37 protein-coding genes and 1 tRNA gene are annotated in these 56,035 nt (G+C 61.4%); 27 read left to right on the top strand and 11 right to left on the bottom strand.

Translation table 11 applies throughout. From position 1 onward, the window contains the following. Positions 1–231, bottom strand: a 231-nt coding sequence (locus tag QW379_06705; GenBank protein MEM2870091.1) for a hypothetical protein, incomplete at its 3' end; no start/stop codon positions are given. Positions 232–615: 384 nt separating this feature from the next. Between QW379_06705 and QW379_06700 the strand changes: the two genes are divergently transcribed. The 6 genes from QW379_06700 (at position 616) to QW379_06675 (ending at position 11,291) form a co-directional block, all read left to right on the top strand. Continuing rightward, the gene (locus QW379_06700) at positions 616–1,491 is read left to right on the top strand and encodes an SBBP repeat-containing protein (protein ID MEM2870090.1); all 876 of its coding nucleotides are present in this window, start codon (positions 616–618) and stop codon (positions 1,489–1,491) included. Positions 1,492–1,575: 84 nt separating this feature from the next. Continuing rightward, on the top strand, positions 1,576–3,066 hold the full coding sequence (locus QW379_06695) for a hypothetical protein (GenBank protein MEM2870089.1): 1,491 nt from the start codon (positions 1,576–1,578) through the stop codon (positions 3,064–3,066). Positions 3,067–4,404: 1,338 nt separating this feature from the next. Next, entirely contained in the window at positions 4,405–7,614 is a 3,210-nt protein-coding gene (locus tag QW379_06690; GenBank protein ID MEM2870088.1) for a fibronectin type III domain-containing protein, read from the top strand. A gap of 186 nt (positions 7,615–7,800) precedes the next feature. Further along, positions 7,801–8,229 carry a 30S ribosomal protein S12 gene (locus QW379_06685; protein ID MEM2870087.1) on the top strand — a complete coding sequence of 143 codons (429 nt, stop codon included), beginning with the start codon at positions 7,801–7,803 and terminating at the stop codon, positions 8,227–8,229. A gap of 245 nt (positions 8,230–8,474) precedes the next feature. Then, on the top strand, positions 8,475–9,056 hold the full coding sequence (locus tag QW379_06680; protein MEM2870086.1) for a 30S ribosomal protein S7: 582 nt from the start codon (positions 8,475–8,477) through the stop codon (positions 9,054–9,056). 30 nt (positions 9,057–9,086) lie between these two features. After that, entirely contained in the window at positions 9,087–11,291 is a 2,205-nt protein-coding gene (locus QW379_06675) for an elongation factor EF-2 (protein MEM2870085.1), read from the top strand. A gap of 154 nt (positions 11,292–11,445) precedes the next feature. Here QW379_06675 and coaT read toward each other — a convergent pair whose 3' ends face one another. Beyond that, positions 11,446–12,399, bottom strand: coding sequence for a choice-of-anchor T family protein (gene coaT, locus QW379_06670; protein MEM2870084.1), 954 nt, complete (start codon positions 12,397–12,399; stop codon positions 11,446–11,448). A 204-nt stretch (positions 12,400–12,603) separates the two neighbouring features. Between coaT and QW379_06665 the strand changes: the two genes are divergently transcribed. From QW379_06665 to QW379_06645, 5 genes are all read left to right on the top strand, one after another. Then, a complete protein-coding gene (locus QW379_06665) occupies positions 12,604–13,689 on the top strand; it encodes an NDP-sugar synthase (GenBank protein ID MEM2870083.1) in 1,086 nt (361 codons plus the stop codon). 42 nt (positions 13,690–13,731) lie between these two features. Next, positions 13,732–14,526, top strand: a complete 795-nt coding sequence (locus QW379_06660; GenBank protein MEM2870082.1) for a hypothetical protein — start codon at positions 13,732–13,734, stop codon at positions 14,524–14,526. Beyond that, the gene (locus tag QW379_06655) at positions 14,523–16,157 is read left to right on the top strand and encodes a 1,4-alpha-glucan branching protein domain-containing protein (GenBank protein MEM2870081.1); all 1,635 of its coding nucleotides are present in this window, start codon (positions 14,523–14,525) and stop codon (positions 16,155–16,157) included. The genes QW379_06660 and QW379_06655 overlap by 4 nt, the downstream gene beginning before the upstream one ends. A gap of 143 nt (positions 16,158–16,300) precedes the next feature. Further along, the gene (gene glgA / locus QW379_06650) at positions 16,301–17,575 is read left to right on the top strand and encodes a glycogen synthase (protein MEM2870080.1); all 1,275 of its coding nucleotides are present in this window, start codon (positions 16,301–16,303) and stop codon (positions 17,573–17,575) included. A 231-nt stretch (positions 17,576–17,806) separates the two neighbouring features. Continuing rightward, a complete protein-coding gene (locus tag QW379_06645; GenBank protein ID MEM2870079.1) occupies positions 17,807–19,399 on the top strand; it encodes a hypothetical protein in 1,593 nt (530 codons plus the stop codon). A 4-nt stretch (positions 19,400–19,403) separates the two neighbouring features. On the opposite strand, the gene QW379_06640 is transcribed toward QW379_06645, so the two are convergent. After that, positions 19,404–20,279 carry a hypothetical protein gene (locus QW379_06640; GenBank protein ID MEM2870078.1) on the bottom strand — a complete coding sequence of 292 codons (876 nt, stop codon included), beginning with the start codon at positions 20,277–20,279 and terminating at the stop codon, positions 19,404–19,406. A gap of 4 nt (positions 20,280–20,283) precedes the next feature. Beyond that, a complete protein-coding gene (gene nifU / locus QW379_06635) occupies positions 20,284–20,718 on the bottom strand; it encodes a Fe-S cluster assembly scaffold protein NifU (GenBank protein ID MEM2870077.1) in 435 nt (144 codons plus the stop codon). A gap of 232 nt (positions 20,719–20,950) precedes the next feature. Here nifU and QW379_06630 point away from each other — a divergent pair, with 232 nt between their 5' ends. The 9 genes from QW379_06630 (at position 20,951) to QW379_06590 (ending at position 34,425) form a co-directional block, all read left to right on the top strand. Next, on the top strand, positions 20,951–21,643 hold the full coding sequence (locus QW379_06630; GenBank protein MEM2870076.1) for a HisA/HisF-related TIM barrel protein: 693 nt from the start codon (positions 20,951–20,953) through the stop codon (positions 21,641–21,643). Further along, positions 21,640–22,215, top strand: a complete 576-nt coding sequence (locus QW379_06625) for a DUF2240 family protein (protein MEM2870075.1) — start codon at positions 21,640–21,642, stop codon at positions 22,213–22,215. The genes QW379_06630 and QW379_06625 overlap by 4 nt, the downstream gene beginning before the upstream one ends. A 162-nt stretch (positions 22,216–22,377) precedes the next feature. Continuing rightward, on the top strand, positions 22,378–25,608 hold the full coding sequence (locus QW379_06620) for a kelch repeat-containing protein (GenBank protein ID MEM2870074.1): 3,231 nt from the start codon (positions 22,378–22,380) through the stop codon (positions 25,606–25,608). After that, positions 25,605–25,967 (top strand): hypothetical protein, encoded by a 363-nt coding sequence (locus tag QW379_06615; GenBank protein MEM2870073.1) that lies wholly within the window; start codon positions 25,605–25,607, stop codon positions 25,965–25,967. Before QW379_06620 ends, QW379_06615 begins: the two co-directional genes overlap by 4 nt. 212 nt (positions 25,968–26,179) lie before the next feature. After that, positions 26,180–27,847: a thermosome subunit beta gene (gene thsB / locus QW379_06610; GenBank protein MEM2870072.1), complete on the top strand. Its 1,668-nt coding sequence runs from the start codon at positions 26,180–26,182 to the stop codon at positions 27,845–27,847. A gap of 34 nt (positions 27,848–27,881) precedes the next feature. Continuing rightward, entirely contained in the window at positions 27,882–29,531 is a 1,650-nt protein-coding gene (gene thsB / locus QW379_06605) for a thermosome subunit beta (protein ID MEM2870071.1), read from the top strand. Between the two features lie 272 nt (positions 29,532–29,803). Continuing rightward, positions 29,804–30,442, top strand: coding sequence for a DUF2284 domain-containing protein (locus QW379_06600; GenBank protein MEM2870070.1), 639 nt, complete (start codon positions 29,804–29,806; stop codon positions 30,440–30,442). A gap of 205 nt (positions 30,443–30,647) precedes the next feature. Next, positions 30,648–32,228 (top strand): ATP-binding protein, encoded by a 1,581-nt coding sequence (locus QW379_06595; GenBank protein MEM2870069.1) that lies wholly within the window; start codon positions 30,648–30,650, stop codon positions 32,226–32,228. Between the two features lie 55 nt (positions 32,229–32,283). After that, the gene (locus QW379_06590; protein MEM2870068.1) at positions 32,284–34,425 is read left to right on the top strand and encodes a hypothetical protein; all 2,142 of its coding nucleotides are present in this window, start codon (positions 32,284–32,286) and stop codon (positions 34,423–34,425) included. 812 nt (positions 34,426–35,237) lie between these two features. On the opposite strand, the gene QW379_06585 is transcribed toward QW379_06590, so the two are convergent. After that, the gene (locus QW379_06585; protein MEM2870067.1) at positions 35,238–35,930 is read right to left on the bottom strand and encodes a hypothetical protein; all 693 of its coding nucleotides are present in this window, start codon (positions 35,928–35,930) and stop codon (positions 35,238–35,240) included. Between the two features lie 118 nt (positions 35,931–36,048). Here QW379_06585 and QW379_06580 point away from each other — a divergent pair, with 118 nt between their 5' ends. Then, complete coding sequence (locus QW379_06580) at positions 36,049–39,474, top strand: Ig-like domain-containing protein (protein ID MEM2870066.1); 3,426 nt, start codon at positions 36,049–36,051, stop codon at positions 39,472–39,474. A 75-nt stretch (positions 39,475–39,549) separates the two neighbouring features. Here the strand turns inward: QW379_06580 and QW379_06575 are convergent, their stop codons facing one another. The 3 genes from QW379_06575 to QW379_06565 form a co-directional block, all read right to left on the bottom strand. Next, on the bottom strand, positions 39,550–40,173 hold the full coding sequence (locus QW379_06575; protein ID MEM2870065.1) for a hypothetical protein: 624 nt from the start codon (positions 40,171–40,173) through the stop codon (positions 39,550–39,552). 89 nt (positions 40,174–40,262) lie between these two features. Next, complete coding sequence (locus QW379_06570) at positions 40,263–40,895, bottom strand: hypothetical protein (protein ID MEM2870064.1); 633 nt, start codon at positions 40,893–40,895, stop codon at positions 40,263–40,265. 71 nt (positions 40,896–40,966) lie between these two features. Then, complete coding sequence (locus QW379_06565) at positions 40,967–42,139, bottom strand: YkgJ family cysteine cluster protein (protein ID MEM2870063.1); 1,173 nt, start codon at positions 42,137–42,139, stop codon at positions 40,967–40,969. 142 nt (positions 42,140–42,281) lie between these two features. Here QW379_06565 and QW379_06560 point away from each other — a divergent pair, with 142 nt between their 5' ends. From QW379_06560 to QW379_06550, 3 genes are read left to right on the top strand one after another with little or no spacing between them, the layout of a single operon-like run. Beyond that, positions 42,282–45,485, top strand: coding sequence for a PQQ-binding-like beta-propeller repeat protein (locus tag QW379_06560; GenBank protein ID MEM2870062.1), 3,204 nt, complete (start codon positions 42,282–42,284; stop codon positions 45,483–45,485). Positions 45,486–45,536: 51 nt separating this feature from the next. Then, the gene (locus tag QW379_06555; protein MEM2870061.1) at positions 45,537–46,859 is read left to right on the top strand and encodes a cyclic 2,3-diphosphoglycerate synthase; all 1,323 of its coding nucleotides are present in this window, start codon (positions 45,537–45,539) and stop codon (positions 46,857–46,859) included. Next, complete coding sequence (locus tag QW379_06550; protein ID MEM2870060.1) at positions 46,856–47,551, top strand: PHP domain-containing protein; 696 nt, start codon at positions 46,856–46,858, stop codon at positions 47,549–47,551. Before QW379_06555 ends, QW379_06550 begins: the two co-directional genes overlap by 4 nt. A 76-nt stretch (positions 47,552–47,627) precedes the next feature. Here QW379_06550 and QW379_06545 read toward each other — a convergent pair whose 3' ends face one another. Together QW379_06545 and QW379_06540 are read right to left on the bottom strand one after the other, a co-directional pair. Continuing rightward, complete coding sequence (locus QW379_06545; protein MEM2870059.1) at positions 47,628–51,527, bottom strand: PKD domain-containing protein; 3,900 nt, start codon at positions 51,525–51,527, stop codon at positions 47,628–47,630. 25 nt (positions 51,528–51,552) lie between these two features. Next, the gene (locus QW379_06540; protein ID MEM2870058.1) at positions 51,553–52,083 is read right to left on the bottom strand and encodes an HD domain-containing protein; all 531 of its coding nucleotides are present in this window, start codon (positions 52,081–52,083) and stop codon (positions 51,553–51,555) included. A gap of 73 nt (positions 52,084–52,156) precedes the next feature. Here QW379_06540 and QW379_06535 point away from each other — a divergent pair, with 73 nt between their 5' ends. Further along, positions 52,157–53,053: a radical SAM protein gene (locus QW379_06535; protein ID MEM2870057.1), complete on the top strand. Its 897-nt coding sequence runs from the start codon at positions 52,157–52,159 to the stop codon at positions 53,051–53,053. Positions 53,054–53,205: 152 nt separating this feature from the next. Here the strand turns inward: QW379_06535 and QW379_06530 are convergent, their stop codons facing one another. Continuing rightward, on the bottom strand, positions 53,206–54,039 hold the full coding sequence (locus tag QW379_06530) for a D-aminoacyl-tRNA deacylase (GenBank protein ID MEM2870056.1): 834 nt from the start codon (positions 54,037–54,039) through the stop codon (positions 53,206–53,208). A gap of 272 nt (positions 54,040–54,311) precedes the next feature. Between QW379_06530 and QW379_06525 the strand changes: the two genes are divergently transcribed. Together QW379_06525 and QW379_06520 are read left to right on the top strand one after the other, a co-directional pair. Continuing rightward, a tRNA-Ala gene (locus QW379_06525) sits at positions 54,312–54,384 on the top strand. Positions 54,385–54,662: 278 nt separating this feature from the next. After that, positions 54,663–56,035: DUF2341 domain-containing protein (locus tag QW379_06520; protein ID MEM2870055.1), on the top strand; the 1,373-nt coding region annotated here is incomplete at its 3' end.

Here is a 56,035-nt window from a genome sequence, read left to right as displayed (position 1 = left end):
GCCGCCCGCGTCCCAGAGCGCCCTGAGAATTCTCAATACGACATAAGCGTCCGGTCTGAACAGGGCATGGGCATTGTCGCCGGAGCGGTGAGGGATTATATTGACGATATCCTTTCTATCTGTGTGGGGATTCCGTGCCCCGTCTGCCGCGTGGGACTGGAAGAGACTGCAAATGGCTATCGGGAGACAGGGCGGGAACGGGCGGTGGGGTGCGCAATGACCTGCGTTCATCTATCCCACATTTTTATTTACCAATAGCGGAATATAAATAACTTACTGGAAAAATTAACAGCAAAATATTAATATTATTTTTTTTCCACCGATAGAAAAAAGTGTCATCCCGATCATCCATTTTATAAGCCTTTATAAAGTTGTGGTCTGTGTACGCGTTCAGATAATCAGAAATGCCCAGGCATCCAGAATCTGAAAAGAGAATTTGCCTCTCTCTCTGAGAGGATGCGCACCGATTATGCGTATTGGGATAGGTCACTATTCGCTGCCGAAAAAAGTCTAACGAAAATATATATCCAAAATATATATTTTCGATATATATCCAAAATATATATCGCGGATATATATCGAGGCGGAGGAAGGGTTTTATAGAAGTTGTGATAAATGAAATATATCGAAAAGGGTGGGAAGGTAATGAGAAATAGAAGGAGCCTGTGTCTCGGTCTCGCAGCGATGATGTTGTCGCAGCTGATGACGTTTTTAGGGAGCGTCCCTGTTTCCGCTGGTGCTTTTGAAAACGAAGTATACGAGGATTTGGCGGTTGATGAGAGTGGTAACATCTATGTAGTCGGCCACACTGGAAGTTACGGGGACAGCATGTGGACCGGGGAAGATATGGTCGTCTGCAAGTATGGTCCAAATGGCAATGTCGTCTGGAGAAAGACATGGGGCAATAACAATATTTACGCTCCTAACGATGACAAGGGATTTGGAATAGCAATTGATGAGAACAACATATACCTTGTTGGATATACCAATGGTATCACCCAAGGAGGATATGATATTATAATATGGAAATATGATTTAAATGGCAACCAGATTATTGATGAGGATGAAGACCAGAATCCTGAATGGCCCATAAAAACGGGCGGCTCAAATGATGATTTCGGATTAGATATTGCAATTGATGACGATTACATCTATATAATCGGGTCCTCCTATTCTTTTAATGAGCGAGGTGATTCAGATATCGTCATATATAAATTTGATAAATATGGAACTTTTAATTGGCGGGTTGTCTGGGATAGTAATGGGATTTTGAAACAAGATTTCGGGATGTCGATCGCTGCAGCTAATTCGATGTTATATATTATTGGATATAGTAATGGAAGGACTAATAATCCGATTTGGGGATATGATGTGCTTATATTAGGTTATTCAAAAGGTGGTAATTTACTTTGGACAAAATGGGAGGCTGGTGGTGGAAATGATTACGGATATGAAATAACAACGGACGGAAGCTACGCTTATGCTACATGAGTCATATTCGTCGGTTCTGATTATGCGATATATTGGTCACAAATTGATGAAAATGGAATCAACCATCGGTTTGATACATTTGGATTGGCTGATGAAATCCAAGATTACGCCTATGGAATAGGATACGATTCAAATACGAATTCCATTTTTTTAACAGGGGAAAGGGGAATGAATCTTCTTCTATATTGGTTTGATTTAGATACTGACCAATCATTTTGGACTACCTGGAACGCTCCATTCAATAATCATGATTGCGGCAGAGAATTAGGAATTTATTCGTCAGATGATGAAATGCATATATATATAGTGGGCTACTCATTTTATTACGCTGCCGCGCAATGTTGCGAGGCGATAATATTGAAATATGATTATAATTCTCAGAATTGGGTCGATGGCTGGCCGATATTATACGGGGATAGTTTATACGATATCTTCACATCCCATGTCATAATAGATGAGGATATATATATGACAGGTACTACAGAAAGCTATGGCTCGGGAGCATCCGGCTGTAACAATCCAAGCGGACACATCACCAAGGATGTTTTTGTCGCAAAATACAATTCAAATTTCGTATGTCAGTGGTGGGTGACATGGAATGGCGGAGGGATAGATTGCTCTAATTCGATTTGCACCGATGGAACATTTTTATACGTCGCCGGTTACACGGCGGATGAAGATGATAACAATAAAGATTCATTACTTATTAAATATGATTTGACTGGCGATATAAAATGGGCGCGAATCTGGGATAATGGAGGCAATGAATGGGCAAATGCAGTAGCAGCGGACATGGGTACGTCTGGCGATATATTTGTTACAGGATGCGGTGATTATAATCCACAGATGAACCTCGAAACATTCGTATTAAAATATGATAAGGATGGCGGATTATACATTAATATACCAAATATCTTATGGCCAATAACAACTCTAAGCTGTGCCTTGGACGATTCCGGTAACGCAATTGTACTGGATTCCAACAATGCTTATATCGCCGGTTATATTACTACTATCGAGACTAAAAAGGACGTGTCTATATTCAATGTGAATAAATTGACTGGGTGGTGGATGGGTATTAGATGGAATAATGAGCAACAAAATGGAGATGACTGCGCAAATTCAATACTCATTGGAAATGGTCAGTTCTATATTGGTGGGTATACTGAAACCGCAAATGGACCGGACCCATTAATTCAAAAAAGAATATTATGGGGGTCCAGTCCCGAATGGAGTTATATCTGGAGCAACCCCGGCGAAGATTCAATTAGATCCATTGTTTTTGGATATAATACCATTTACGCCGGTGGATATTATTGGAACGGAAATGATTTTGATGCGTTGGTAATGAAAATCAACAGTCAACAAGGAACATTAGACGGTTGGAATGATTGGGGACTGGGAGATACTGATGGCATAACATCAATCAGTATTTATGGCGGACAACTCAATACAGTGGGCTGGTCCTATGATACAAGATATAATTCTATTGGCTCGCATGATGGTATGATAAATCGCTGGGGGACGGATAATGAATTAACCCAGCAGGCAGGTTGGCCAAAATTTTGGGGATAGGTGGGGCTTTCATATGAACAAGAAAGTTAATTCACTGATGACTGTGCCGATATGCTCATTGTTGTCCTAAGAACAGGAAATTCAATACATGTAGAGCATATCACTATGGTTGGGAAGGGCTGTCGCGAGGATATTGTGTCAAAATTCTCTTATGATAAAAAGAGTATACCATAAATTATATATGTCGTATTATTATATTATTTATTATTTGGCAGAAAGGTGAAAAGGATGCAAATCGGGCTTAAGGCTCCAACGAGATATGCTGTGCTGACCACTCTCCTTCTAACGGGACATATTCTCTTCTCAACACCACCCCTTCCTGCGGATTATTGGTGCAAGACCGATTTGGGGAAGCCCTATAATATGGCGGCGAATGAAGGTTTGACCGATGTGTGCGTAGGAGATGGGAATCACGATGGTAAAATCGAGGCATATTTTATTTGTTGTGATGATGGTAAAATATATGAATTTAATTACTGTGAAGATGGCTGGTCCAGCAGGAGCATAGGCGCGATAGCTGACGCCAGTATGTTTGGGTGGACAGCAATCGCTTTTGGCGATGGAGACGATGATGGATTGAGTGAACTCTATGTGAGTGGTTATTATAAAAGCTCACCGAAGGAAGACTACAAATTCATATTATGTCAATTTTATTATAATGGTACAGCATGGAAGAGGACTGAGATTGATACCTATCCATGGCTTAAAGATATTTGCGTCGGCGATGGTGATAATGATGGAAAAAACGAGTTGTATGGTGGAAATGTAAACGGTGAAATTTATAAATATTCAAAAAAAGGAACATTATGGGATCAACAGAGCATAGGAGCCGTGCCCCAATTCAAAATGGGCGCAAATTGGGAGATTCCAATGGTGACAGGCATTACACTGGGCGATGGTGACAATGACGGTAAAAATGAGATATATGCATCAACCACCAACAATCATGTCTATCAATTCAAATACAATGGGTCAATGTGGAACATTACCAAAGTCGGGGAGGGGGAAAATAATACATGGCAATCCATAACTTTCGGAATGACCGATATAGCTTTAGGCGATGGGGATAATGATTTTAACAATGAAATCTATTCCATCTCATACATAAACCAGACCGTGTATTGTTTTAAATATGACAAACTGTCCCATTCATGGGGCAATCGGGTCATATATACGGCCGGAGTTATGTTCATTTATGATATATGTATAGGAGATGGGAATGGAGATGGCAAAAACGAGGTTTATATAAGCAGAGTAGACGGTCAGGTTCTCCAGCTTTCGTATGATGCTGGCACAGATTCCTGGAACTCAATCGGGGTCGGCTCCGGGAGCGACGCCATGAACTCTATTGCGCTCGCCTCCTTTTATAATGATTCCATTAACGGCATTTATGGTGCGTGTGCGGATGGCCACGCATACGAGTTCATCAATGACCTTTCCCCGCCGCGCAATCCGGTGGTTACAAGCGACACCCATCCTGTTCCCGGGGAATGGTACGCAAGGAATGTGGTCCATGTGATGTGGGCGGACCGGGGCAGCGACCGGAGCGGCATAGACGGCTACTCATATGTCTGGGACACGAATGCAACCACGGTTCCCCCGGCTCTGAAGAGCTGCGAGGAGACGGTGCACGACGCGAGCAGCCCGGTCCTTCCCGACGGCGAAAGTTATTATTTTCATATAAGGGCCCGCGACAATGCGCTCAACTGGAACACCACGGCCACACATTTCGGTCCGATCAGGATCGACACCGTTCCTCCCGATAGATTGAACATTGTGATCAATGGGGGCGCCCCGTACACTTCCTCGGCGGAGGTGGAGCTCACACTCGGTGCGAGGGACCCGATGCCCGGCTCGGGCCTGTGGAGGATGGCCTTCAGCAACGACGGCATCATTTACTCCAACTGGACGGACTGGCGGGAGAGCGCCGTCTGGTCCCTGACGGACGGTGCCGGGGGCACGGACAGCGACGGAAAAAAGACAGTGTATTTCAGGGTTCAGGACCGCGCCGGAAACGTGGGCGGTCCGGTTAATTCGAGCATATTTCTGGATCGGCGCCCTCCGGAGCAGCTCGGACTGATGATAAATGACGGGGCGGAGTTCACAAACGAGAGTATCGTCAGTCTCACAGTTATGGGCCAGGACCGGGACCCGTCCTCGGGGATCTCGGAAATGTCTATCGCAAACAGCGAGAGCTTTCTGGGTTTCTGGGAGCCATTCACTGCGCGCAAGAGCAACTGGAGCCTTGTAAACGGAACTGGTGGCACCGACACGGACGGTTTGAAGGCCGTGCATCTGCAGGTCCGGGACAGAGCCGGCAACATCGGGGGGCCGCTCAACGACACGATTTTTCTGGACAGGGTTGAACCGGGCCGGCTCAGCGTCGTGATTAACAATGGCGCCGCATACACCACCTCACGGTCTGTTACCCTGACGCTCGAAGCCGACGACCCAGAGCCCGCCTCCGGGGTCTATGCCATGCAGCTAAGCGACGACGGGACGGGGTGGAGCGAGTGGGAGGAGTTCACTGAGACGAAGGTCCACACCCTCCCCGCCGGGGACGGTCTCAAGACGATTTATTTCAGGGTCAGGGACAGGGCGGGGAACATCGCCGGACCGGCCACAGATACCATCGTGCTTGACACGATTCCCCCGCTGATATCGAATGTGCAGGTCGTCGGCATAACCGACACATCGGCCACAGTCATCTGGGAGACGAGCGAGGAGGCGGACAGCGGCGTGGAGTGGGGCCTGACGGGTTCCTACGGCTCGTCTTTGAAGGATGAGGTCTTTGCCACTGCCCACTCGCTCACGCTGAAGGGACTGAGCCCGAGCACAACCTATCACTTCAGGGTTTCCTCCAGGGACAGGGCGGGAAATCCCGCGAGCTACTCTGGGGACTATATTTTCATCACTGCGGCCGGTCTTGATACGATAGCGCCGTTCATCACCCGCGTCAGCGTGTCCGGCGTCACTGACAGGCTGGCCGTTATAAGCTGGGTCACCAACGAGCCCGCCGACAGCACCGTGCACTACGGTTTGACCACCTCCTACGGCCTCAGTGTTTCGGAGAGTAATTTCGTTCTGAAGCACAGTATCGTGCTCCGGGAGCTCTCGCCGTCAACGGTCTATCACTTCAGGGTCGAGTCGCGAGATCCGAGCGGGAACGGACCCGCGAGGAGCGGGGACTATACTTTCAGAACTCTCTCGGCGCCCGACACAGCCCCACCGATTATATCCAGCGTCAGGGTCAGCGTCATCACCGACAGGATGGCCGTGGTCTCCTGGGAGACCGACGAGCCAGCCGACAGCCTGGTGGAGTACGGAACCACGGCCGCCTACGGGCTGAGCGTCAGGGATGGCAGACTGGTCCGTCTGCACGAGATCAGGCTGTCCGGACTCCTGCCCGCGACGACGTATCATTTTCGCGTAATGTCAAGGGACGCCACCGGCAACGGGCCCTCATCCAGTGAGGATATGAGCTTCACCACCGCCGAAGTTCCCGACACTACCCCTCCGGTTATTTCTGGAATCAGCATCGAAAGCGTCGCCGATGTATCCGCGGTGGTCGTGTGGGAGACCGACGAGCCCTCGGACAGCTTCGTCGAGTTCGGTCCGGCGGGCTCATACGGCATGACCACGGCTGACGGTGCCCTCGTCCTGCGCCACAGCCTCCTGCTGCTGGGCCTCCGGCCCGATACGATATATCATGTACGCGTTCGCTCGAGCGACGCCAGCGGTAACGTTGCCACAGGTCCCGAGATCAGCTTCAGAACCAGGAGGATGCCCGCGGCACCCGATATCACCCCACCCGTGATAAGCCGGGTGCAGGTTGCAGGCGTCTCCATGGACAGAGTGGTCGTGACCTGGTACACAGATGAACTCGCCGACAGCGAGGTTGAGTTCGGCAACTCCACCATCCACGGCCTGAGGGCGAGCGACCCATCCCATACTTTTTTCCACAGCCTTGTGCTCCGCGGCCTCTCCCCCTCCACCCAGTACTACTTCAGAGTGCTGTCGACCGATATCTGGGGCAATGGACCTTCGATCAGTCCCGAATTCATATTCGTCACAGGCGCCGTGCCAGACACGACGCCGCCCGTAATCACGGACATCGTCGTGGTGGATATTACCGACACGACCGCCATCATCCGCTGGACGACCGACGAGCCCTCGGACAGCCTGGTAGAGTTTGGTCCGGACATCCACTACGGCCGCTCGCAGAGTTCAGGCGTGCTGGTCTTCAATCACTCTGTCCAGTTAGTGGGCCTCCTGCCCGGGACGACCTACCACTTCAGGGTATTGTCCAGGGATGCCACAGGGAACTGGGCACCTCCGAGCGGAGACATGACCTTCAGGACCCTGAAGGGTGGCCCCGGGCCCGAGCCGCCCGGCAGGGACGTTGTCACCGTTGTTGGCGGAGCTCCCTGGCTGGTCTGGGTCGCTCTGGCGCTCCTCCTGGCCGGCGGGGCCTATATCGTTATCCATAATTATATTCGTAACAAGGACGCAGATGGCTCGTTGACGATGAAAAAACCCGGGGGATAGCATCCTCTCCGAGTACGCCAGGAAGGAGGACCCCGAGACCATCGAGATGTCGGACGCGGAGGTGGTGCCGGTGGAGGAGAGGGGCGGCCGGCGGTGAGAGAGGCCCACACCAGTCCCGCCCTCAATCTTTATATAGGGTATACCATTTAGGGTCCCCCTGGAGAGAAAAAAAACAAAGGTGAACCCATGCCGACGGGCCTCTACACCGCCCGGAAACTCATCGAGAACCGGAAGAAGTTCCGGTGGAGCGATAGGTACTACAAGAAGCGGATGCTACGTCTGAAGGAGCGCTCCGACCCTCTCGAGGGAACGCCGCAGGCCCGGGGCATTGTCCTGGAGAAGGTCGGCATAGAGGCGAAGCAGCCCAACTCCGCGATTCGGAAGTGCGTCAAGGTCCAGCTCATAAAGAACGGGAGGCAGATAACGGCCTTCGCCGTGGGCGACGGGGCCATCAACTACATCGACGAGCACGACGAGGTGTTGGTCGAGGGCATCGGAGGAAGGATGGGCCGCTCCTACGGCGACATACCCGGGGTGAGGTACAAGGTGATTCAGGTCAACGGAGTCTCGCTCGACCAGCTCGTGCGGGGCAAGAAGGAGAAACCGGTGAGGTGAGGGGGTTGGAGGAGGGCCAGAAGACCGAAAGCGCTGGGGTGCCCGAGAGCACAACTCCGCAGAAGCCACAGGGCGATGAGGAGCAAAGGGCCAACCAGAAATCTCAGGCGCCCCCAGCTTCTGTTCCACCGCCCGCCACCCAGCCCCCGGCCACGTCAGCTCCACCCCAGCCCACGACCCCCGCTCCTCCCGCGCAGGAGGCCCCGGCCGCTCAGGAGGTCTCCCCACCGCCCGAGCAGCCTCCAGTGCCGGAGAGAAAGTTCAACCTCCCGCTGCTCTTTGGACGCTACTCCTTCGACGGCGTCGTCGTCCGGGACCCCGCTCTGAAGAAGTACATCAACATCAGCCCCATCGCAGTCCCCCACACGAGCGCCAGGCACGCCAACCGCCCATTCTCAAAGGCGAAAGTCAACATCGTCGAGAGGCTCATCAACGGTATGATGAGGACGGAGCACGCCACGGGCGAGAAGGCCCGGACCACAAGAATGGTCAAGGAAGCCTTTAGGATAATCGAGGAGAGGACGAAGCAGAACCCGATACAGGTCCTTGTGGACGCCGTGGTCAACGGCTCGCCACGCGAAGAGGTTACGCGGCTGAAGTACGGCGGGATATCGGTTCCGAAGGCCGTGGACACCTCCTCCTACAGAAGGGTGAACATCGCGCTCAAGCACATCTGTCAGGGCGCTATAAACTCCAAGCGCGGCAAGAACAGGAGGATAGAGCACGCCCTCGCCGAGGAGCTGATCATGGCCGCGCGGGGCGATGTCAATAGCTACGCCATCGCTAAGAAGGGAGAGATAGAGAGGGTGGCGGCATCGGCGAGGTAATTTTTCTGCAAGATTGAGAGGTGTGGGTCAATGGCGTATATCAAGGAGGAGCTGGCGCAGAAAATAAAGGTGATGATGCACAAGCCCGAGTATATAAGGAACATAGGCATCGTGGCGCACATCCACCACGGCAAGACCACCCTCTCCGACAACCTCCTCGCCGCCGCCGGGATGATAAGCCCCGAGCTGGCGGGGAAGCAGCTCTACCTCAACTTCGACGAGCAAGAGCAGGCGAGGTGCCTGACCATAAACTCGGCCAACGTGTCCATCGTCCACCCGTGGGAGGGGAAGGAGTACCTGATAAATCTCATAGATACCCCCGGCCACGTGGATTTCGGCGGTGACGTGACTAGAGCAATGAGGGCAGTGGATGGGGCGATAGTGCTGGTCTGCGCGGTCGAGGGCGTGATGGCCCAGACCGAGACGGTTCTCAGGCAGGCGCTCAGGGAGAAGGTCAAGCCCGTGCTCTTCATCTCAAAGGTCGACAGGGCGATAAACGAGCTCAAGCTCACCCCCGAGATGCTCCAGGCGCGCTTCAAGAAAATCATCGAGGAGGTCAACGAGCTGATTCGCAAGATGGTCCCGGAGGAGTTCAAGGACAAGTGGTTCGTGAACGTGAACGACGGGAGCGTCGCGTTCGGCAGTGCCTACCACAACTGGGCGCTCTCAGTGCCCTACATGCTCAAGACCGGAGTGAAGTTCAAGGACATCATAGAGCTCTGCAGCCAGGGGAAACACAAGGAGCTGGCCGAGAGGGCCAGAATCAACGACGTCGTCTTCGACATGGTCGTGAAGCACCTGCCCAGCCCCCTTCAGGCCCAGAAGTACAGAATTCCGCAGATATGGAGGGGCGACCTGGAGAGCGACGCGGGGAAGGCGATGCTCTCGGTGGACAAGGACGGCCCCCTGACCTTCATGATAACCGACATCACCATTGACGAGCACGCTGGTGAGATCGCGACCGGGCGTGTCTTCAGCGGCAGGATTGTGCCGGGCGAGGAGTACTACATCTGCGGCACTAATCAGAAAAACAAGTGCCACGACGTTGCGGTCTTCATGGGCCCGCAGAGGCTGATGATTCCCGAGGGCGTCGTGGCGGGCAACATCGCCGCAGTCACCGGCCTTCGCAACGCTGTGACCGGCAACACGATATCCTCGCTCAAGGACATGGAGCCCTTCGAGGAAATCCGGCACGTCTCCGAGCCCGTGGTCACGGTCGCGATCGAGGCGAAGCAGATGAAGGACCTGCCCAAGCTAATCGAGGTGCTGCGGAAGGTCGCGAAGGAGGACGCGTCCCTGCGCGTGGAAATCAACCAGGAGACCGGGGAGAACCTGCTCTCCGGGATGGGGGAGCTGCACATCGAGATCACCGTCTATAGAATCGTCAACGACCACAAGGTCGAGGTCGTGACCTCCAAGCCGATAGTGGTATACAGGGAGTGCGTGGAGCGAAAGGGTGGGCCGTTCGAAGGCAAGTCTCCAAACAAGCACAATCGGTTCTACTTCGAGGTCGAGCCACTCCCCGAGGCCGTGGTCAGGGCGATTCTCGACGGCGAGATTCCCTCGGACACCAGAATCAAGGACCAGAAGGCACTGGCGAAGAAGCTGCAGGAGCTGGGAATGTCCAAGGAGGAGGCGAAGGGCGTGGTGGCGATACACATGACCAACATCCTCCTCGACATGACCAAGGGCATCCAGTACCTACACGAGACGATGGAGCTCATAATAGAGGGCTTTAAAGAGGCAATGGACCGTGGACCTCTTGCCGCCGAGAAGGTCAGGGGCCTTAAAGTCTCCCTCGTTGACGCAAAGCTCCACGAGGATTCTATTCACAGAGGACCCGCGCAGGTGATTCCCGCGGTCCGGTCCTCGATATACGGCGCGATGTGCCAGGCGGGCCGCATCCTACTCGAGCCGATAGTCAAAGTGACCCTGAACGTCCCCGACGACATCGTGGGGAACGTAAACCGCGAGCTCCTTCAAAGGCGCAACGAGATTCAGTCCATAGAGCAGGTCGGCGACCTGACGACCATAATTACAAAGGCGCCTGTGGCGGCGATGTTCGGCTTCGCCTCGTCTATAAGAAGCGCGAGCGGGGGCCGCGTGCTCTGGGGGTCGGAGAACATCGGCTACCAGCGAGTTCCGCCGGAACTCAGCCCCAGCGTCATTGCGGAGGTCAGGACGCGCAAAGGCCTGAAGCCCGAGCCCTACGACGAATCATACTACGCCGCCTGATTTCTGAGTTCAGGCCCCGAAGGAAGCCCCCTCCCCCGCCACGGCCCGCTGGAATTCTCTTCATCGACCCTCTGGCAATCACCTTTCCGAGAACTGCCCAATCCTCTCGCGCGGTCGTCACACCGGGCCCTTCCACCACGTCTCCGTCTCCGGTTCAGTCCTCGTCCGCGCTACTCCCCGCGTCCCCGCTGCCCTCTGCCGGTGCCACGCGCCGCTTTCTCCTCCTCCAGACAGCTAAATAAGACCCCAGCACGGCTAGCAGAATCACAAAGGCGATGAGGGCCCAGCCAGGCTCGTTGATGTATACCCCCCTCTCGTAGACGACGAATATGAAAGACTGCTCCACGAGCTCCCCCGTGTCGCCTGAATTTTGCGAGGAAGCCCTGATGAGAATCAGTGTCGCCTCGGCCTTCCACGGTGTGAAGACCATCGGGGACTGGACATACATCGCTATGCGCTTCGTGCCCATCGGCGCTATGCGGGAGGCGGAGGAGACGGAGAAGGAGATGAGCCAGCCGCGGTACGCGAGCTCGGCCGCGTTGGAGATTTCTATGTCGAAGGTGTCCATGGAGTTCCCCCAGTTCTGGACCTCGAGTACGAATGAGGTCTTCGCGCCTGGGGTTATCTCCTTGTAGGGCATGGGCGAGTCGAGGAAGACTCTGTAGTATGGCCTGACGGTCACGAGGGCCTCCGCGACCGCCCTCAGGAAGAATCCCAGGCCCTGCGCTTGGGCCTCGACCCTCAGGATGCCGACGGAGCTGGCGGGAGTGGCGGGCGGGACCACGACGGTGGCGGTAAAGTCACTCATCTTGTTCGTGGTGAGTAGGAGGACGCTGGGGGAGCATTGGACCTGCCAACCCGTGTCCACGGTGCCAGTGATGTAGACCGCCAGCCTCTCCCCCGGGATTTTATCGATGGATATGGTCCCGGAGAGCTGCGCGAAGCCCGGCGCCACAGGGTCCGGCGCCGCGACTGCCCCAGAGGGCGTGAGCTGGAGGGACATCACGGGAATCGGGTTGGGACTCGCCCGCGCAGGTGCAGCGCAGATGCCTGTGCCCACGATGATCAGGGCCAGCAGCGCGAGCGGGGCGAACCTATAGCCTCTCATTGTTTATCTATATGGTGGAGGACCCTTTACTATTTTTTGATAACCCTCCTTGACCACAGGGACCGCAAATCTTTTGCAGGCGGGGCGCGATGGGGTTGGCCCCGCGGCGGGGGAGGTCCGGGGGGCGCTGTGTGGGGTGCGAGTGGGGGGCGCCCCAGCGACAGGTCCCCCGCCGCAGGACTCTGCGGGAGCGGTCGGTGGAGCATGGACGTCGTTGTGATGGCGGCCGGGAGGGGCACTAGGCTCCTTCCTCTGACGGTTAGCAGGCCCAAGCCCATGATTCCCTTCCTCAACACCCCCCTGATCGACTACATTCTCCACGATATCGCTCGGCTGAGGGCCGACAGGGTATTCATGCTGGTTGACTACATGCAGGAGCAGTTGATGAGGCACTGCGGCGACGGCTCGAGATACGGGCTGCGCATCGGTTACTACACGGACAACGAGCCCTATGGAACCGCCGGCGCGTGCAATAAAATCGTCAGGGAGCTCGACTCGCCATTCCTCGTTGTTTCTGCCGATATCGTGACCAACTTGAACCTGAGGGAGCTCATCGCCTTTCACGAGAGCAAGGGCGGAATCGCTTCGATCGCCCTCTCGAGGGTCGATAACCCTTGCCAGTACGGCATCGCCCTTCTGGACGAGGAGAAGAGGATAAGGCGCTTCCTAGAGAAGCCCTCCCGGGACCAGGCGTTCAGCAACACCGTGAACACGGGGGTCTACGTGCTCGAAACGGAGGCCTTCAGGGAGGTACCCCCCGGCACACGGTTCGACTTCTCTAGGGACTTCTTCCCGAGACTGATTCAGAAGGATGCGCCGGTGTACGGCTACGAGTTCTCCGAGTACTGGAACGACCTCGGCCTCCCGGGGACCTACCTCTCCGCGAGCGAGGACGCTCTTAAGGGAAAGCTCAGGCTCAGGGGCCTCCACCCCCGCGGCGCGCCCTTCACGAACGGCGAGAGGACTCTCATCAGCGGCCGCAACTGCGTGATTCACGGCAGCATCCATGTCGACGGCTTCGCGATACTCGGGAACGACGTCGAGGTCGGGAAGAACGTGGAGATATCGAGGTCGATAGTGTGGTCCGGGACGAGGATCGGCGACGGCGTGCGGCTCAGGGAGACGATCATCGGCGAGGGCTGCGAGCTCGGCCCCGGCACGCTCTTCGAGACGGGCTGCGTCGCCGGCGACAGGTGCATCGTGGGTGAGGGCTGCAGGATAGGAACAAATATAAAGCTGTGGTACGGCTCCAGGCTGGGCCCGGGGACGGTGATGATACCGGACCAGTGAGGCCCGGCGGGAGCGAGCGAAGCTCGGAGGGAAGGGTCTGCAATGAGGATATACGAGAGCGAGACCTGTGATGCGAGGGAGTGCCTGGAGCTCGGGCTGGCCTTGGGCTCCTGGATGGGGCAGAACGCGATGGTGATGACCGGCACCGACGGCCGACCGGTCTCGAGGCTGGTCAGGAGGGCGCTGACGGTAGGGCTGGCGAGTCTGGGGGTCTCGGTGCTGGACATGAGGCTCGTGCCCGAGGAGGTGCTCAGGTACGAGGTCAGGAAGCAGGGCATGGGGGCTGGAATTTATGTCTTCTTCGACGGCTCGAAGGTGGGCGTGAGCCTCTACAACAGCCGGGGCGAGCCCGCGGACCCCGAGACCGTGCGGAGAATCATGAGCCTGATGGCGGGCGAGGGGAGGGATGGAGGTGGGGGCGGCCGGCGAACGGTCAGCCTCATGGACCTAGGGACAATTCTCTACTACCCCAATGGCATCGAGGACTACATCGAGTGCCTCTACTCCGAGATATCCTTCAGGAACCCCCTCTCTATTCTGGCGGACTGCCAGACCACGCCTCTCGCGGCCCTCGTCCCGGGGCTTCTCGAGAAGTACGGGATGAAAGTCCAGCTCTTCAACGGCCTCGTCTCGGGCTACGGACAGCCGAGGCCTAAGGAGGAATTCCTAGAGGCGCTCAGGCGCGAGAGGCCCCACCTCGGACTGAGGTTCGTCGACGTTGTCGAGGTGTACAGCGCCTCAGGGGAGAAGTTGGACGAGAGGCACGGACTCAAGGACCTGCTCCTTTTCCTGAAGGACTTCAGGCCCCGGAACAGCAACGTGGGGGTGGGCCGGTGAGCGAAGGGGCCCTGAGCTTCGTCCTCCACGCCCACATACCCTATGTGAGGAAGGCGGGCGTCTGGCCATTCGGCGAGGAGTGGCTCTTCGAAGTCATGGCCAGCTCCTACATCCCCGTCCTCAGGGCGCTCGAGTCGATCCCCAGACCCCGCAGGCCCCTCCTCACGATCAGCCTGACACCCGTGCTCCTCGAGCAGCTCTGCGACGGCTACATGAAGCAAAGGTTCGAGCAGTACCTCTACCACAGAATCGATCTCTGCGCCAAGGACGTCGACCGCCACAGGGACAGGCCCGAGAGGAGGGCGCTGGCTCAGATGTACGAGACCCGCTACCACTCCACCCTCGTCGACTTCAGGGACAGGATGGGCAGAGACCTCGCGGGCGAATTCAGGAAACTAGAAGAGGAGGGCAGGGTCGAGCTGATGACATCCGCCGCAACCCACGCCTACCTCCCCCTGCTCGGGACCGAGAGCGCGATTCGGGCCCAGATTCGGGCTGGGACGGAGGCGCACCGCAGGGCCTTCGGCAAGAACCCGGAGGGCATCTGGCTCCCCGAGTGCGGCTACAGGCCCGCGGGAGTGTGGAGGGAGCCGGGGAGCGGGCGCGAGGTTCAGAGGCCGGGGCTCGAGAGCTTTCTTGCAGAGGAGGGAATTCGGTACTTCATTGTCGACCATCACACGATCGAGGGCGGGAGGGCCGGGGGGGTCTACTGGGAGAGGTTCCCATTCCTGGCGAGGCCCCGGGGACCGGACGGGAGCGTCGAGAGGGCCCCTTCGGGGAGGAGCACCTTCAGGCCCTATATCGTAGGCTCCGGGGGCACACCGGTCGCCGTGCTTGGGAGGAACGAGAGGACCGGGCTGCAGGTCTGGAGCGCGGACTGGGGCTACCCCGGCGACGGCTGGTACCGCGAGTTCCACAAGAGGGATTCCGTCAGCGGCCTTCAGTACTGGAGGGTGACCGACAGGCAGTCCCGCGACCTCGGGACGAAGCAGCTCTACGAGCCGGATAAAGTCGGGCCGAGGCTCGAGGAGCACAGCGCGCACTTCGCCGGGCTCGCGGCCTCCCTTCTAAAGGAGCACGCGGGCGAGGGGGCGCCGGTCATCGTCGCTCCCTACGACCTCGAGCTATTCGGGCACTGGTGGTACGAGGGCGTCAGGTGGCTGACGATGGTTCTGGAGAAGCTCCCGGCCGCGGGCGTCGAGGCGCTCTCGTGCGGCGCGTATCTCGCGGAGCACCCGCCCTCGGAGGAGATATCCCTGCCGGAGAGCTCGTGGGGCGCGGGCGGGGACCACAGGGTCTGGCTCAACCCGGACACGGAGTGGATGTGGAGGGAAATCCATCAGGCCGAGCGATGGATGGAGGAGGCGGCGCGCCGCCACTCGGGAGACCCTTCGAAGAGGGAGCTGCTCGCTCAGGCCGCGCGCGAGCTGATGCTGCTCGAGGCGAGCGACTGGGAGTTCCTCGTCTCGACGTTCCAGGCGAGAGAGTACGCCGTGGAGAGGTTCAGGGGGCATCTGGAGCGCTTCGCCGCGCTCAGGGCCGCGGTCGAGGGCCAGGGGCAGGCCGAGCTCGATAGGCTGAGGGATATGGACAATATCTTCCCGTGGCTGGAGCCCGGTCTGTACATCTAGACCGAAAGCGCGCTTGCGAGGCTGCCCCCGATCACATACCCGGCCTGCTGCTCCGGACCGCCTTCGGGAGCCCCGGCGCCCCCGCTCTGTACCCCACCAGGCAACCCTTAATAGCGTCCAGCCGCATTGAGCCGTGTGGCGCCATGAAGGTCTGCATCCTCTCACTCGAGTACCCGCCCAACGTCTACGGCGGCGTCGGCCACCACGTCGCGGCGATGGCCTCCGCCCTCTCGAGGCATATTGATGTGGAGGTCAGGACGCTCTGGGTCCCCGGGGCGCGCGGGGAGAGGGGAGTGAGGAGATACGGAAAGGAGTTCTGGGGGCGCGGAGCCGGAGCGGGGCGAGGAAAGCTGCCCGCGGCTGTCAGGAGCTCCGGCGGTGGTGGCGGGAGCGCGCGGAGGAGGCGCTCCTGTCCCGACGGGGGACGGATGGTGCCGAGAGCGGTGACGTACTCCGCCAGCCCGCCTTCCCATCAGCCCGCCCTCGACGCCCTCAGGCTGGACATCGAGCTCGTCTCCGACCCGATGGACTGCGACATCGTCCACTCGCACACATGGTACATGAACCTCGCGGGCGCGCTCGCGAAGAAGCTCTACGGAATTCCGGCGGTCGCGACCGTCCACAGTCTGGAGCCCCTGAGGCCCTGGAAGGCCGAGCAGCTAGGCCGCGGCTACGAGCTGAGCAAATGGATGGAGCGGGAGGGCCTGCTCGCCTGCGACCGAGTCATTGCCGTTTCCGAGGGAATGAAAAGGGACATAACGAGGTGCTACCCCATCCCCCCCTCAAAAATATCGGTCGTGCACAACGGCATCGACCCGCGCGTTTTCAGGCCCTCGCAGGACATGAGGGTCCTGAAAAGGTGCGGCGTCGGGAGGCCCTACGTCCTCTTCGTCGGCAGGCTGACCCGCCAGAAGGGCGTTCAGGTGCTGGTTGAGGCCTCCCGGGGCTTCCCGCCCGGGACTCAGACGGTCCTCGCCACGGGCAGGCCCGACGAGCCCGGCATAGTGGCCGAGCTGGCGGGGTTGCTGAAGGGAAGGAGGGACGTCGTCTGGCTCAACCGCGCGCTCGACAGGAGGGAGCTCGTGGCCCTCTACTCATCCGCGTCGGTCTCGGTGACCCCCTCGCTCTACGAGCCCTTCGGCCTCGTTGTTCTGGAGGCGATGGCCTGCGGGTCTCCCGTGGTCGCGTCTCGCGTCGGCGGAATTCCCGAAATCGTCGAGGACGGGAGGAGCGGCTTCCTCGTCCCTCCCGGGGACTCGCGCGCGCTCGCGGAAGCGGTCAGCCGCCTCCTCGGCGACGAAGAGCTGAGGGAAAGATTCGCGCGACGAGCGAGGGAGAGGGTGGAGAGGCGATTCACATGGGACATCGCTGCAAGGAAGACCCTCGACATCTATAGGCGGCTCTGCGGGAGGGTCTGAGGGGTCGGGAGGCGGTCCGGATGAGTGGCGGGCACCGGCTCCCAGAGGAGCGAAATGCGCCGGCGCGGAGAAAAAAGCGGTCGGAGGTGCTGATAGAGCGGCAGGGGCACGCGCTGAGGGGGTGAGGGAGGAGATTCGGTGCGGAGAGTGAAAGGGAGGCGATTGCGGGACTGAACCGGCAGCGTATTCCGCAGGGCGTTGGCGTCCATGGAGCGAAAGGGGCACAGGGGAATGGATGAGGATGTTGTTGAGGCCGCGCTGAGGGGTTCGGCGAGGCACCTCGCCGCCGCGCGCTGGTCGGGGTGCGGGGGCGCGGAGCAGGTTGAGGTTCACGCGATCGTCCCCCTCTTCGAGAGGCGCGGGGCGTTCTTCTTCTGTGCCGTCCTGTCCTTCCCGCCCGATCCTGACCTCCGCTTCGTCTCTCTCGTCGCTTCTCCGGAGCGCCTTGCGGGCCCCGGGCCCTTCCGGAGCGCGGGAATGTGGTTCCGCGAGGCCGAGACCACCCCCGAGTTCGTCTCATTCGTCGTGGAGAGCATGAGGGCGGGCCGGACCAGCGCGGGCGATCGCGGGAGGGTTGTGTGGAGGATGAGGGAGCTCCCGCGCGGCCGTGCGGGCCGGCCTGAGGCGCTCGGCGGCGACACCAGCAACGCCCTCGTCTCCTTTTGCATCGGGAGGCGGAGGGTTGTGCTCAAGAGCTACAGACGCCTCGACCCCTTCAACCCGGAGCCGGAGATGCTCGCTTTTCTGACGGAGAGGGGCGCGCGTCTCGCGCCCCGCGTCCTCGGGGAGGCTTTTTTCGAGCCCGCTGGGGGAGGACAGGCCGCTACCTCCAGCCCCTCCGGGGCTCCAGGCTCTCCAATGGTCTCCCGGCCTCCGGAGGAGCCGGCCTCGCTTGCGCCCCACCACCCAGAGGGAGGTTTTCCCGGGGGCAGGCCCCTGTGCGCCGCGATCCTCATCGAGCACATCGAGGGCTTCCCGGCCCTTCCAGCCTTCGTAGGCAACGCGCGCAGGGCGATTCGGCGCGGGCTGGGCCACCACACGTGCGTTCCGGGGAGGCTCGGGATGGCGCTGGGCGAGCTGCACAGCCAGCTCAGCTCAACGCGCGCTCCGCCGGAGCTCCGGCCCGGTATCATCGATCGGGACGATGTGGCGAGGTGGAGGGACGAAATCCTCGGCGACTACGGAAGGGCCGTCTCCGCCCTGCGCGGATGGCGCCGCAGGGAGCTCGAGGCTGCCCGGGGGACGGTTGAGGAAGCCCTCCTCCCGATGGAGCGCTGGCCCGGAGGGCTGAAGATTCGGACACATCAAGACATGCATCTCGCGCAGGTCCTGATATGCCCGCGCGGCTTCAGGTTTCTGGACTTCGAGGGTGAGCCCCTCAGGCGAGGCGCAAGGCGCGTCGAGAGGCTTCCGCCCGAGAGGGACGTGGCGGGGATGCTCCGCTCCTTCTCATACGCCTCCGCTCTGGCCCTCAGGGCCGCTCGCGCGGGGCAGGGAAGAGGCGGGAGGTTTCCGGGGAAGGATGCGGGGGAAGGGGCAGGAGGCGGCGAAGGAGAATTCCACCCCACGGGTGCGTCGTGGAGGGAGGCGGAGGCCCGCGCGGCGGATTGGGAGAAGGGGGTCTCCGATGCTTTTGTCGAAGGATACCTCTCCTCCTGCCCGCGCTCGGTGAGAAGGAAGGGGATGAGGGGGCTCATGGTGTCCGTCCGCGTCTGGATGATTCAGAAGGCGCTCTACGAAATCCTCTATGAGGCCCGCCACAGGCCGCGTCTTGTTGACATCCCGCTCCGGGGGCTGGTCTCGCTCCTCCAGGCCGGCTCCTGAGCTCTCAGCCAGCAGGCTTTCCGGGACCCGGGAGTCTCACAGAGAGGAGGTTGAGCGGCGCGAGAAAGACCTCCGGGGCCAGCTCCTCCTCCCTGGCCTCCACGAGAATTCTCTCCTCGAGCCTATTCCTCTCGGACGCTCGGCCCGAAGCGACGGCCTCGAGCACCTCGGCCATCGCCGCCCACATCCCCTTTCTGTCGTCGGCTGGGATGGCCTCGAGAGCGGCCGCGGCCCTCTCGAGCGAGAGCGAGAGCGCCAGAAAGACGAGAGCGACGGAAGCGGGCCTCGCGTCCTCCGCGCCACCCGCGAAGTCGAGAAAGTGGGCCTCGGCGCGCCTCTGGCGCTCGGCCCTTTCCGCGGCCTCACCGGAGCTCGCCAGCTCGTCGAGGAGGGTTCTGAGAATCTCCAGCCCTCCCTCGACGCTCTTCCATGAAGGCAGGGCCCTTGCCGTCCTGAGAGCCTCTCCAAGGCCGAGCGCGGCTCCTCCAGTGATGTCTCCGGAGCCCGGCGGAGGGGGCAGCTCCCCCGCGCTCTCCCCGGTGAGGAGCTCATCGAGCACCGTCCTCCCGGAGGCGCGGACCATTGCCCCCCAGAGGCACCTCCCCGTCAGCCTCAGGGCCTCCATGGCGCTCTCCCTCCCCGGCGCCCTCCGGACGATCAACTTTCCCGTCCTGAACACATGGACCCTCTGGCCCCCCCTCTCCGCGATTCCGTAGCCCATCTGGTCCGAGCAGCGAATGCTCTCGAAGAAGGGGGAGGCGAGGAGGAGGCGGCAGAGGAGCACTGGGTCGAAGAACGCGGCGCACTCCCTGCCCCCCAGCCAGGCCTCGAGCGTGACGAGCCCCTCCTCAGTGCAGGGCTGAATCTCGACGAGCTCCAATTTTTCACCTGGACCCGGCCTTCTCGAGGTGGCACTCGACCTCCGTCCTGACCTTTATGTGCGAGGCGTCCCGGCCATTCTTCTCCAGATAGTCCTTTATTGCGGCGTGGAGAGCGTCCGCGGCAAGATTGGAGCAGTGCATCTTGACCGGTGGAAGGCCTCCGAGCTCGCTTGCGATGTCGGCCCTAGTGATTCTCAGCGCCTCGTCGAGCGTCTTGCCCTTCGCGAGCTCTGTCACCATGCTGCTCGTCGCGATCGCAGCGCCGCAGCCGAAGGTCTTGAACTTGATGTCAGTGATGACGTCGTCCTTAACCTTTATGTAAACAAACATCAGATCCCCGCAGGTCGGGTTCCCCACCTTCCCGACGCCGTCCGCGTCCTTCATCTCGCCCATGTTGCGCGGGTTCATGAAGTGGTCCATGACCTTCTCTGAGTACATCCCTGCACCTTCGGCGCTTAACCGGTGCGCCTTAATATATATTTTATGGGTGGGGCTCCCGATATCCCCTTTCAAACTGCGCGACTGTCCGGCATCGGGGCGAAACGGTGCCCCGGCGGGGACTCTCTGCCCGCGCGAATGCGGCGCCACACGCCCCCGGCGAAATCGCTCGCGCGTCGGCGGTCGCCGCTCCTTCGCTCTCTTTAAATATAACGGCGCAGATGCTTCCCCGGTGATTCAAACGCAGGAGCGGGGGTTCGACGTGATGCCCGCCGTGTCCGTCCTCGACGGCGAAATCGTTATCGTCAGGGGAGGCCGGTACGAGAGGCTCGAGGACGAGAGCGGCAGACCCCTCGACCCCGCCTCTTTCGTCGAGCAGCTGATGGAGAGCTATGAGAGAGCCTTCATAGTAGACATCACCGGCATAGAGACCGGCGAGCCCCAGCTCCGGCTGCTCCAGGAGCTCTCGGAGGCGGGCGAGATATGGGTGGACCCGGGCGTCAGGAAGGCGGAGACCGCGCTCGACGTGCTCGTCGCGGGCGCGGCCCACGTGGTCTTCGGCACCAAGACGCTGGCGGGAGTCGAGGAGCTCTCGAAGGCCCTGGGCGACACAGAGGAGGTCTCGCTCGGAATAGACTGGGAGGGCCGGGTAGTGGCTTTCGACGAGCAGCTAAAGCATCTGAGCCCCCGGACGCTGCTCGACATCTCGCGTAACCTAGGCCTGAAAAGGATATTCTTTAACGACCTTGGCCGAAGCAACTCGAGGAAGCCCATCGAGGCGCGAATCATCTCAGAGCTCACGAGGGGGCCGCTCGAGCTCTATGTCGGCGGTGGCGTGATGCAGGACGACCTTCCGGCGATAAAGGCGGCGGGCGCGAAGGGCGCACTGCTCAGCCTTTTGTCCATCGTGAAGGAAGCGGGGTGAGACTCTTGTCCGCGGAGGCGGGAGGCGGGGGCCGCGCGAGCGAGACGGAGGAGCTCAGGCGCGCCGTGGCTCTGATATTCAGGCGGAAGGCCAAGGACTTCCTGACGGACAGGGAGTTCGTCTTCTCGGCATCGATGGACCTACGCTGGTTCAACTACTCGGACGCAATGAGGCTGCTCGAGACCGCGCTACGGGCCGGGCTGGTCAGGCGCGAGGGGAAGGCAGTCACGCCGACCTTCAACCACAGGAGCGTCGAGCTCCCGCCGGGCTTCAGGCCCTCGGCCTCTATCCTGACGGCAGGGCCATCGCCAATGCCGGAGACGCTCCTGACGCGCATCGCGGACGACATCGCAAAGAAATCGGGGAGGGAGAGGCCCGCAGTGATGGCCGAGATAAACAAAAGGCGGGAGGAGCTGGGGCTCGAGCCCGAGATCGCGGCGCTCCTCATCGCGCGCGCCTCGGGCGTGGACATCGACCCGATGCTGGACGAGGCCGAGAGGGCGATAAGGGAGAGAATCGCTCGCAGGGTCGAGCGCGAGCCGGTGGGGCCAAAGAGGGACGAGGAGGAGTAGGGGCGGGGCTCTTAGAAACGCAACGCGGGCCGCGGAAACAGGAGCGAAAGTAATTCCCGAGCAAAAACAAGTTTGATTTAACAATTAGATGAATATATCAAAGTTAATATATGTATCAATATCGAAATACTGGAATCAATAAATGGCGGGACGGAGGAGTAAATGCCGCGCAGGAGAGCACAAATATTGATGATGGCGCATATGATACTATTCGCATCCTTAACGACATCTCTGGAAAGTTCCTCAGACCATTCGACAATATCTCCGACAATAACGAGCAATGACATGGATTTCAATGGAACGGGCTGCCTCTTTGAGAATTGTCTGATCCGAGGCACTGGCACCGACGCCCGCATTGAACTAGATCTCAACCTGACGGGGGTCTGGAAAGAAAGGGCCCCGTCGGTTTCTCCCGCTCCAAGGTGCTGGCACGCGATGGCCGCGATCGGCAATGACGATAAAATAATCCTCTATGGAGGACTGAGCAAAGAATACAGCGGATGGATTCTACTCAATGACACATGGGTCTACGATTTGAGCGAAAATACCTGGACCCACACGTTTCCCCCGCGCGACCCCTCAGGAAGATACGCTCACGCGATGGCGACCATCTGGGGTGACGATAAGGTGGTGCTTTACGGCGGGCATTCGAACAATATGACCGATTCGAATATCAATGGAACATGGGTGTACGACCTGAGTGAGAATCAATGGTTTCTTATCGACACCGGCGTTCACCCCTATCCCTCTCGCTGGGGGCATGCCATGGCCTCGAGCATTAATGACTCCGGAATCTTTCTTTACGGAGGTAGAGCCCATGCTGGAGGATATCTCTCGGATTTCTGGAGATACGATATCAAGACAAATCAATGGTGCTTTCTTGCTACTGAAGGCAATCCCGGAAAAAGAAGTGATCATTCAATGGCTGCTATATGGAATGACGATAAATTTGTAATGTTCGGCGGATATAACGATTATGAATTCACGAATGAGACTTGGGTATATGATACAAGCGAGAACAGGTGGAGCCTGCGGTCGCAATCGAACCCTCCTTCTGCCAGATGGAGGCAAACGGAAGCGACCGTATTTTTTGATGATAAAGCCATCATGTTCGGGGGCTGCCTGCTTGCTCCAAATATTGACTGGGCGGAAACATGGATATATGACGCCGGGGATGATCAATGGTATTTAAGAGAACCATCAGACAAACCGCCGGGCCGGAGTACGACTGCGATGGCGCCGGTAAAAAATAAAGACCTTGTCGTTTTATTCGGAGGCTATAATTTTTCAAGCGGTAATGTGCTGAACGATACGTGGGTCTACAGCTTTTCTCCCTACCTTTGGAACGGCACCTACCGCTCCCCCTACCTCGACCTCGGCGGCCCCTCGCGGCTTGTGGCGCTCTGCTGGACAGCGGCCGCGCCGCCCGGGACCTCCATTCTCTTCCAGCTCCGCGCGGCTGAGAGCGAGAGCGCGCTCCAGTCTGCGGACTTCGTCGGCCCGGACGGAACTCCCGATTCATATTACACCGAGAACTCCACAATCCATGGCGTCCCGCACGGCGCGAGGTGGTTCCAGTACAGGGCGCTTTTGAAGACGGAGAACCAGTCCCTGACGCCCTCGCTATATAAAGTTGTCATAACATACAATCGCATTCCCGAGGCGCCCGCGCTGGTGAGTCCACCGGAAAAGAAATGGACCAATGTTAGCAGGCCGGTTTTTACATGGATATTCAGAGACGCCGACTCCTCCGTACAGGGCGGCTACGAACTCCAGCTCGACCGGAGCCTGAAATTCTCCCCGGCGCTGTACACGAGCGGGGAGGTCGAGTCGGGGAACACCTCCCACGCCCCCTCCATTTCAATCAAGGACGGCGTCTGGTACTGGAGGGTCAGGACGAGGGACAGGGACGGCGACTGGGGGCCGTTCAGCGAGGCGCGCGAGCTCTGGCTGGACGCGACGCCCCCCCGCCCCTTCGCTCCGGAGGCCGCGCCCTCCGGCTGGACGAGTGTGGTTCCGTCCATTTCTTACTCCACATCGGACGACGCAAGCGGCATCGACCGCTACGAGTTTTTCATCGACGGCGAGGCCTACGCGTTTCAGGAGAACCCCTTCACGCCGCCCGACCCGGGCGAGGGCGCTCACGAGGTCGTGGTCAGGGCCTTTGACAGGGCCGGGAACTTCAGGGACGGGAGGGTGGAGATATACATAGACCGGAGCCCTCCGGAGCCCTTCGAGCCGCTGGCGTCCCCCCCGTGCTGGACGAGGAGCGCTCCGCAGATATTCTTCAATGCGGAGGACAGGCTGAGCGGAGTCGAGCGCTACGAGGTCTCCGTGGACGGCGGGCCCTTCACTGTCCATAGTAGCCCGTGCGTCCTTCCTGACCTGAGCGACGGAACCCACAACGTCGTCGTCAGGGCCCACGACCGCGCGGGAAACTTCCGCGAAGCTAATGTCACTGTATATATCGACAGGACGGCCCCGGAATTTCTGGGGCTCTCGGTGGAGCCCTCCGGATGGACGAACGGGGACCCTGTGGTTGTTTTCGTTGCGGAGGATGGCCTGAGCGGGGTCGAGCGCCACGAGGTCAGCGTGGACGGGGGGGACTTCTCTGTGCAGACCAGCCCCTTCGTGCCGGCAAATCTGGGCGATGGCGCCCACACAATCGTCGTGAGGGCCTTCGACAGGGCCGGGAATTTTGTCGAGGGGACTGCCACCGCCCTCGTCGACAGGACGCCCCCGATGCCCTTCGAGCCCGTGGTGGTTCCCGGGGGCTGGACAAATACGCCGCCGGAGGTCCGGTTCAACACGAGCGACGGGCTGAGCGGGATTGCGGGCTACGAGCTTCAGGTGGGCGGCGGGTCGTTCATGAAGGCGACGAGTCCGTGGAGGGCGGAGGGAGTTGGGGACGGTGTCCATGAGGTCACCGTGAGGGCGCTGGATGCTGCGGGGAACAGTCGCGATGCGCGGGTGACGATTTACATTGACAGGACTCCTCCGGTGAATGTCTCGGTCCTCGTCAACGGCGGGGCGCGATATACGGAGCGGAGGCTCGTCCGCCTGACGGTATCGGCGAGCGACGAGCTCTCCGGGCCGGAAAGGATGCGCCTCAGCAATGACGGGGTCAATTACACGGAGTGGGAGCCATTCAGCACGGAGAGGAACTGGACGCTACCGGGCGGCCACGGTACGAAAACGGTTTATGTCGTGGTGAGCGACCGCGCCGGGAACGAGGCGGAGGCGGTGGCGAGAATTGTCTACAGGCCTTCGGGGGAAGGGGGCCCGCTCGCCGGGGCCGCGCTGTCGGCGCTGGTGATTGTGGCGTGCGCGCTCGGGGCGGCCGGAGCGCTCTGGCTCTGGAGGCGCTGGAGGGCGGGGAGGGTGCGCCGGTGAGCGCCACCTGCGCCGGCAAGTCCCCATTGAATATCCTGAAGATCACAAGAGGCGAGCTGAGAATTCAGAGCGAGCCGGGGGCGGCCGTGACCGTCAATGGCGAGCCCGTCGGCGGCACCGGGGGAATATTTGCGCTGCCGGTAGTTCTGGAGAAGGGGGAGAATCGGTTTGTTATCGAGGCCCGCAACGCGGCCGGGAATATCAACACGACGGAGCTCGTGCTGAGCTACTCGCCGCCGAAGCCGCCGCCTCAAACCCCGTCTGAGAAGACTGACTGGCTCCTGCTGGTGGCAATCATCATAATCATCGCGGGGGCCGCCGCCGCGGGCTATCTGGCGCTGAGGAGGAGGCACAGATAGCGCCCCCGGAATTCGTGATAGGTGTGAGGCTCCCTGACCGCCATGGAGGAGCGAGCGGGCCGCCCGGGCGCGGGTCCACGGCTGCGCCACGCGTGCCCGGCTGCTCCGACGGTCCAGAGGGGGGCCGGAGGGGCCGGGACCCGTGTAAGGGCCAATAACAGCAAACTATATATAGAACCGCATTTATATCCCCCACCCCCGGAGGAATATCAATGATGTCGGGACAGCCGGTGCTCATTCTCAAGGAGGGGACGCAGAGGGAAAGGGGCAGGGGCGCGCACCACAACAACATCGCGGCCGCGCTTGCGATCGCGGACGCGGTCCGCAGCACGCTCGGCCCGAAGGGTATGGACAAGATGCTCGTGGACAGTCTTGGCGATATAGTAATCACCAACGACGGCGCCACGATTCTGAAGGAGGTGGACGTCCAGCACCCCGCGGCCAAGATGCTGGTCGAGGTCGCGAAGGTGCAGGACCAGGAGTCGGGCGACGGGACGACGACCGCGGTCATACTCGCGGGCGAGCTTCTCAGGCGCGCCGAGGAGCTCCTTGACAAGAACATCCACCCGACAACCATCACCGCGGGCTACAGGATGGCCTCCGAGAGGGCCCTCAAGGCTCTGGAAGCGCTCGCGGAGCCGGTGGACAGGAGGGACACCGAGAAACTGAAGAGCGTGGCAATGACCGCCATGATGAGCAAGAGCGTCTCGGGCGTCAGGGAGCAGCTCGCGGACCTCGCTGTAAAGTCGGTCCTTGCGATAGCGGAGGAGAGGAGGGGGAGGGTCAGGGCGGATCTGGACAACATTCTCGTAATAAAGAAGCACGGCGGGTCCGCGCGCGACACGAAAATGTTCGAGGGTGTCATTCTCGACAAGGAGGTCGTCCACGCGGCGATGCCGAAGAGGGTGAAGGACGCCAGAATCGCCCTCCTCGACTGCGCGCTCGAGATCAAGAAGACCGAGGTGGACGCGAAAATCACCGTAGAGGCGCCCGAGAAGCTGCAGGCCTTCCTGGCGGAGGAGGAGGGCACGCTCAAGAAGATGGTGGACGATGTGCTGGCGACCGGGGCCAATGTGGTCGTGAGCCAGAGGGGCATAGACGACATGGCCCAGCACTTCCTCGCGAGGGCGGGCGTGCTCGCGGTCAGGAGGGTCAAGAAGTCCGACATGGAGAAGCTCGCGAGGGCGACCGGCGGCTCCATTGTCTCCCGAATTCGGGACATCACCAAAGAGGACCTCGGCAAGGCCGGGCTGGTCGAGGAGGTCAGGGTCGGCAGCGATCTGATGACCTTCGTCACCGGCTGCGAGGGCGCGAGGGCCGTTTCCATCCTGATTCGCGGCGGCACGGAGCATGTCGTGGACGAGATGGAGCGCTCCCTGCACGACGCGCTGAGCGTCGTGGCGGACGTGGTCGAGGACGGGAAGGTCTACACGGGCGCGGGCGCGGCCGCGATGGAGCTGAGCCGGGAGCTCAGGGAGCTCGCGGCGAGCTCGGGCGGCAGGGAGCAGCTCGCGATCGAGGCCTACGCGGACGCTCTCGAGGGAATTCCGCGCGCGCTCGCCGAGAATTCTGGCCTGGACCCGATCGACGTCCTCATAGACCTCAGGCGCGCCCACGCGCAGGGCCAGAAGCATGCGGGTGTGAACGTGTTCACGGGAAAGGTCGAGGACATGAGGGCGCACAACGTTGTCGAGCCCCTCAGGGTCGGGAGGCAGGTGCTGAAGTCCGCGACCGAGGCCGCGACGATGATTCTGAGGATAGACGACATTATCGCGGCGAAGGACTTCACGAAGGAGGCGGAGGAGAAGGAGAAGGAGAAGAGGGGCGGGGGCGGCGGCGGGGGCTACTGCCCGCCCGGGGGTTGCGGAATCGGCGGCTGAGCCCCGAACATAAGGGTCAGGGAGGTTGATGGATATGATGGGACAGCAGGTGCCTGTGCTGTTGCTGAAGGAGGGGACGAGGACCGAGAAGGGCAGGGCCGCCCTGATGAACAACATAATGGCGGCGAGGGCCGTGGCGGACGCGGTCCGGACCACGCTGGGCCCGAGGGGGATGGACAAGATGCTCGTCGACTCGATGGGCGACGTCGTCATAACCAACGACGGCGTGACCATCCTGAAGGAGGTGGACATCGAGCACCCCGCGGCCAAGATGATGGTCGAGGTCGCGAAGGCCCAGGACCAGGAGGTCGGGGACGGGACGACGACCGCGGTGGTTCTCGCGGGCGAGCTGCTGAAGAGGGCGGAGGAGCTGATATCGCTCAACCTCCACCCCACTCTCATAACCACCGGCTTCAGGATGGCCGCGGACAGGGCCGTCGAGCTGCTTCAGGAGGCGGCCGAGCCGATAAAGCCCGACGACAGGGAGACCCTCAAAAAGCTCGCGACAACCTCGATATCCAGTAAGGGGGCCTCGCACTCGAAGGAGATGCTGGCGGGGCTCGCGGTGGACGCGGTGGCGGCGATAGTCGAGGAGAGGGAGGGCAGGAGGGTCGCCGACATCGAGAACATTCAGGTCGTGAAGAAGCACGGGGGCTCCATAGACGACACCGAGCTCGTGCGCGGCATAATCATAGACAAGGAGGCCGTGCACCCGGCGATGCCGAAGGTCGTCGAGGGGGCGAGAATCGCCCTGCTCGACTGCGCCCTCGAGATCAAGAAGACCGAGGTCGAGGCGAAGATCGAGATTCGGGACCCGTCGAAGATGAACGCCTTCCTGGCGGAGGAGGAGAGGCGGCTGAAGGAGATGGCCGAGAAGATAAAGGCCACGGGCGCGAACGTCGTGCTCTGCCAGAAGGGCATAGACGACCTCGTGCAGTACTATCTGGCGAAGGCCAAGATATACGCCGCCAGAAGGCTCAAGAGGTCCGACATGGAGAAGCTGGCGAGGGCCACGGGCGCCAGAATCGTCTCGAGGCTCGACGAGCTGAGCCCCGACGACCTCGGGAGGGCCGGCCTCGTCGAGGAGAGGAAGGTCGGGGACGAGAAGATGACCTTCGTGACGGAGTGCGAGGGGGCGAAATCCGTGTCCATCCTGATTCGCGGGGGCACGGAGCACGTCGTGGACGAGATGGAGCGCTCCCTGCACGACGCGCTCAGCGTGGTCTCGGCGGCCGTGGAGGACGGGAGGATATGCACCGGCGGGGGCTCGACCGCGATGGAGCTCTCGCTGAAGCTCAGGGACTACGCTGCGACGGTCGGGGGCAGGGAGCAGCTCGCGGTGCAGGCCTTCGCAGAGGCCCTCGAGGTCGTCCCGAGGGCGCTGGCGGAGAACGCTGGTCTGGACCCGATCAACACCCTGATCGACCTGAGGAAGGCGCACAAGGAGGGCCAGAGGCACGCCGGCGTCAACGTGTTCACGGGCAAAATCGTGGACATGAAGGCCGAGAGCGTGCTCGAGCCCCTCAGGCTCGGGAGGCAGGCGATTCTCTCCGCGACCGAGGCCGCAACGATGATATTGAGGATAGACAATGTCATCGCGGCCAAGCGCGAGATCCCCGGGGCGCCCGGGAAGAAGGGCAAGGGCCTCGAGGAGGGCGGGGAGGGGGGCGCGGGCGAGGACTGAGGCCCGTGGGCGACGGAGGGACGGGGGCCGGGGCCGGACCGCGCGCGCCGGTCCCGGTCCCCGGATAATAGACGAGGGGCCTGAGAGCTCCATCGTCGAGGAGAGGCCCGTGCCTCCCGGCGTGGGGCGGAGGCCTGCGCCTACCTGCAAGGATGGTCCCACTCCTCCGCCCGGGACCCGCTTGCTCTAATGGTAGGGGGATGGAGGGCGAGTTCTGCCCCCGAGCCGGGAGCAGAGCCCCCCGTTCCCGCTGTCAGGAGGGAGGGGGCGGAATGCCCGTTGCGAAAATCAGGCTGGAGGTCCCGGAGGAGGAGCTTCTGGAGCAGCTCGAGCGCTACAGGCGGGAGGCGATTCGGCTCGGCGCGACCGACGCGAGGGTCGTGCCGGCGTCGAGAATCGTCGTGGACGAGAGGGTCGCGCTGAAGTGCAGGGTTCCGGTGTGCTTCGGCTACGGAACGTCGGCGAACTGCCCCCCGCACACCCTGAGGCCCGAGGAGACTAGGGCGCTCGTGGCGATGTACAGGCATGCGATAGTGCTGAAGCTCGATATCCCGCCGGAGGTCATCGTGCGGGACAGGGAGACCGTGATGCAGCGCGTCGAGGCCTATAAAAAAATCTTCGACATCGTGAGCGCGATAGAGTCGATGGCCTTCTACGACGGCCACTATCTGGCGGTCGGCTTCGCCGCCGGCTCCTGCAGGAGCACCTTCTGCCACAGGGCCGAGTGTGCGGTCCTGAGGGGGGAGAGGTGCAGGAACGAGCTCCGCGCCCGGCCCTCAATGGAGGCGGTCGGAATCGACGCCTACAGAATCGCGACCGAGCTGGGCTGGGACATCTACCCCATCGGCTCGTCGTGCAAGAAGGAGGACGTCCCGCGCGGGACGCTGATGGGGGTTGTGATGGTCAGGTGACCGCGGGGCCACTCCCCCCGCGAGATTTCATGAGAAAGTGAAAGTCAGCACAGGAGCTGACGTGCTGGAGCTCAGCTGAATTCTGGAGCGCGCACCGGCCGGCCCCGCATCGCCTCCGAAGGACGTGGCGCCGGGGACAGAACTCCGGCCCCGAAAAATACAACCTTTAAATGCCCGTAAGCCCTTCCCTCGATGAGGGACTGTCATGGCCGCCACAACCGCGCGCGAACTGCTCGCCTCGGGCGCAAGGCCCGCGACGCCTTTCGAGAGGCTCAGGGAAAGAATTTTGGGGATGCTTGATGAACTCCGCGCCCGCGGCCTGAGCGACGAGGAGGCGCTCCAGTCCCTCTACCCGACGACGATTCTCCCGCTCGAGACGCTCGAGAGCCTCACGTCCGCGCTGGTCGCCGGGAGCCACGTGATTCTCTTCGGGCCGCCGGGCTCAGGGAAGACCAGTCTCGCCCGCGACGTCTGGGCCCTCTTCCCAAAGAAGGTCTGGGCCGTCGCCGACTGCCCCGTCCAGGACGACCCCTTCAGCCTTGTCGACGAGGCTTTCTCGCGCCTCGCGCCCCCCTGCCCATTCTGCAGGATGAAGTACGGAGGCGTCAGGCACGGCGAGCTACGCGACTTTAAGGCCTCAGAGGTGGACCCCGCTGCGGTGCCCGTGGCCGAGGGGACGCTCAGGGAGGGGCACGGGATGGCGCGCATACAGGGCTCGTCGGAGGTCTTCCCGGACAACCTGACGGGCTCGGTCAACCTGCACAGGCTCGAGCAGCTCGGCGACCCGATGAGCCCGCTCGTTCTGGAGCCGGGGAAGCTCCTGCAGGCGAACCGCGGGCTCCTCATCGCCGATGAGATCGGCAAGCTCCCCGTCGGGACCCAGAACGTCCTCCTGCAGGCGCTTCAGGAGGGGACGGTGTCGCCCGCGAAGTCCCGCGAGACATTCCCGGCGGCCTTCGTCGCGGTCTGCACATCGAATCTGGGGGATCTGGACAACATCACCGAGCCCCTGAGCGACCGTCTGGCAAACGTCTATGTCGGCTTCAACCGGAGCCACCTGAAGAACAGGCTGATAGTCAATATGGCGCTCGGGGCCAGACCCGCGCGCGTCCTCTTCCCAGAGGTCTTCCTCGAGGCCGGGGTCTATCTCGTCGAGGAATGGCGGAGGAGCGCGGGCGAGATATACGAGCTATCCGAGGTCGGGAGCAACCGCACCATGATCGACATCGCGCTGCGCTCGGAGGCCTACGCGGCCCTCGACATCGGCCGCGACACGGCCCCCGATACTTCTGGGGCCGGGGGGAGCGGAGCTGGCGCCCGCAATGGTGGTGGCAGGGGAGGGGCCCGGAATTCCGCGTGGGCCGCCGCGCCTGGCCGCGCCGTCTCCCTCGAGCACTTCAAGAGGGGCGCGCTCGACGCCATGCTGGGCCACATCCGCGCACGGGGCGGTGACTCCTACGCGCAGGACGAGAAAACGGTACAGGAGTTCCTGAGAAAGGAGTTCGGCGTGGCGCTGCACAGGGCCGGGCTCGAGTACTGGTGCACCTTCTACAATGAAGTTCTGAAGGGGGACAAGAGCGAAGCCAAGAGGGTTCTGGAGGAGTGCTCGCAGGCGCTCAGGGCCGGGCCGTCGGGGGCCGCGAGGCTGGCGAAGTTCCAGCGCTTCGCCTCTTACGCCCTATCGAGGGAGCGCTTTAGGGGAGGGCTAGGGGACGTTGAAACCGCGCTCGAGGCCTTCGGGCTCCTCAAGGAGCTGGACGTCTTCGAGTGCGAGGAGAAGAGGTAGGGCCTCGGGTAACCGGAGCGTCAGGAGCGGTGATGGGGTCTGGTGTGAGGGGAGGATGGGCGGTGAGGGGGCCGGAGGCGAAAGCGGTGGAGTTATCAGGAGGGGAACTGGAGGGGGGAATGGCGACGAAGCTATTGGGGTTGGCGGAGTGGAAAGCGAAGAGGGAGCGGTGGTGGAAAGGGGCGGTGGAGGGGGCGGCGGAGGTAGCGATGGAGGGGGCGGGGCGAAGGGCATTGGAAGGGGAATGGAGGGAAAGATTCTGACGGGAGGGGGACTATCGCTCCCCGACTGCGGGGCCCTCGCCGAGCTCTCGGCCATGGAGCTCGAGCTCACGGACGCCGAGAGGGCCGAGCTGGTGAAGAGAATCTTCGAGGAGGGCCCGGGGGCGCTGGACCGCTTCGTGAGAGAAAAAGCGGCGGAGGAATCATCAATCGCGGCGGCGGTGAGGCGCTTCCGCTCCCTACTAGAGAGGCAGGCGGAGAGGGTCAGGGAGGAGGCGGAGCGCAGGGCGGGCGAGAGGCTCGCAGCGGAGAGGAGCAAACTGGAGGAGCGAGCCCGCGAAATTTCAAAAGAGGAGGAGGAGGCGGAGGAGAGGCGCAGGAGGCTCCGGGAGGAGCTCGGCGAGCTCCTTGAGAGGGCCCTCTACGCGGACCCGCTGGTGAAGGCGATCGCGAGCGCGCCGCCCGCCCCGCCGGAGCCTGAGACGCGCTGGCGGAGGCTTGCGCGCGCCGTCAGGGCCTTCCTCGCGGCCGTCGCGAGCGCGATCCGCCGGTTCTGGCGCTGGCTCCTAATGAGGCTTGGGGTCAGGAGGGAGCGGGGGCGGGGGACCCGCGCGCCGTCCCTCCTCGTCGAGCTCCCCAGTCTCGCCGGGACCCTCGAGGGCCTGGAGGCGAGGTTCGAAGGCGCGCTGCTGACCAGTCCTGAGCTGAGGAGGGGTGTCGAGGCCCGCCTGGCGAAGGAGGCCGGCCCTCTCGCGAGGCTCAGGATGAGGCTCGCCCGCAGGCTCAGCCTGCGCGCGTTCGGGAGGCTGGCGAGGGAGGCCTTCAGGATGAGGCTCGAGGAGCTCCTCTCGCGCAGGAGGCGCGAGGCCGAGGAGGAGGCGAGGGAGCTCGAGAGGAGGGCGGAGGAGCTCAGGAGGAGGAGGCTCGAGCTCGAGGGCGAGTACCGGAGGAGGGAGGAGGAAGCGACGAGCGAGAGGGAGAGGCTTCTCCGGGAGATGGGCAGGCGCGCCTCCGAGGAGCCCGAGAGGATGGTCCGCGAGAGGCTCGCCGAGGGGCTGGAGAGGTCGGGACTTCTCTCGAGGGACGGGAGGACCGGGGAGCTCAGGGTCACGGCGAGGCTGATCGACAGATTCGCCGACATCGCGCTCGCGGCCGAGCTGCGCAACCTGCCCCAGAGGTACTCGCTCGCGCTCGGGCGGGCCCCGCTCCAGCTCGGGACCTACGAGAGGGACAGGCTGAGGACGCTGGACGAGGTCTCCAGAATGGACATCGTCGAGAGCCTTGTGGAGGCGCGCCTCAGGCATCCCCGGAGCCGGACCCTGAGCGAGGAGGACGTCAGGGTGAACCGGGAGCTCTCGGGGGCGAGCCTGCACGTCGTTCTAGCCTTCGACAAGAGCAGCTCGATGGAGGAGAACGGGAGAATTCAGGCGGCGAAGAGGGCGGTGCTGGCGCTGTACAAGGCGGTGAAGAGGAGAGACCGGAGGAACGTCGTCGACTTGATCGGGTTCGACACCGAGGTCAGGCCGATGGACCTGGTTCAGGTCTGGGAGAGCCGGCCAGGCGGGTTCACGAACACGGGCGAGGCCATCAGGGTGGCGAGGGAGCTGCTCGCGCCAGCTCGCGCGGACCTGAAGATTCTCTACCTGATCACCGACGGCTACCCTGAGGCCTACACTGAGGGCGGGAGGGCGGTGGCGGGGGACTATGAGAGGAGCCTCGCCTACGCGCTCTCGCAGGCCTCGGAGCTCAGGAGGCTCAGGAACACGCGCCTCGTCCACGTCCTGCTCGAGCCGAAGGAGAGAATATTCGTCGAGGCCGCCGAGAGGGTCACAGCGGCCGCGGGCGGGAGGTTGATCACCACCGACCCGAGGAGGCTGGCGGCGGACATGCTCGCCGACTACTCTGAGGTCTCCGGGGAGGGCGTGAGGGCGGGGGGCAGGGCGCGGCGCGCCGCGGCCGCGGGGGCGGGGGGGTGAGGGGTTGGCGGAGTTCTAAATAAGCTTATCGATCCAGGTTGGCGGAGAGCTCGTTTCCCGAAATGACCTAGGGCCCGGGAGAGCGACCGGGGGATTATCTGGGCACTGCGTTCGCGTCGGGCAGGAAGATGCGTATCGAGGACACACCCCACGAGCTCAGGGTCGTCGGCCTCCACTCCTCATTCAATGATGTATTTCCCGGCCATCCCGGACAATTCTCCAAAATGGAGATCGTTGTTCCCGGAATATGGGCGGATTCCGGAAAGCCCTCTCATAAAGGACAAGGCTGCCGCTTGCGCGGAGAATCGGATAGCTCGTTCCGAAACTGGAGGCGGCTCCGGGCGCACTCGGGCCCCCGAAAAAACGTTTGTAGCCGGTTCTCCTGTTCCGTCCAGAGCAGGGGACTAGCTCAAGGGCTGAGCCGCTCGAAAATTTTCATGGCGAATTCTCATAAAATGCGATTGCAGTGGTCAATTAGGGTGGGCATGCTCTAAGGGCCGACTAATCGGATTACTGTTTCCAAAGGAACTGCAGGTATTAATATTAGAACCCGAGTAATAGGCTGCCTAGAAATCCTTAAATACTAAAAAAATTACCATCATTCTGTGCGCATTGTAAGCTATTCCACGGAAGAATAATTGTCTGTTTTGAGCGATCGTTTTCCTTGCCTCAATTTCATCACCCATGAGACGTTTCATGACGGAGAATACTGTCTCAATAATCGCCCGCCGATTGTATTTCTCTTTTGGAAAATTCTTCATAAGCATACGACGATACCGCCCATGAACCTCATCATCCCTGTGCTTCGACCGTCATAGAGGAATTATGCACTCTGCGCCGATAGTCTCTCGACAGAAGAAATGATGTGATTCTGCGTCATATCCCTTATCTGCGACCGTCGAAACAACGCGCTGCGGACCTGATGCCGAGTCGTTCAGAACAGGTTCGAAATCACGACTATCATTTGCTGGCCCTCGGCGAATCTTAATAGCGATGACCAATTGCTTGCGATGGTCTATGCTGAAGGTGGACTTGAGATACCTCCTCAATGGCCGCTTATCGTTTGTGCGCCTTTTACTATCGTGAGAGGTGCGGGAAAAGGTGAGGATATAATAATGGCTGGCCCGCCTTAGGCTGTAGCCGGTGGAATCAATGGCTATGTGGAGGTTTTTCAATTTGCAGAGAGAGGCGAAAGACCGGAGGATGCTCTTGAGCTGGGGCAGTTTGCTCCTGAGAGTGAACTTGTTTACTGTCGTGAAATGGAGTGTTCTGTTTTCTGGAAGTCTGAGCGCAGAGCGCAATTCGCTCCCAGCCGTCAGGAGCCAGTCCGCGAACCTTTCATAGCTCAATTGGAGATATTCTCTAAGCGCCGCCAGGGCTGTCAGGATATGGTTGTTGTAGATGTGGTTTGAGAATTTGCTGTTTTGGAGGGGCATACGGCTCCTTGAAACGGCCCTATTAACCTGTCGGACAAACTTTATCAGCCTTGAGAGCTTTTGGGACATGACAACGGCCCTCCTGTGTGTTGTGCTATAACTATATAGGGGGGCCCGTTGTTACATTTTTCGGAGGGTTTCTATACGGCCACTGCACCAATACCTTATTATCGGCCCGAGGAATTCTATGCACAGGAGTGAATTCATGAGGGCCCGGGAGCTATTCATTGTTGTCTCGCTCTTCCTCTCCGGAGCCGCCCCGACGGGAGCCGGTCCCGGAGAGCCCCTCTCCGGCGAGTTGGGCAGGGCGGAGGAGGACAGCCTAGTCTGGCTTAACCCCATCCCGACCGGCAGCACCCTCAACGCGGTCGCCTGGAGAGAGGGCGAGAGCAGGGCGCTGATCGCAGGTCAGGGGGGGACTGCACTCCTCCTCAGCGTCGCCCAGCCTCCATCGTTCAGCGCGCTCTCGACGGGGACGGACGAGGACCTTCACGCGATTGCGGCCCACCCCTCCCGGCCAATGTACCTTCTCGCGGGCGCGTCCGGGACCCTTCTCCTCTTCGACGGCTCGTCGTTCGCGAGTCTGGAGACGGGGACCTCCGTGGCCCTGAGGGCAGCGGCGTGGAGCCCCGATGGGAGCTTTGCCGTGATAGTCGGCGACCGCGGGACCCTCCTCGTCTACGACACGATTTCCGTTAGACGTGTTGAGAGCGGCACGGGCGCTGATCTCAGGGCGGTCGCGTGGGGCCGCGACTTTGCCCTGATAACGGGCGCGGGCGGCTTCGCCTGCAAATTCAACGGAAGCACCTGCGCACCCCTGAGCACCGGCGTCACCCAGAGCCTTAACGCTGTCGCGTTCAGACCCGACGGCTCCTACGCGGTCGTCGCGGGTGGGGGGGGCGCGGTGCTGGGCTTCGACGGCTCGGGCTTCTCGGTGCTCGGCACCGCACCTCAAAAGACATTTTACACGGCCGCCTGGAAGCGCGACGGCACGGCGGCTCTCATCGCAGGGCTGGACGGCGCAACCTACGGCGCCTCGGCCTACCTTCTCGACTCATCTGGGCTCCATGCCCTTGAGTGCAACCTGACTTTCGCTTTGAGGGGCGTGGTCTGGGAGCCGGGAGTGGACATCGCCCTCCTCGTCGGCTCGAGAGGCCTTGTGGCCGAGTACACGGGCGTGGAGTTCGTCGAGATTCCCTCGACCATGAGGTCCGACTTCAGCGACGCCGCTTGGAGGCCCGACGGGAGCTGCGCTCTCATTGTGGGCTCATCGGGGCGAGTGCTCAGGCTCGACGGAAGCGGACTACGGCAGCTCCAGAGCCCGGTCTCGGCCGAGCTAGCCGCCGTGGCCTGGCACCCAGGGGGGGGCTACGCCCTGATATGCGGCAGGGACGGCACCGTGCTCAGGTACAACCACTCCTCTTCCGTCATCGAGCTTCTGGAAACGGGCCTCGGGCTCACGGTCAACTACACGGGCGTGAGCTGGAAGCCCGACGGCTCGTATGCACTCCTCGTCGGAGACTTCGGGAAGCTCGTCGCCTACGACGGACGTGACTTTGTCCTGAAGCAGGTCGGCGGCGTAAACTATCTCGACGTCGCCTGGAAGCCTGACGGCGCCTACGCGCTCATCGGCGGCGTCAGCGGCACGCTCGCCAGATACGAGGAGCGCCACCTCCCCCCACCGCTCGACTTCTGCGTCACGAAGCTCACGGGCGCGGGCACGCCCGCCACGGCCTTCTTCTCGATATCCTGGCGCGGTGGCCCCTCCCCTGAGGCGATGGTCGCTGGCACGCAGGGTGTCGTGGCGAGGGTCAACGACACCGCCGTCCAGCAATTGCCCTCGGACACAACGGACACTCTCTACAGCATCGACTGGATGCCCGGAAGCGGATACGCGCTCGCCGGAGGCGTATACGGAAAGCTCCTGCTCTTCGTCAGCTACGGGTTCATCCACCCGCGCTCCGGGACCGACATTTCCTTCCTCGACGTCTCCTTCGCGCCGGACGGTTCCCACGCCCTCCTCGTGGGCCAGTCAGGTGCTGTGGCCAGGTACACCATCGCGCGCAGGACGGTGCCGAAGGCCGTCATATCCTCCCCGAAGGCGCACAGCGTCTTCGAGCCCGGCGCCTCCGTATATTTCGACGGCGCCAACAGCACACCCTCCTTCGGCGAGACCCTGCGCTTCGAGTGGGTCTCCAATATTTCGGGCGCGGTGGGCTCCGGCCCGAGGCTGAGGGCGGTGCTCCAGCCCGGCAGGCACCTCGTCACCCTCTTCGCGAATGACACGAAGGGGCGCTCCGGGAGCGCCTCGGTGCCGATAACGGTGTTAGCGCCCAACCGGGCGCCTGTCCCCATCATCGACTCCCCCGCCGATGGGTCGCTCCACAACGACACCGATGAGATTCTCTTCGACGGCTCGAGGAGCCACGACCCCGACGGCGACCCGCTGATGTTCTACTGGGTCTCGAGCAGGGACGGATTCCTCGGCGCGGAGCCCGCCTTCTACGCTAGGCTCAGCGTCGGGGAGCACCGGGTGACCCTGTGGCTGAGCGACGGCCCCGACTACAATGTATCCGCGACCGTCAATATCACAATCGTGCCCTTCAACAGACCCCCGGTGGCGCGCATCACCCAGCCCCAGAACGGCTCCACATTCACCACACGAGAGAGCGTGCGCTTCGACGCCTCCTCGAGCTACGACGAGGACGGTGACGAGCTATCATTCTATTGGGTCTCGAGCCTGAGCGGCCACCTCAGCTCCTCGGCGCGCTTCAGCCGCTCCCTAGCCGAGGGGAGCCACCGAATCACCGTCTGGGTGGACGACTCCAGGGGCGGGAACGCCTCGGCCTCCGTGGAAATCACCGTCGTCAGGGCGAACGAGCCCCCGGGCGTAAGCATTGACTTCCCGGCGGAGGGCAGTGTCCTGAGGGGCGAGGTGGAGTTTTCAGGGACGGCAAGGGACCCCGAAGGCGCGGCGGTCTCTGTCCAGGTCAGGCTCGACGAGGGCGAGTGGCAGGAGGCTTCCGTCGCGCAGGGGTCGACGGCCGCGGGCGTGGTTTGGAGCCACACGGTGAGCACAAGAGCGCTCCGCAACGGCCCTCACATTCTCGAGGCCCGCGCCTCGGACGGGGAGGTCTTTTCGGAAACCGCATCGCTAAACTTCACCGTCCACAACCCGGAATGGGGATTCTCGGTGTCGGTGGACTTCCCCCTAAACGCCACCACCGTCAGGGGGAGAATCACTATCGCGGGAACCGCCTCCCGCCTCGGCTCCTCAATTCAGCTAGTCGAGCTCAGGATTGACGACGGTCCCTGGAGACCCGCCACGGGCACTGCTTCCTGGGAGTACATCTGGGACACAACCAGCCTGAAGAACGGGTGGCACAGGATTACCGTCCGGGCATTCGACGGGACGGACCACTCGCCCGAGCTGACGCTCTTCCTCAAGGTTGAGAACCCGGGCGCCGAACCGGGCCGGGGTGAGCTGACCACCGCAGTGGTTGTTGGTATCGTTGCCGCTGGATTGGCCGCCGGAGGTTTCGTCGCTCTCCGGAGCCGTAGAAAAGAGGAGAAAATTGGGGAGCGCTGGACCACCCGGGGAGAGGAGGAGTGAGAAGGAGAGCCGGCCGCTCGAGAAACCTTGCCTATGGCCGCTTGGCCGTCGGGCAGTCAGCTCTCGCTACACAGCTCAGAGCTTCTTCGCCCCCTCAATGCAGGCCCTCACCATCGCCTCAATGTCCAGCTTCCCCTCCTCCTCCTCCACCTCACGGGCAGAGGCGGCCACCGAGGGCCTCGCCGGGACCGCCGTGCAGCAGGAGCCCGGTTGAATCGATATTTCGTAGGTGCCGATTCTCCGCGCAATGTCAACGATCTCCTGCTTGTCGAGACCTATCAAGGGACGGAGGACCGGTAGGGGAGAGGCGGTAAGCTCGGTGGCTAGGTTCTGGAGAGTCTGGGAGGCTACCTGCCCGAGAGACTCTCCCGTGACCAGCGCGGCCGCGCCCTCCCTGAGCCCGAGCGCCCCTGCAACGCGCAGCATCATTCTGCGGCAGAGGACGCAATGAAGACCCGGCCGGCATCTATCCAGGAAGATAGCGTGATTCGCGCCGTGGGGTGCGACGATGACGGGGACCGCGCGCCCGTGAAGCTCCGCAAGCCTCCGGGCCATCTCCCTCACTTTGGTGAGCTGGTGCTCCAGCCCGCCATAGGGCCGGTTGTCGAAGTGGACGGCTGTCAGGTCCGCGCCCCGAGAGAGCATCATGTGCGCTGCCACTGGGGAGTCGATTCCGCCGGAGAGGAGCGCGAGCAGCATCACGGGGAGCACACAAGGGGAGGGGAGGATAAAAAAATAGCGGCTTGGGGAGGGCCTGTGGACATGCACGGACTGGCTCGCTGATAGAATCAGCCAGAACCGAGCAATGCCACAGCGGCAACGGCGGCGAGAAGATTGAGGATGAAATGCCCGGCCATCAGCCCTAGAGCATTCTTCGTCCTCCAATATACAATGCCCGTCAGGACCCCGGCGAGCCCGATATAGAGTAGCGTCCCCGGCGGGCCCATCAGCCCCCGGAGCCAACCGTACTCGAGCACATGGCCGGCGCACCACGCGATAAACCCAGCCAGCAGACCCTGGCCCGGGCCCCACGCCCTCTCGACCTCGAGCTGGACCACGCGTCTGGTGAAGAAGTCCACGGACGAGACCTGCAGGAGGGTGAGCAGTGCCCAGAGACCGGCTTCGCCCGCGCCCATCCTGTAGGCCTCGAAATAGGCGCGGTTCGAGGGAATGACGAGGATAATGGGAGGGAGGAAAAGCTGGTAGGCGGCCGCGCCGGCCCAGAACCCTCGGTCAAGGCGGCCGAGTTCCGGCCTCCGGCCCCACAGGAGGAGCGCTCCGAGGGGAGCGACGAAGAAGCCGAGGAAGACCGCGAGCTCATGGGACCCCTTCCTCACCCCGATCGCGCTGAAGAAGAGCTCGAACCCAGAATAGACCGCGGAGCCAACGATGGACGACGTAAGAATCAGGAGCGCACTCATGATTCTTGGAGGCGGAGCTGGGCGGGATAGGGTCCGCGACCCGGGGGAGGTGGCCCCGGTGCGCATCATAGTCATAGCATCCCGCCGATGCCGGACATATCGAGGAAGTCCGCATCGCAGAAGACCACGCCCTCGCGCAACTCCGCCCCTCCGATTGTATTCGCGCCGTTGATCCGGGCCAGAAGGCTGGACCTCCACCAGAGGTCCAGCGCGCAGTCGCGCAAGGTGTCGTAGTAGACCTCCTCAAGCTCCTCCCCGAACCCCCCAGAGGCCGTGACGTGCGCGGCCGCCGCAAGAGTTGAGTCCCGACGGTTTAAGAGGTGGAGATACCTCCTGAGCTCCTCTTTACCAGCCGCGTCGAGCTCGAGAAGAGGAACATCCTCAAGGCGCCACCTGCCCGCCGGTGAGAGCGAGCCATCTTCGTGGAGGATATGTCTGGTGAGAGCCCCCGAGCGAATTCGGAAAACATGCCAGCTCAGGTCTGGGGAGAGGTAGATGGGGAGCTCCATGAGGTCGCGCGCGCCGAAGATGCCGATAGCTATCTCACGGGCCTCTTCTTCCTCGGCATGAATTCCATCGGGCCAGAGGTCGATCTCGGAGCTCATCGCCGCTCTGAGGGCGCGGGGGTCGGTGAGCATACCGGCGCGGCGAGCTCTCCGGGAGAAGCGGCTCCAGGCGGCCTCGGCTGAGGCGGACATCGTGCGCGCCCTCTCCTGCCCTTCAGAAAGGATTGCGTCGAGAATTTCTGTCAGTGGCACTGGGGCGCGTTGGATGCGCTCGTCCCGGTGTCCCAGCCCCGCAGGTGCCTCAGGGGGCGATGCAGAGCCGTTGAAGCGGCGCGGGCCCGCCTGGGCCGGCGGGAGAGACCATCCTCCCCCTCTTATCCCCCGACACGAGAGAATCGCACAGGCCTGGACTCTGTAAAGGAAGTGCACGCGGATGGGAAAGGCCCGGCAGTGGAAGGGCCTGCCCCCATAGTCCTGGCACCTTCTGTCCTTGAGCAGGGTGCAGGCGCCCTGGCCGCCCTGGAGGGCCAGATGGAACGAGCCCCACCGGCGCTCCACAGCGTTCGGCCTGAGTGACAGGAAGCGCTCGAGCTCGCTGTTCAGGAGTTCCGGGGGACAGAGGCAGCAGTATGCACAGCTCTCTGGGCAATCGAGCACCAGCCCCTCCAGCTCGCTTCTGTCTAGCGCTCGAAGGCTCGCGACTCCATCTCGGTCGCCCCCAGCTCTGATGTCGGTCATATCGACCCGCTAATGCCCGCGCACTGGATATTTTTTGCGGACGGCCCTGTGGGGCATTGGGCAGGGCGCGAGAGAGGGTCTTATAATAATATATTCTGGAAAATATTAAATGTCATAATGGGCATCCAGCACTGCCGGTCTGGTGTCCTGTGTGCAGTCAGGCGAGAGCGCAGGGCTGAGCTCCTCGAGGCTCTGGGAGGCTCAGGAGAGCACAAGGGTGCCCATCGAGGGCTACGGTCTAGCCCTGGGCCTTTCACGCGGTGGCAGGTACCTCGCGCTTGGCGGGATGGTCCCCGGACAGCACGGCTACATTGCCCTCTACGACGGCGCGGGCAAGCTGAACTGGAAGCACAAGACAAGAGAGGCAATATCCACCGTCGGCATCTGCAGGAGCGGGGACTACCTCGCCACAGCCTCGGACGACAACAACATCTACTTCTTCGGCAGGAGTGGCCTCCTTGAGTTCAAGCACGAGGTTGGCCGCTTGGTGAAGTGCCTCGCGCTCTCGGAGAACGGGGACTTCATGGTCGCGGGGGGGGAGGACAGCAACCTATACTTTTTCGACAGGAAGCGCCAGATAAAGAAGTTCGCCTGGAAGTACAGATTCGAGGACAGGGTGGTCTCGGCCGCGATATCGGCCGACGGCCGTGTGACGGTCGCGGGCTCGGCCGATAGGACCGCTGCCTATCTGGACGCCACGGGACAGCTTCTCTGGGCGCACGAGGCGCGGGACTCTATGGACGCCGTGGCGATTTCATCTGATGGGGGCGTAGTGGCCCTCGGCTCGAGCGACCATAAAGTTTACCTGTTCAGCGGCACGGGGATACCCCTAGCAACCCACGACTGCGGGGCACCCGTGAGCGCGCTGGCGATGTCTTCGAGGGGCGATTGCGTGGTCGCGGCCGCGGGGCGAGAGCTGATATGCCTTGACGCTCAGGGCCTCAGGGTCTGGTCCTGCAGTCTGGGCGCAAATATAGTGAAAATGGTCGCCTCTGGCTCCGCGGACTGCGTCTTGGCCTCCACGGGCGACAATGTTGTCCACTTCGTGACGAGGCCCGGCTTCGTCGGCTGGAGGTACTCCGCCAAGGGCGCGGTCTATGCAATAGCCATCTCTGACGATGCGGGGCTCGCGGCCTTCTGCGGCCCCATGGAGCTCGTCATTTTTGACATCGCTCAGGTCGCTAGGGAGCTGATCTCCAGACACCAATCCGCGGTCACGGTCGCAAAAAAGGGGGGGCATGACGTCTCCGTGCTGGAGGCGTCGCTCAGGCAGGCTACCGCCGGAATGGGGGCTAGGAACTACCCCTCGACAATGGAGGCCCTGAGCGAGGTCCGAAACGGGCTGGAGGCGCTAGAGAAAATCGCTCTTGAGAGAGAGAAGCTCCGCAGGGATACCGCGGACGCCCTCTCGAAAATGATTCTTTTTATTGATGAGCTGAAGGCGGGGGTGGAGGGGAGGGGGACCGAGGGGACCGGGGTTCTCGAGAGGCCTGAGCCTAGAATCGCCGAACTGGACGGGCTTGCGGAGAAGGCGGAGGCGTCCTTCCAGAGTGGCATGTTCACAGAGGCCCTCTCTTTCATCCGGCAGGCCGAGGAGCTAGTGCAGCTCATCAGGCAGGAGCGAACCGCAAGAGCAGAAACGAGAAAGGAGCTCGAGGCGGTGGCCGAAAGAATTCAGGAGGCGGCCAAGCTCGATGTCGATGTGTCCGAGGCAAAGAGCCATCTCGAGGCCGCGCGCGGTAGCCTGAAGCTGGGGAACTTCCGGGAGGCCGCAGAGCTGGGCAGGAAGGCCCTCGCATCCCTCACGGAGGCGCGGGCGCGGAGTCCGCGCGCGATGGAGGCGGAGCTGGAGAGGGCGCTCGAAATTCTATCCTCGCCGGGAGTCACCGAGGTCGGGCTCGCCGAGGCCCAGGCCGCGCTCGAGCTCGCCGCGCCCCTTATCATAGAGAGGAGGGAGTTCCTCACCCTGGCCGACAGCTACGAGAGGCTCGCCCAGGCATGGGCGAAGCGCCCCCGTGGCCCATCAACCGCCGCCGCTTATGAAAAAGCGATGCGGACCGCAATGGTCGCCTACATCGACGCCGGGAAGCCGGACCGCGCTGTCGCCATTGCGAAGCAGCTCGAGGACTGGGTCACGGCCGCCAAACTGTTGACGAGGATGGGTGACAGGGATCGTGCTGGTGAGGCCTGGACCCGCGCGGCCACGGCGAAGAAACCCAAGCCCTTAGTTCCCGACGAACTGAAGTCGCGAGTGGAGGGCTACATGGCCCAGTCGCGCTTCCTAGATGCCGCTGAGGAGCTGGCGAGGGCGGGCTTTCTTCTGGAGGCGTCGAGGGTCCTCAGGCGGGAGAAGCCCGAGGCGCGCGCAGTGGCCCTGATGCTGCGCCTCCTTTTCCAGCTTCAGGACTTCGAGACAATGCTCGAGATGTGCCGAGAGTATCTGCCGGCGCTGAGGAGGGAGGCGAGGGACACCGGCGATTCGAAGGACCTAGCGGTGTACGCGCAGGTTCTCGTCGGGGCGCTCGAGGTGGCCAAGCTGCTGAACTCCCCGGAGGAGGCGGTGCTCGCAAGAGAGCTCGACGAGCTCGTGCAGGACTATACCCGGGCCATCGCAAGGGACGAGCTCAGCGCCAACGAGCTGTGCGACCGCATCGTGCTATACCACCACCTGACGGAGAGGAATTGGAAGGCGGCGGAGAGGCTGGCGGAGCTAAAGGGCGGGGAGTTCTGGGACCACATCAAAGGGGCGCTGGGGGCCTGGAGGGACGTGAATGTCTATCTCTTCAGGGAGGAGATTCACGGCATCGCCCGACCCGCCGCCGCCTGTCGCCACTTGACCCAGCCCCTCCCGGAGGTTGTCTCCACGGGAGGTGTCCACGAGGCCCTCTCCGAGATGGCCCCGTTCAACCTGCCGCTCCTCATATTTCAGCTATTGGACCAGTATTCCAACAGAGAGTATCTCGGAGCATTGGTCAGGCACGGCGACGCCTCCCTTGCCGCCGGCAGGGAGAACGAGGCAATCAACTGCTATCAGAAGGCGCTCGCCTGTGACACATTCGGTCTCCTCGACACACGCAGAATTAACCTGAGGCTGGCCGGTATATACCTCCAGAGAGGCGGGGAACAGGAGGCCGCGCCCCATCTAGAGGCCGCTAGGGCGGGGAGGGAGGCCGCACTAGCGGAATACAGGGCGGTGCGCGGAATTCGGGCCGAACCCCCACCAGCCCCGAAGGCGGCAGGAGCCGCCGCCCCCTCCCGGCCCTCCAGGGCGACCTGCCCGAGGTGCGGAAACCAGATTCCTGTAACAGCCATCCGCTGCTTCAAGTGCGGTGCTACAGTCAAATAGGGGGTGCTATTCTTGACTGGGTTTCTGAAAAACGCTCGCAGAGTTATCATAATGGGCGCCGCTGGGAGGGATTTCCACAACTTCAACATCGCTTTCAGAAACGACCCCTCCCACCAGGTTGTCGCCTTCACGGCCACCCAGATACCGGACATCGCAGGCCGGGTCTATCCCCCAGTGTTGGCCGGGCCACTCTACCCCGAAGGAATTCCCATTCACCCCGAAGAGGAGCTGCCCAAACTGATAAAGCGGCACAAGGTGGACGAGGTCATCTTCGCCTACAGTGACATCAGCCACGTAGAACTGATGCACAAGGCCTCAATGGTGCTAGCGCTGGGGGCCGACTTCCGCCTGATGGGGACCACCCCAACAATGCTACGCAGCCGGCTGCCGGTGATATCGGTCTGTGCGGTCCGGACGGGCGCTGGAAAGAGCCAAACAACACGGGCGATATCGAGAATTCTAAAAGAGAGGGGATACAGGGTCGTCGCGATAAGACACCCGATGCCCTACGGGGACCTCTCAAGGCAGGTCGCCCAGCGCTTCGCCTCGTTCGAAGACATGGACAGAGAAGACTGCACCATTGAAGAGAGGGAAGAGTACGAGCCCCACATCGCCAACGGCGTGGTGGTGTTCGCGGGCGTAGATTACGAGAAAATACTCCACATGGCCGAAAAGGAGGCCGATGTGATTATCTGGGACGGAGGCAACAACGATACCTCCTTCTACCACTCCGACCTCCACATCGTAATCGCAGACCCATTCCGCCCCGGGCACGAGGTTACCTACCACCCGGGCGAGACTAACCTCAGGATGGCGGACGTCGTGATTATCAACAAAGTCGATACGGCGGATGGAGAAAATGTGGAGATCGTCAGAAGAAACATCAGAGCCGTCCGGCCCGGCGCGATCATCATCGACGCCGCCTCCCCCCTGACAGTCGAGGGGGACGGGAAGAAAATACAGGGCAAGAGGGTGCTGGTGGTCGAGGACGGCCCGACCGTGACCCACGGGGGAATGAAATTCGGCGCTGGGTTCATCGCGGCGAGGGAGTTCGGGGCGGCGGAGATAGTGGACCCCAGGCCATACGCAATCGGCTCGATAAAGAGCACCTACGAGGCCTACCCGCACCTCGGCACGATTCTGCCGGCGATGGGCTACACCGACCCCCAGTGCGAAGAGCTTGAGCAGGTGATTAACTCCGCGCCATGCGATCTCGTGATATCCGGAACGCCCATTGACCTGAGCCGCGCTATAAAAGTGAAGAAGCCGATAGTTCGCGTCAGGTACGAGCTTCAGGAGATCGGCAAGCCGGATCTGAAGGAAGTCATGGACAAGTTCATCGCCAAAATGAAGTCCGAGGGTAAGCTGAAATGATGAACCTGCACAACCACACCACTTACTCCGACGGGAGGTTCAGCCCGCGCGATATTGTCGAGGCCGCTATTCACGCAAGGCTGAAGGTCGTGGGAATCTCCGACCACTACAGGACCACCAGGAAGCGCTCCATCGTGCCCTCCGCTTTGGAGGATTATATAGAGCACGTCCGGAGGCTGGCGGCGCAGTACAGGGACCGAATTCGCGTCCTCGTCGGGGTGGAGATAGACGCCTGCCACGAGAGGACGCAGGATCTAGAATACCTCCCCTACAACCTCTTGAACAAGCTTGACTTCGTCCTCTTTGAAAACGTGCAAGACGAGGAGGCGGGCGGGATGGGCCTCTGGGAGCTCTTCGATAAGAGGAAAGAGCTCGAGCCCCCCGTGGGGCTGGCCCACAACGACATCGGCCGCAACTTCGCCGAGGTCGATCCATCAGTTCTGATACCAGTGCTTGAGACGAACAAGCTCTTCCTCGAGCTCTGCCCAAGCCCCCGCCACGCAAGGCTCCAGACGCCGCTATACAGGCACTCCGCCGCCTTCTTCTCTCGGCTCAGGGGGACAAAGGTCGGCCTCTCGATAGGCACGGATACTCACGATAGCCTCGAGGAGGTTGGAGCGGTCCAAGACCCCCTTGAGTTCGTGAGGGAGCTCGAGCTCGTGAAGAACCTTATAGACTGGACGGAGGAATGAGGCCTCTATACCGGGTGTTGGCGCGGCGCATCCTCACCCGCCCGGGCGAAGCCGCCGCAGGCCCGCAACGAGCATCTCAGCCACCCGGGGGGGCTCTCGCTCCTCTGCCCTCGGCCGTTCCTCCGTTAAACCGCCCATTGCGGTCCTCGCTCTTGCCGTCTTCTCCCCGGTCCCCGCCGTCGCCGCCTATCTGGCTCTCCATGGGCCCCTCCTCCTCTGGCCCCGCGGGCTCTGCCTCGGGCGGTGCGCGGGAGGACCTCCTCCAGATGAGCGCCGCAATGGCTGCGACGAGCACTACCAGCGCGGCTGCTCCCCAAAGCACAGCCGGGTCCAGTTTGTGCGCCGGCTGGGGCGAAGGCACCCTCACCGCTGTTACATTGATGGTCAACTCGGCGACACCGACATCCCCCTCAGGGTCCGAGACCTCCAGCCTTACCCGGAACGAGCCCTCGCCGTTGTAGACGTGCTCCGCGTCCCTCCCCTCCCACTGAGAACCATCGCCGAAGTACCACCTAAACCTCAGCTTCAGCGCGTCCGTGGGCGTGTCGTTTCCCGAGCCCCTAAAAGAGACCCTCTCCCCCACACGCGCCTCCATCCTGTCGGCTGAGGCGCTCGCCGTCGGCTGGAGGTTCCTGACCCTGATCTTGATTGATGAGTCCTCCCCCGTGGCGCCGTCGTTGTCGGTCACGACGAGTCTCACTGTGTAGGTTCCGGATTTTACGAAAACGTGCGAGACCTCGATGCCCTCCTCCTCCGAGCCATCACCGAAGAACCAGCGATACGTCAGGCTGCTCATGTCCGAGGGAGTATCGGTGGAGTTGGCCGCGCTGAACCAGACCTCGGTGTCCTCGTCAACATTTCGGAGGGCCGAGCTCGCGACCGCGACGGGTGGCAGGTTCCTGACCTCGATGACGAGCGGTCGGGTGGTGAACCTCGCGCCCTGGTCGTCGCGCACGGAGAGCGTGACCTCGTAGGTCCCCGCGGAGGGGTAGGCGTGGCTCGCCTCAGGGACGGGAGACCAATCCGACCTGCTCCCGTCTCCGAAGTCCCACCTGTACTCGAGCAAGGGGAGGTCCGAGGGCGTGTCCCTGCCCTCGCCCGTGAACAGAATCGTCTGGTCCTCCGCGGCCTCGCCCCCCTCGCTCAGAATCTCGGCCGTGGGCGGGGAATTCTCGACGCGGACCACCGTCTGCTCACTTCCCGTGTCGCCGTCGTCGTCTCGCGCGAAGAGCGTGAGTGTGTAGGTCCCCTCCACGGCGTAGGCGTGGGAGGCGGCGCAGAGCTCGGACCATTCCGTTCTGTTGCCGTCTCCGAAGTCCCACATGTACATCAGATAGGGCAGGTCAGAGGGAGTGTCGGCCCCCCAGCCCTCGAAGGTTAGGAGGTGGTCCTCACTTGCGCTCAGCTCCTGGCACTCGGGATTGATGTGACAGACGGGAGGAGGGTTGATGACAGTGACATTTACTGCGCCCTCGGCCATCATTGACCTCTGGTCCCTGACAAAGAGTCGGGCGGTGTAGATTCCTTTCGCCGTGTAGGCGTGACGCGCACTAGGGTTGGTTGACCAGGCGGTCGAGTTCCCGTCTCCGAAGTCCCATTTGTAGACAAGGGTCGCGGCGTCCGAGGGCGTGTCGCTCCCCCTACCGGTGAACTGGACCTCCTCGTCCTCGAGAGCGCTCACGGGCTCCATGACCGTCACCGTCGGGGGCACATTGCGCACTCGCACGACGAGTGTGTCGGAGGCCACCGCGCCATCGTCGTCCCTCACGCTCAGCCTGACTGTGTACTCGCCGGGCGCGGTGTAGGTGTGGTTCGCGAGAGGCGAGGCGCTCCAGCCCGAATGAGAGCCGTCGCCGAAGCTCCAGTTGTACTGGAGGCCTCTCGACATGTCGCCCTGGGTGTCGGTCGAGCCGCTCCCGTCGAACCGGACGAGCTCGTCCATCGCGGCGCTGATGTCCGGGCCAGCCTCCGCAACCGGGGGGGCGTTGAGGACAGTGACGACCACCGGTCCGTACTCGACCCCGATGCCGCGGTCGCTCCAGGCGCGCAGTCTCGCGTGATAGATGCCGCTTTTGCTGTATGAGTGGCTGGCGCTTCCGCCGACCTCAGAAGCCCAGTCATAGGTGTTGTCGGAGGTGAAGTCCCATTCATATTTCGCTATGCTCCCGCCCTCGACATTCGCGCTGGCACTGAAGGAGACCGGCTGGTCCTCGAGAGGAGAAGGGGGGCTCGCGGAGGCGGACAGGACGCGTGGGACCGGAAGAGAGCTTTCGGTTATGTTCAGGGTTGTGTTGACTGAAACCCCGGTGAACTTCTCGATTCTCCCGCAGGGCCACCTGACCTCGACCCAGTCTATGGAACTCCGGTTGTAGAGGCCGAAGTGCTGAACGAGCGAGTTCTGCGAGCCGTGGCATCCCATCCCCCCCTCGACCTCGCGAATCTGCGTGAGATTCCCCGATTTCACCGTTACCCGTGCTCCTATCGCCGCGCGGTTGCAGTCCCTCCCCACCAGCCTGACCTTCAGCCAGCTGTTCGAGTTGCCGCTGTTGCGGTAGAGGTGGAGGGCGTAGGTACCCTGGTTCTCCCCAACATACGGGCTCTTCCCGCCCGTCAGGAGGTCCAGGTCCCCGTCGTTGTCGTAGTCGCACCAGACGCCGGCGTAGGTGTTGTAGACCCTCATACCGAGCTCCCCGGCCCTGTCGGTCCAGTGGCAGCTCCCGTTCCCAGCCCCGTCCTGCTCGTAGAGGTACGAGTAGGCGTAATTGAGGTCGTAGACCTGCGGTATCCAGAGGTCAAGGTCACCGTCGCTATCGAAGTCGCCCCACGCGACACCATCGAAGAGCTCGTCGCCTTGAAAGACTCCCGAGCCTCCGATTGGCTTTATGGGAATTCCACAGGTTGCCCGGATGTCCGTGAAGTTGTAGAAGGGCGCGCCGTTGTTTTTGTACATCTTTGAGTCGTCGCACACATAGCCCCTGATATCGTACTGTCCCGAGCCGTAAGGGCCGACGTACTTGTGCACCAGATTGGTCGTCCAGAGGTCAAGGTCTCCGTCGCTGTCGAAGTCGGCCCACGCGGACCCTATGGTATGGCCGTAGTTGGGGCCCCAGTAGCGCTGCGTCTGGGCGTCCCAGTAACGGTAGGGGTCGTAGACGCCCGCGCACCCCAGCTCCCTGCCCATCTCGGTGAAGGTGCCGTCGTGGTTGTTGACGTATAGGTAGTTTGGGCTTAGGCGGTAGTTCGACACATAGATATCCAGCCAGCCGTCATTGTTGAAGTCGGCCCAGGCGACTCCTCTCCCATAGTAAGGGTGGTCCCCTTCGCTCAGGTTGGCTGAGATGGTTGCGTTGGTAAATGTTCCGTCGCCGTTGTTTTTGTAGAAAATGTCAGGGAAATATATCGGATTCCCTCCGTTCCAGTCCTCTCCATTGGCGACGTAAAGGTCCAAATCGCCGTCGCGATCATAGTCGCCCCAGCCAGCGGCCGTTGTCGGGAAGGTGTCCCTGAGGTTGCCCGCGGCCACCGTTACATCGGTGAACGTCCCGTCGCCATTGTTCCTATACAGTTTGTCGCTCGCGGTCCCGCCGGCGTAGAAGTCGAGCCAGCCGTCGTTGTTGTAGTCGCCCCAGGTGCCGCTCGTGAATGACCCTGAGAGGCCCGCGGCCTGTGTGACTTCCGTGAAGTCCCAGCCCGGGGGACCGTTGTTGCGGAAGAGGCGCGAGCCCTGCACGAGAAGGTCCTCGTCGCCATCGCGGTCGTAGTCTCCCCACGCGAGGAAGTTCGCGCTCAGGCCTGACAAGCCCGCCGATTCGGACACGTTTGTAAATGTGACTGTCGCTGGTCTGGGAGCGGGAGATGCGTCCCCCGTGTGTCCGACCCCGACCTCGCTGAGGGGAGGGACCAGAACAAAAGCCGTCAGCACCATGGCATACAATACCTGAGCCCTTGAGGTCATTCCCCTCACCCACCTTATCATTATCCCATATACTATTTCATAAATACTATTTCACAATGTCGCTCGCTTCCATTAGCTTCCTGACCACAACGCGCATACCTGGACTAAGTATCTCGCGGCTCCAGCCCTCCCAGAAGTGCTCCAGCGCCCTTCTCGGGTGCCCGGCCTCCTCGTACTCCCTCGCCTGTGCTAGCATCTCGAGAACGTCCGCCTCTCTGACCAGCCGGGCCTCGGGCGTCTCGCCCTCCGCATATTCCCTCCAGAGCGCCAGGGCCTCCTCGCTCCCGAGGGCCCTGACAGCCTCCTCCTCCAGCCGCAGCTTCTCTTCCCGGGCCACACCGGAGCGGGGCGTTATATCCCCGACCATCGCCTCGCCGATGTCGTGGACGAGGGCCATCCTGACAGCCCTCAGGGTGTCCACCTCCGCTCCCCTGTAGAAAGCGACGATGAGCGCAGTGCGGAAGCAGTGGTCCGCCACGCTCTCCACCTTGCCCACAGGGACTCCCGCCTCCACCCAGCCCTGCCTCTTCACCAGCTTCAGCTTCCCAGCAGACCTTACCAGCCCAATATCCAGCATGCGCTCTGAATCGCTCCTTCTCGGCATAACCCTTCTGGAAAGGGTTAATACCACCCGCCGAATTCGTGCGCCGATGCCCCTGAGGTACGACCTCCCGCTCTACAGACCGCCAGTCGAGGCGTGGTCGCTGATTCTCCAGCCCACGATCGGCTGTCCCCACAATAAATGCACCTTCTGCTTCGCCTACAAAACGAAGCGCTTTCGCATCAAGAAAATGGATGAGATAAAAGCCGACATCGCCGAGGCGCTGAAGGAGTATGGCCCCCACGTCCGCTCTGTGTTCCTGGCAGACGCCAACACAATAATAATGAAGACCGACCAGCTCGTCGAGCTCCTTGGGGAGATAAAGCGCGCATTCCCTGGCGTCCTGCAGATCGCCTCCTACGCGGGCGCGAAATTCGTCCTTCGAAAGACGCCAGAGGAGCTGAAGAGAATTCGCGAGGCAGGGCTGAGCAAGGTGTATATGGGGGTCGAATCCGGCGACCCCATCGTTCTCGAGAGGGTAGGCAAGGGAATTACCCCCGGGGAGACCCTCGCCGCCTGCCTGAGGGTGAAGGAGGCGGGCCTCCTTCTCTCCACGACGATAGTCCTCGGTCTTGGAGGAAGAGACAGGTGGAGGGAGCATGCCACCGCCACGGCAGAGCTTCTAAATAAAATTCAGCCGCACGAGCTCAGGCTCCACACTCTGATGCTCGACCCCGGCGCGCCCCTCTATCAAGAGTTTCTCCGCGGCGTCTTCAGGCCCTCCGGAATGGAGGAGGTGGTCAGGGAGACCCGCCTCCTCTTCGAGAGCCTAAGCCTCGACTGCCTTCTGTACAGTCACGGCTCGAACTATCTCCTGCTTCAGGGCAAGCTGCCGGAGGACAAAGAGTATCTCCTCGAGACCATTGATTCTGCATTAACGAAAGAGGGGCAAAGAGCGCTCCGGGCCGCGGGAATTCTGCAGGATGAGATGGAGAGGGCGATATGAATGAGCATTGAGATGTTCATCCCCATTGTGCTCGGGAAGGGATGTCTTCCCGGTAATCCCGTGTCCCGCGCCAGCTCGGCGTGGCATTAGAGCACCTGTCCACCGCTCCTCCGGATGAGCGATTGGTGCTGTGAGGGGAGCGGTGTCCGCACCTATCCTAGCTCTCCCGAGCTGACGGGCCGGATGCCCCTCTCCATGAACCAGGCCTCCATCTGCCTGAGCAGCGGGCTCCTGATGGCCTTCTTGTGGAAGTAGACGAGCTCCGCGCCCGGCGTGGCCTCAATCATCTTTTGTAGTAGGTCCGGCCTGAAGCCCTGCTCCAGAACGTACGAGGGAAGCATGTGGCCGAAGCTCACCCTCCTCTCCCACGCCACATCCGAGATCCGTGGAACGTAGTGCCCGCCCCCGACGCCCAGCGCGACTGGCTCCTCCGGGGGCTCCGAGAGAATCGATCCCTCTATCGCCGCGGCCAGCGCCCGCGCCGCCTCCCCATCCCTCCACGCGGTCTCGTCACTCCCAATCTCGATGTAGAACGATGGGGTCGAGAGGAAAGGGCCGTGGTGCGTCGCCTCTAGCGAGACCTGATACTCGAGCCCCGCCTCCCCCGCCACTTTTCGCATGAGTCTGTAGGCGAGGGTCATCTCCCGCGGCGCGGCCGGGACCAGCGCCCCCTCACGGCCACCGTAGTCCGCCCTCCCGAAATTCCCTATCGGATGGGCGGTCAGCGTCCTCAGGTTCGATGCGCTGGTGTGCCGAGAGGCGAACACGACAAGGGAGGGTCGCTCGCCGAGCGCGCTCGCGAACCTTGCGTCGATATCGTCGTAGTAAAGGTGGTGCGAGGGAATCGTGACCAGCGCAACCTTTCCTTTCCTGAGCACGGGCGAGCCCTCGAAAATACCTCCCTCCGTCCAGCCGCCGAGCTCGAGGAGCCGGTCGGTGATGTTCACGCTGGCGGGGTCAGTCGACGAGCGCACGAGGAGCTTCATGGTCCTTTCTCCCGCGCGATAATCGCCTATTGATACAATAAAATTGTTCTCTAGGCCCGGCAGGGGATATCGGCGGGCTCGCAGCCGCTGCCCATCAAACGGCAGGGGATGAGGATATCACGCGTTCTGGAATTTAAAACGCCATTGCTAATATACCCCCACATCTATCATGATTTCGGGCATGCGCCTCTGGACGGGATGGGGCGGGCGCCCCTCGCTGGGGACCGCATTCAAAAAACGAGGCGCGCATCGGTGAGCGCTACCGTCTCTGCGGGCCGGTAGATCAGCTGGAAGATCGCCACACTTGCAATGTGGAGGCCTGGGGTTCAAATCCCCACCGGTCCATACCGAACTTTCTTTCTGCGCAATCGTTGCCAGAAAGTTCGACAAAGAAGGCTTCGCATGTGCCGGGCGCAAAACTGCGCCCGGCACCCCCTCGGGCGCCATACGCCCTCGGCTTTAGTAGTAAATTCGCCATCAACCACCCGCGCACCATCGACGGCTCGAACACGGCAAGGCAGAAGGCCTAACAGAGCAAATTGTGAATAAGAAAATTGTGAGTAAGAAATATTATATATTCAGAGCGGAATAGCGCCTCACCAATCTCTCCGGGGGTTAATGTCATGTCCCACTGTGGAGGCCTCTGCGGGCCGGGTCGGGGGACGGCTTTCTGGGTCGTCAGCATCGCACTAGCGTTCCTGTCCTGGGGCTCATCAAACGGTTTATTCCATGCAGGCGAAGATGACCACACAACTGAATTCATTCCATGGTGGAACTACGCCTGGGGCTACAGGGCTCCGCTGACGTTGGACAACAGCCAGAACTCCGAGACCCTGACGAACTATCCTGTGAGAATTAACATCAGCGCGGGACTACAGGCGCTGGTTTCCTCCGGCAAGCTCAAGGTCGACCTAGCGGACCTGAGGTTCATAGACTGTGATGGCGCCACGGAGCTGAGCTACTGGCTCGAGCCCGGCGGGGACATATGGCTGAAGGTGCCTAGCATACCTTCCCGCTCCTCAAAGGTTGTGTACATGTACTATGGAAACCCCTCGGCCCCGCCGGTCTCTAGCGGAGACAAGGTCTTCAATTTCTTCGACGACTTCAGCGGCAACAGTCTAGACACTTCAAAGTGGCTGCTTATCCACCCAGGCTCCTATTCAGTTTCTGATGGCTTCTTCACCATTTATGCTGACGGAAGCCTCCAGCCAGGGAAGGCGATTGCACTAAAAGCTTCCACGGAGAACTACTACATCCTGCGGTCAAAGTTCAAGATAACCGGCGGCTATGACAAGGACGAGAGAATTGGCCTAAGCATTAAGACAGGGACAAGCGATGGAAGGGGCTACAACTATGTTCTTCGCGGCTTCACGGCTTTGAACGAAATATCCTTCCTTGATGACTTTGTCAGGTGGGACTCAAGACCAGGGAACTGGGCCAAGAATACTTGGTACATCGAGGAAATATACCACGATGGCTCGAGCGTGAGGGCGAGGCTTAACGACGGGGAGTGGCAGTCGGTCGGCTGGAGCGGTAGAGCTGGCTATCCAGCGCTGAATTTCGGCTCCTACGACGGCTCCTCCGTCTGGGATTGGGCCCTCGTCCGTCCCTACAAACCCCCGGAGCCGAAGGCGAGCCTCGGGCAGGAGGAGAGGCCGGTGAAGTTCAGGAGCTTCTCGGTCGCCCCGGTGCTCCTCGACGAGGGGGACACAGTCGAGCTCAACGCCACGTTCGAGAACCCCGCGCCCGAGGAAATAAGAATTCGGGTCTCAATCCACGACGGCGAGAGCTTCGAGGGCTCGCGAGAGATATACGGCACGGAGCTGGCGCTTGTGCCGCAGGCCGAGACTGAAATGAATTTCACCTGGATTCCCGAGGGCGGGAACCACACCGTCTGGCTGGCGCTCATGGGCACACCGCTCGCCTCAAGGACGCTCTACGTGAACCGCTACCCGGTCCTGAGCCCGATAATGGACCAGGTCGCGAGCCAGGGGAA

Source organism: Thermoplasmata archaeon, assembly GCA_038851035.1.
Taxonomy (GTDB): domain Archaea; phylum Thermoplasmatota; class DTKX01; order VGTL01; family VGTL01; genus JAWCLH01.
This window is presented reverse-complemented; position numbering and strand designations above follow the sequence as displayed.

Excerpts from the sequence above, each read along its gene's own strand:
- QW379_06700 (MEM2870090.1), top strand. The coding sequence starts at position 616 with ATGAAATATATCGAAAAGGGTGGGAAGGTAATGAGAAATAGAAGGAGC.
- QW379_06690 (MEM2870088.1), top strand. The coding sequence starts at position 4,405 with ATGAACTCTATTGCGCTCGCCTCCTTTTATAATGATTCCATTAACGGC.
- QW379_06685 (MEM2870087.1), top strand. The coding sequence starts at position 7,801 with ATGCCGACGGGCCTCTACACCGCCCGGAAACTCATCGAGAACCGGAAG.
- QW379_06675 (MEM2870085.1), top strand. The coding sequence starts at position 9,087 with ATGGCGTATATCAAGGAGGAGCTGGCGCAGAAAATAAAGGTGATGATG.
- coaT (MEM2870084.1), bottom strand. The coding sequence starts at position 12,399 with ATGAGAGGCTATAGGTTCGCCCCGCTCGCGCTGCTGGCCCTGATCATC.
- QW379_06665 (MEM2870083.1), top strand. The coding sequence starts at position 12,604 with ATGGACGTCGTTGTGATGGCGGCCGGGAGGGGCACTAGGCTCCTTCCT.
- QW379_06660 (MEM2870082.1), top strand. The coding sequence starts at position 13,732 with ATGAGGATATACGAGAGCGAGACCTGTGATGCGAGGGAGTGCCTGGAG.
- glgA (MEM2870080.1), top strand. The coding sequence starts at position 16,301 with ATGAAGGTCTGCATCCTCTCACTCGAGTACCCGCCCAACGTCTACGGC.
- QW379_06645 (MEM2870079.1), top strand. The coding sequence starts at position 17,807 with ATGGATGAGGATGTTGTTGAGGCCGCGCTGAGGGGTTCGGCGAGGCAC.
- nifU (MEM2870077.1), bottom strand. The coding sequence starts at position 20,718 with ATGTACTCAGAGAAGGTCATGGACCACTTCATGAACCCGCGCAACATG.
- QW379_06620 (MEM2870074.1), top strand. The coding sequence starts at position 22,378 with ATGCCGCGCAGGAGAGCACAAATATTGATGATGGCGCATATGATACTA.
- thsB (MEM2870072.1), top strand. The coding sequence starts at position 26,180 with ATGATGTCGGGACAGCCGGTGCTCATTCTCAAGGAGGGGACGCAGAGG.
- thsB (MEM2870071.1), top strand. The coding sequence starts at position 27,882 with ATGATGGGACAGCAGGTGCCTGTGCTGTTGCTGAAGGAGGGGACGAGG.
- QW379_06600 (MEM2870070.1), top strand. The coding sequence starts at position 29,804 with ATGCCCGTTGCGAAAATCAGGCTGGAGGTCCCGGAGGAGGAGCTTCTG.
- QW379_06595 (MEM2870069.1), top strand. The coding sequence starts at position 30,648 with ATGGCCGCCACAACCGCGCGCGAACTGCTCGCCTCGGGCGCAAGGCCC.
- QW379_06590 (MEM2870068.1), top strand. The coding sequence starts at position 32,284 with ATGGGCGGTGAGGGGGCCGGAGGCGAAAGCGGTGGAGTTATCAGGAGG.
- QW379_06585 (MEM2870067.1), bottom strand. The coding sequence starts at position 35,930 with ATGTCCCAAAAGCTCTCAAGGCTGATAAAGTTTGTCCGACAGGTTAAT.
- QW379_06580 (MEM2870066.1), top strand. The coding sequence starts at position 36,049 with ATGCACAGGAGTGAATTCATGAGGGCCCGGGAGCTATTCATTGTTGTC.
- QW379_06575 (MEM2870065.1), bottom strand. The coding sequence starts at position 40,173 with ATGCTGCTCGCGCTCCTCTCCGGCGGAATCGACTCCCCAGTGGCAGCG.
- QW379_06570 (MEM2870064.1), bottom strand. The coding sequence starts at position 40,895 with ATGAGTGCGCTCCTGATTCTTACGTCGTCCATCGTTGGCTCCGCGGTC.
- QW379_06565 (MEM2870063.1), bottom strand. The coding sequence starts at position 42,139 with ATGACCGACATCAGAGCTGGGGGCGACCGAGATGGAGTCGCGAGCCTT.
- QW379_06555 (MEM2870061.1), top strand. The coding sequence starts at position 45,537 with ATGGGCGCCGCTGGGAGGGATTTCCACAACTTCAACATCGCTTTCAGA.
- QW379_06550 (MEM2870060.1), top strand. The coding sequence starts at position 46,856 with ATGATGAACCTGCACAACCACACCACTTACTCCGACGGGAGGTTCAGC.
- QW379_06545 (MEM2870059.1), bottom strand. The coding sequence starts at position 51,527 with ATGATAAGGTGGGTGAGGGGAATGACCTCAAGGGCTCAGGTATTGTAT.
- QW379_06540 (MEM2870058.1), bottom strand. The coding sequence starts at position 52,083 with ATGCTGGATATTGGGCTGGTAAGGTCTGCTGGGAAGCTGAAGCTGGTG.
- QW379_06535 (MEM2870057.1), top strand. The coding sequence starts at position 52,157 with ATGCCCCTGAGGTACGACCTCCCGCTCTACAGACCGCCAGTCGAGGCG.
- QW379_06530 (MEM2870056.1), bottom strand. The coding sequence starts at position 54,039 with ATGAAGCTCCTCGTGCGCTCGTCGACTGACCCCGCCAGCGTGAACATC.